Consider the following 57,671-nt stretch of genomic DNA (forward strand, 5'->3'; position numbering starts at 1 on the left):
ACGATGTGCTGGCTTTTCCTGAGGATACGGTCTTGCATGCGGTGCCTGTAGTCATGGGCAGACCCGGCTCTCTTCACTGGTGCAGAAAATATTTGCGAGCACAGGCTCAAGGCGCTCGCTAACGAAAATGTCCATCATCACCGATCGCTCCAAACTGGAAAAGCTCTGCCAGGAAATCGATACTAGCGGCAGATGTGCAATTGATCTGGAATTTATTCCGGAACGAACGTTCGAGCCTGTCCTCTGTCTTGTGCAGGTGGCGACCGATCAATCTGCCCATATCATCGACCCGCTCGCCCTGCCCGATTTGAGAATCCTCTGGGAACGTATCTGCGATCCGGCCATCCTCGTTATCCTTCATGCCGCAAACCAGGACCTGGATCTTGTTTATGGTCTATCGGGGCTGATTCCTCAAAATATTTTCGACACTCAAATTGGAGCTGGCTTTGGTGGTTTTGGTTATCCGATCGGTTATGGCAAATTACTCAATCAGCTTTTGGGTGTCACAATCGCCAAGACAGAGAGCTTCACTGATTGGCTGGGTCGCCCGCTTACCGAATCACAGATAGAGTATGCGCTTGAAGACGTCTGTCATCTCTTGCCTATGTACGACAAGCTGTGCGGTGTGCTTCGCGATCAGGGCAGACTTTCATGGGCTGAAGAAGAGTGCAAGCGATACGTCACAGCCGAAAAGTATCAACGAGATCGCGGTAACGATTATTTGCGCATTAAGGGGGCGAGCGGATTGAATCGCCGGGGGCTGGCGGTTTTACAGGCGCTTACCGACTGGCGAAACAAAGAAGCTGTGCGCACAAACAAACCGACAAAGTCGATCCTGGCTGACAACTCTCTTGTCGAAGTCAGTCGCAGACCACCACAAAGCATCGCTGACATTCAGAGAATTCGCGGAATCAGACCCGATCAGATTCGCATTTTTGGCCAGCCTATCTTGAAGGCCGTAGAAAAAGGCATGCAAGTGCCGGAGTCGGAACTGCCTTCCTGGCCGAGCTCTCGCATTCCCCCCAAAAGAGAAGTCCTACTTGCCGACTATTTGTTTGCCATCTTGAAAGTAATTGCCTACAACGCGGATATCGCCACTGAACTGGTTTGTACTCGTGATGACTTGCAAGCGCTTGTGCGTGCACACCGCGAGAAGGCGCTGAACAAATCACCTTTGCCCTTGCTTCAGGGTTGGAGGCGTGATATGGCTGGCGATAACTTGATCAAGCTGCTGGATGGTGAAGCCTTGACGGTAACCGTAGATAACAGCGCCGACCCGCCGATCCAGTTCAATCGTTAGTTCAATTGACAGCTGGGCAGGTACTTCAACCAGTCTCATTCGAGCAGTCTTATTCGAGCAGTCTTATTGGACCGGCGGTTCATTCAAGCACTGCTCAGCAAGATCAAGTAATCGAATTTACTTCTTTACTTTCGTATAGCACGTAAAGGCCAGTCCATAAAGGACCACCGCTAGCAGTACCAGATTATTGATTCCAATCATATTGGAAAAATACTCCAGCATCGCCCCGACCACTGAACCGAAAAGATTGAATGCCAGTGCTCGGGCAGATAGCTGAATTCCGGCAAAGGCTATCGCAAAGATTAGTCCAGCACCGAAAATTGGCAAAATCGTGACAAGAGTTACGGTGACTTGACCTAACCAGATCTGGTTGCCGAACATATGCAAAACAGTATCGATCGGCAATAAATAGCTAAGAAGAATCAGTGCGAAAAGCAAACCCCAAACCATCGACTCTTTTCGTTCGAGAAGAGATTTGTGCCGGGCCACGACAAAGTTGGCAAGCAAAATCATCAAAAGAACGCCATTGATCACAATCGACGTAGTGATCCACGTTGCACCCCAAACCAGAGCCAAACGAGAGATCGATTGCAATTCAAGGAGCATAAAGGCAGCGCCTTGAAAAAACAGTTGCCACGAACGAGGCTCGAATGGAGCGAAAAGAAGCTTGCGCCCGCAATAAAGGCTGAGCAGCAAAATCTCAGCGACGACCAATATATAGGGCACGTCGATGCCTTCCGGATTCAAATATAGATACGGCCAATCATCGGTAAGGATGCGTCCGCACTTCACATTCTGCATCGAATCGATATAGAGTGACGACGGTAACGTCGGCAATTTCAAGGTGCCGTCTTTTACCTCCTGACCGAAGATATAAGTAAAGCCATGGCGTCCCTGATAGTTGGATTCACGTCCGCGAATTACTATCGGCGCGTATCCAGCCGCTTCCTTAATAGTGCAGAAGAGCCGCTCGCCGAGGAAATCATAGGGCGCACCGAATGTCAGTACCACCAGACCGCCGGGTTTGAGTAAATTCAAAACTTTGGCGAAGCTCTGTTTGGTGTAGACGAAGTTGTCCACGCGAATGGACGAACCCATGCCTACTACAGTCTGAGAATCAAGCAGTCCGAAAACGATGAGGTCATACTTCTTGTTGCAAGTGTCGAAATAGTGCCTGGCGTCATCGCAAATCGGTCTGACGTTGGTAGACAGATATGGATGACCAGGATTCATCGTCTTTCCAATTGAAAGAATGATGGGATCGATGTCGACAGCGTCCACATGTTCGGCGCCAAAATTGAGAGCCTGACAAACATCAGTCCCGGAACCGGCTCCTACTATCAAAGTGTCTTTCGGTTTACGAACCAGGAATGGTACGGAATATCGATCGTTTGCTGCAGCGAACAGTTTTAACTGCGCATCATTCATACCAAGCTCTTTCAGCTTGCCAATATTCAGACCCAGCTGATATGAAAGCCAATTGGCTCGCACCTCCACTGCGTACAAAACCTGTTTAGTGACGCCATCTACATCAACATTCACTTTGCAAGGAACAACATCGATCTTTTGATAAGGAGACCAGAAGGTTGTTGCTTCGGCGTTCTGGGGATCTTTGGGAATCCAAAAAGCCGCTGCCACAGCTATTACCAATGTGGCTAACAAACCGGTTTTAGCTCGTCCCGATGCATCGGGCAGCCTGAGCAGATAGTAGGCGATTATTGCCGCAGGCAAAATCCACAAGGCGCCTGGTGTGAACGAAAGATAGGAGCAGATTCCAAATAGAGTGCCACCGACAAGCGCACCCGCTACATTTATAGAATAGGCGGTAAGGGGTTTCATCGACCCGAAAAGTTGACCGAGGCGGTTGCCCAGGCACAGGCATATCGAAAACGGTCCCGCCAGATACAACATTAAAACCAGCATGAATGTGCCGACGAACAGCCATGTTGTGGCGGTGTTGGCTTCGAAATCGGCCCATTGATAAGTGGTCAGGGAAGGAAAAATATAACGGGCCAGGATTGCACCCCGAAACATAACAATCTGACTGATCCTGATAGTCAGCACTGTTTGCAAGATTGCCGCAGGGGTGAAGCGAAACCACTTGTCTGTTGGAATCGCCATACCGACACCCAATCCGACGAAACAAGTGACCAGGGGAAAGGTTTTGAAGATTGTGAAAGCTCTGATGTCGGCGGAAATCCAGCGAATAATCAGCAATTCAACGAAGAGCGAGGTGAGGCTGAGCAAAAACAGTTCGGCATACGCAGGTTTGACCGGGCGTGCCTCCGGTACATCAGCTATGGTTGTCGTCATACGTCCCCAAGTTAATTTATGCTAGCAACCCGGCAATAGACTAGCGCATTTGGAGGCGATCTGTTAGCTGCCGGGTTACCGGCGAATCAGGCGCAATGTACTGACCCAATTGCTCAGCCAGAGGTAGCACCATAGGTGGTGTGGTGGCAGTGCACTGTATATGGTTCCACGTATCAACAGGGGCATATGGGGTGAATCGATCCATTCTTTCGCTCGCTGAATACCTGAAAACGTATCAGGATGGGCTATGATGAATTTAGTCGGCTTAAGGAAGGCAATCAAATGACAACGGATCCTAATAAAGACGTCAGTTTCGCCGAAACCGCACTACGGTTGGGCGGCAAGACCGAGGAAGAAGCGACAAAGACAGGCGCAATGGACCGCGCTGACGACCAGGTCGAGTCGATGTTCGCGGAGGAATACAAAACCGTCAATAGCCCTATCCACCGGGCAGTTTGGGACGATAATGTGCCGATAGACCTGTTCAGCACGCCGAAAGTGGAAGACGTCGATACTTCCATTCCGGCTATGCGCAAGTGCATTGAGGTGTTGCAGAAGCACCAGAAGAACAAAACTGTCTATGACGCAAACGGTAAGGTATCGGATCAGATTTTGCGAGACCTTGGTGAGGTCGGTTACTGGGGGATGCTTATCCCCAAGAAATATGGCGGACAGGGCGCGACGGTACGTCAATTTATGTCCTTCCTCTCCGAAGTTGCCACCATCGATCCGACCTGCGCGGGTCTGGCTTCGGTGCACGGATGTATCGGTGCAGTCGACCCGGTCAACTCATTCGGAACTGAAGAGCAGAAGAAGAGATTCCTGCCGCTTCTTGCCTCCGGCGAGACTCTGTCAGCTTTTGCGCTAACTGAGCCGTGGGCTGGGTCAGACTTGACGGCCCTTCGCACCACAGCCGTTCTCAAAGGTGACAATTATGTGGTCAATGGAGAGAAAGTCTTCATCACCAATGCCATACCAGGCAGAACCGTCGGAATCGTCTGCTTGATCGATGGTAAACCAGCGGCCTTGATTGCAGATCTACCCAAACAAGAAAACGAGCATTTCAAAATTCACCACTACGGACTGCACGCTCTAAAACATGCATTCAATAATGGTCTCATCTTCAAAGACTTTCTCGTGCCAAAAGAAAATCTCTTAGTGCCTCCTATCGGCGATGGTTTGACGGTTGCTTATCATGGTCTAAACCTCGGTCGCTTGGCATTATGTGCCAATGCTGCGGGTGTGATGAAAGTAATGCTTGCAAACATGTTACCTTGGGCACATTTTCGCGAGACTTATGGTAATGCGATTGAAACACGCGAGCTGATTAAGCGAAGAATCGCACGCTGTGCGGCTTTGATCTGTGGCGCGACGGCAATGTACCAGTGGGGATCATGGCTGCTCGATAAGGGCTATCGCGGCGAACTGGAATGCGTGATTGCAAAAATCTTCGGCAGTGAAGCAGAGAAGGAAGTCGCCATCGAGCTTTTCATGAAGACACACGGTGGCAGATCTTTCGTGCATGGTCATCTGTTCGGCGATAACGTGCACGACTTCCTGGCACCATGCATCTACGAAGGCGAAGGCGAAATTCTTGGCATGGCATTTTTCAAGTCTCTGGCCAAAAATCACGGACAGAAATATTTTGAGCCTGTAGGCAAAGCATTGCTGCGTGAAAAGATCAAGAGCTTCAATCCCATGAATCCTGCACATGCATGGGCTTTGCGCAATGAGATGATTCCGTATGCGACGTGGCGGATGGGCAAGATGTTCACCGGCGCCGATCAGCATCAGATACCAGGCATTAATCCGAAGCTGCAGACGCATGTCGACTTTGCAATGGAAATGTTGAATTCAAGCCCTATCGAATTGAGCGAAGCTATGGTAAAGCATCAGCTGAAACTGGCTGACCGTCAGTGTCGCATCGCCGAGATGTCGCAAAGAGTACAAGACACGATAATTATTTTGGTGACATCTTTGTGGGCGCATCAACAGGGTGATGAGACGATAATCGCCGCAGCAGACATCTTATGTCAGGATCTGACTCGCAAGCTCACCGGTGAGCGTCCGTCAGATCAATATTTCCGCGCTTGCGGAAAACTCGCGGATATGATTATCGCCGGCGGAATGCCTTCCTTGAATGGCATCCATCAAGACGAAATCATCTTCCCCTACACAAACAAAACAGAAACGAAAGAAAAGTCAAAGGTTGGTGCTTAGGAGCGCTCCACTAGACCAATTGGTCCAGACATAATAAGAGGGGCTCTGAGCCTCCTGAAAATTTTGCGACGGATGATATGACATTCGTCGCTTTTTTTTCGCCTTGTAGGTCAGATATCACTACGCTGCGTTATGCGGTCCTTAGGCTGATTATGCTCTCACCAGAGCATGACGCTGCGGAAATAACCAGGTTAATGATGTGTACTGAATCTAGGTAAGGCAAAAGCACATCTCATCGACTCTCCATTGACTAGTTAGATCACCAGTCGCGAATTCTTTGTACACGTTCATGATCGGATGATCAGAATCTGTGCCACTACGATTACGACCCCTCTACGTAGAACTAGCAGTAGTAGCCAATCTTGATAAAGCCGCCTGGAAGCGATGAATTTTCGCGCTATCTCATTCGCTGCTGGCGCCAGGGTGGGTCTCTACCGCCTGGCGCCACCAATTGTGGTATCAGCTGAATTCCGAAAGTGCTTGTCGTTATTCCCGTTTGGATAGATCGGCTTCTGGCGCCCCTGCTGGACAAAAGCGGCAAACCGTCGTCTGTTGGCAAAGATCGCCTTACGCTTATCGTTTGCAAAATCGAGCCACTATCAGCCTCAGACATTCTATTAATAGATGTCCTTGCAGAGAAGCTTCCCGCTTAGAAAGAGGGCTCCGCTTGCAGAAGCGGTGATCTGGCTGATCTACGATGACATCTGCTCGACAAGAATGGTGATAGTCGTCCTTACTTACAAGACAGGAAGGTATTTTATTCACTTCCGAGCCGGTCTCGCCTCCTCTTGCAAAGCCGCATCACTTCTCAGTTTCAAAGGAACTAGAAAAACGCGTTGCCAGTTATAGCCGACGTGACGAAAGAATCAGGGTTGCGAGCATTTTTCGAAAACTGCTACCACAACAAAGCAGAATTGCAAGTGACGATATATGTCCGAGAGTATCCAAATACATGTCTGAAACACGCATGATTCCAGTGGTTTTCACACAGATTCCTATCATTGTTGCGTTGTAGAGTTTGAGAAACTTCTTTTAAGTCGCTACAAGCTAAAATGAGCATTTATGCCTCTCTTGGACCTTTACGATATTCGTTCCAGTGTGTAAAGTGAATAGCATAAAGAAGGCGGTTGATTAATCGCGCTGCCGCCTCTGAAGTTACAAGTTCTTGTTAAGAACCGTAATTGTTGGATCTACTTAGAGTTGAACTAAGTGGCTCCCGATATCCCCTGCTGTTTTCGTGAGGAACTAAGCTTATGCCCAAGAAGGTACTGATCGCTCTGCCACCAGCCATGCTAGAACAAGTTGATTTCATCGCCCAATGCGAACACCGCACTCGCTCAGATTTGATAAGAGAAGCGCTTCGTCGTTATCTCGACAATTTCAGACGCACCCAGGGTGCCCACCTGGCAGTAAGTACGCTTGAATCAGCTGATACCTTCGCCAATACTCTTTCGTAGAAGTTTTACCGACTCCTCCAACTAGAGAATAAAAGCCGTTGTAAGCAAGCCTTACAGCGGCTTTTAGATTAGCACTACTTTTGCACAGGTTGCGCGAAGCGTTAAGAAGCACTGAGTATCAACATTTTGCTGCAAATTGATTACAAGCATTGTCAGTTCTTCGAGAATTTGATAGCAATGCGCCCCCTGTTAAACCATCGGTCTGCAAGCTCACCAGAGAGCCCTAGAATCGTTTTTAAGGCGTTTTGGAGACTACCCCTGTAGAAAACTCCATCTGCGAACATGAAGCCAAAGTGAAACCGGCACAGGCGCCGCTATGCAACTGATATGATGACGACTTCAAACGGCGGCAAGCACACATGCACGAATCTGAAAAATATTACAACGCACTCTCGGTCTGGATGCCGGAGTTGAATAATCTGGCCAGGTTGCAAATTGAAATCGGACTTGCGCTCAGTGGACTGAGTGAGAAACGAGTCACATTAGAGGAAAAAATGATTCGCATGCACCTGCATCAGCTCTCGGCTTTGCTTGCGCAGGTTACTCAGGAAGCGCACCAGATGCTGGCTTCACATTACGATGCAAATCCTTCGACTACTCTTGACGAATTGCGAGTTCTCACTGTCGAAGTACAAGATGTGGTGGCAGATTTGCTGAAAATCATTCGCTACAACCTGAACTTTTTAGAACAGTACTATGAATACGACTACTATAGCCGCCTTCAGAACGACCATAAATTTGTAGATCGCACTCAGAAGATTGTGCTTGATTTGAAAAACGCTGTTGCAAACGCCGGCAAATAGGCGGCAGTAAATAATAGTCGACGCGAAAACCCGCTGCTCACCTATTCTTTATATAGCGATTCTACTTCCATAAAGCGGCCAGTGACTCTGCAAGTGGTTATGCACTGTAGTACTTGTGCTACTCGTACTTCCAAGTGATAGTATGTGTGGTGCTCGTACTTGCAGGATAGTACTTATGATTATCGTACTTCCTGTTGATAGTACGCATGGTGCGGTCGGCAATCTAGCTGTCGTATGCGCCCATCTGACGCAATGCCTTCTGCACTTTCCAACGCACCGTTGAATCTTCGTCAGAACACGCATCACGCAACGATTTCAAAATCGTTTCATTTTTGCTTGATTTCTTTGAACAAATTTTTCCTAGAGCCTTAGCAGCAGTTTTCCTGACTTCGACATCCGGATCACGAAGCAGCTCAGCAATCTTCAGGGTCGCCTCTTCGGCAGGTGAAGAGATGCGTTCGATGGTTCGCACCGCTTCCATACGCACCCACTCGTCTGAATGATCGAGCAATCCAGCAATCGCCTTGACGTAAGACTTTGCAACGCCCGGCCGCTCTTGCAGCCAGCGAAGCGCGGCAAGCTTGACGAAGATGTTCTCATGACCGAGGGCCTGAACAAAAACTTTGGCGTGCATCTTCAGAGCTTCTTCCGGCAAGCCCAGTTTGAGGGCTCGCACTTCGAAGCCCGGATAATCGTGTTGCACGATCATGTTATCTACGATTTCTGCCAGATCTGCTAATTCCATGTTGAAGATTATATCCACTTGGCACTCAATAGATGCACTTTGCTAGTCTATCGATCCTCTGGATAGACGAATTTATCGATCGCACAGTATTCCTTGCTTTTACTGTCCGCCGAACAAATTTTTGAGCATTCCATCCAGTCCGCCCGTAGGCATGCTGGGCACTTGACCGCCGCCAGCCCCGCCGCCTCCGAAAAGTCCCTGCAAGCCACCCAGTCCACCGAGTCCGCCTGCGCCGCCTGGCATAGCCCCCTGCATTGCTTGCATGGGATCGGTATTCATGACGACGCCCTTGCCCACACTTCCGTACAGCACCAGTTTAGACAGGAAACGTTTGTTGGCGTCGTAACTAACCGTGGCGCATTGAACATAAAGTACTGTTGGACTCTGTTTCGTAAACCTGATTACGGATTCACCATAACCGGAATGAGGCACGTGGGTGCGTTTATCCCACTTCGTTTCTTCCGTGACTATCTGCTGTTCTAAAACGTTAGGCGCAAGCTGTCGCGTTTCGTTTTTAAGTACACGCTGGCGCAATTGGTTTCCGGACAGTCCTGTTTCGGCACCGCCTGTCTGCACGTCGCCAAACTCCAGAACGAGCGGCACATTCATGCCTGCCATCATCTGTTGCATCATGCCACCAAATGCGGCATTACCGCCACCACCGCCCATCATTCGACCGACCTGCTCTGCCTGATCCGTATCGCCGATTGGCACCATAAACAAGCACCGGGCTGGTTCAAGGCTGATGGCGCCGCGCGAACGATCGAACATAAAATTGACTTGACCGACATTACCTGGCTTCATCGCCTGAACGGTTCGTCTGGCTTCTTCAGGATCGATACGATAGTAATTCGGGTCTACTTGAACTTGTTGCAAAACCAGGCGACCACCCCAATTTCCTTCGTAATTAACCGGGAACGATTTGACTACGCCAGCTTGCAGAGGCGCAGTGGCAGTAGCTTTGCCCGCCAGCATCCCTCGTGGGTCCATCATCGGGGTTTGAGCTTTTAACGACGGAAAGGCTGCGCCAGCCGAGGCTGACAGCTGCTCGATGCGCCCATACAACATAGTTGGCTTACGCGAAGAAGCAGTCTCTGTCGGTCGGTCAGCCGGTCTCTCGGGCTGTTTTTCAGTTGTTCGTTCTGGAGCTGTACGTTCAGTGGACTTTTCAGGACGCGACTCACTCTGCTTGGGGCGTTCGGGCTCGAGGCGCGGAGAGACTTCGGCGTGCTCTAATTTCAATTTCTCTTCTCTGACCGGCGCTTCTGAACGCGCTGCGGGTACCTGAGGCACAGGAACAACGTTTTCTCGAACCGGCACAGGTGGCGACGAGTTGACTGGAGCCGGCGCTGCTACATCGCTTCTGGACCCTGACGGTTTTACCGAACCATCTTTGTTCATCCATGGGATGTTATCTGGATTGCCAGCCGATGGTGCTGCATCGCCGTTCATGATCTGTTTTTCCAGTGCCGACTCGGCGCTATCGGCAAAAGCATAAGTGCTGAATGAACCGGATAAAAGAAGTGAAACTGCCAGACCGATTGAAAGCTTTTTTTCCATGGAACTTCTTAGCGAGGGGTCTTTGTCTAGTTTATACCCTCATTCAGTAAAAAAGGACCTGAGGAACCCGCCTTTCAAGGCTGTAAACTATGACGGTTCGATCTGCGATTTCAAGAGTCGTTCCTGTTGCACCACATGCGGTGCTAAAATTTGAGATGATAAAAGTAATAATCGTCATGGGTGTAGCCGGTTCCGGCAAAACTACAATTGGGCAATCGCTCGCCCAGCGTTTGCAATGGAACTTTGCTGACGCTGACGATTATCATCCGCCCGCAAATGTCACCAAGATGAGCGCAGGGCAACCACTAACAGACGAAGACCGAAAACCGTGGTTGAGTGCTCTTTCTTCCATGATTCAAAACTGGATCGCTACTGGACAATCTACCGTGCTTGCCTGCTCCGCATTGAGGTCAAGCTATCGAAATATTCTTCAAACGGATAATAACTCGGTTGCGCTTATCTACCTGAAGGGCGATTTTGAATTGTTTAACAAACGATTATCAGGGCGATCCGGGCATTTTATGAAAGCGACGATGCTCACCAGTCAATTCCAAACCCTGGAAGAGCCAGAAGATGTCTGCACGGTGGATGCATCGAAAGATCCTGCCGAAATAGTCGATGAAATTTGCCGGCGCCTCGCTCTCAAATGATCAAGGGCGAGCAGTGACAGCCAGTGTCTCGTCGATCTGTTTAATCACGTCCTGCGACAATTCGATCGTCGCCGCATGAATATTATCTTCGATCTGCGAAGCCCTGGTGGCACCAATAATGACACTACTGACTTCAGGCAAACGCAGACACCAAGCCAGTGCCAGTTGGGCCATGGTGATCTTCAGTTCTGCAGCAATAGGCATGAGCTTCTGCACGAGTTCGAGTGTCTCTCGTGCCATCAGGCTCCTTCCCACCATGAACACGTTATTGCGATTGTCTGCGGCCCGACTGTCAGCAGGAAATGGCTGATCTGGTTTATATTTCCCTGTCAAAACACCCTGAGCCAGAGGAGAAAAAACAACCTGCCCCAGACCTAACTTCCTCGAAGTAGGAATCACTTCCTTTTCTATATCGCGAGCCAACATATTGTATTGCGGTTGATTCGAAACCGGCGGCATGGCATTTATTGAGAGCGCGGTTTGAACAGCCTCTTCAATTTGTTCTGCCCGCCACTCGCTTACTCCCCAGTACAATATTTTTCCCTGGCGAATCAGATCGTCCATGGCTCGAACGATCTCGTACATCGGCACATCTACATCGAAACGATGGCACTGGTAGAGGTCGACATAATCTTGCTGCAGACGTTTCAAACTTGCATGGCATTGCTCGAAAATGTGTTTGCGGGATAGTCCCTTATCGTTTGGTCCCTGTCCCATTGGAAAGTAGACCTTAGTGGCCAGCACAAGAGCATCCCGGTTGAGATTTTTGATTGCCTTGCCCACAGCAATCTCGCCAGCTCCATGCGCGTATACGTTAGCCGTGTCGAAGAAATTGATTCCTTTATCAAAGGCGAAGTGAATCTGCTTGGCCGCAGACTTCTCATCGACCGATCCCCCGTAGGTAAGCCAGCTACCTAAGCCAACCTCGCTTACCTTCACGCCCCACTTGCCTAACTTACGATATTCCATGCCGCGACCTCACCCTGCAAATTAAGACGGGTTCTCGACCCCTTTATTAAGAGGCAAAAAGAAGATCACGATGATACCAGGCAATGACGCAAAAAAACTGAAAAGGAAAAAGTCCCTGTAGCCCAGTATTGTTTGCAGATTTCCAGAAAAATAGCTGGGAATCAGTACACCCAGAGCCATCAACCCCGTCGCTGTAGCGTAGTGGGCTGCCTTGTACTCAGGCCGCACGGTTGAAAGGAGGAAAACTGTGTAAGCTGCAACTCCCAAACCATAGGAGAACTGTTCGTAAGCATTCAGAACTGCTACACCAATCAGTGGCGGTCTGTGAATGGCTAACTGCCAATACAGCAATATTGCTGAGTTTTGAATTATTGCTGTAGGAAACAGGCATCGTTTCAAACCGACTTTGGCTACAAGCCAACCACCAAAGATCCCACCGGCGAGCAGAGCGATGGTCCCGTAAGTGCCATAGATTGAGCCTACATCTGCAGTCGTCAGGCCAAGTCCACCCTTTTCAATCGGGTCAAGCAAGAATGGCGGGGCCATCTTGAGCATTAAGGCGTCACCCAGACGAAAAGTAAGGATATACAGGACTATAGGTACAATCCCCTTTTGCTCGAAAAACGTAACGAAGACCATCAGAAATTCAAGGAAATCGAGAGTCGGACGCTTTTGCTGCTCTGGTTTGGGCAGTCCTACCTTGTGAAAAAGCGCTAGCACCACAAGTAGTGCGCCACAAATGGCAAACGAGATACTCCAACCGGTAGCGACACCAAGTCCTTTCTGCGCCAACTCTCCAGCCAGCCATACAAGTCCGCCGGAACCAAGCAATATCGCCAATTTATAGAAGGTGTTTCTTACACCAACAAAATAGGACTGTTGATGACCATCCAGTACATCCATGTAAAAGCCGTCAATAGCGATGTCTTGAGTAGCGGAAGCAATAGCGATTAGAATCAGTACTCCCACCGATATTCGCAACGGATCAGGAATTTGAGCCACTCCCGCCAGCACAATAGCGAGCGCAGCCAGCACTGTTTGCGATACCAGAATCCATTGCCGTCGAGTGCTGTGCAAGTCTACGGTCGGCGCCCAGAAAGCTTTGACGACCCATGGTATCTGCAGCAGACTGGTAAAGTGGGCAATAAACTCATTGTCGGCATGCATATTCTTGAAGAATACGACCGACATCATATTGACGATTGTATAGGGCAGTCCTGATGCCAGATAAAGCGTAGGAATGAATATAGCCGGTTTCAAAAATATACTCGCAAAAGACAGCACAGAGCGGAATCGGCACAAAACCAGTAGTATAGTATGTGTTGCTTCTCTTACGGCAATTTATTTGTTGCTCGAATGGTGAGAAAAAAATATCTAGTTTCTGTGATCTTCGCTATGTCCTGCAGCGCGTTGCTAGCAGGTTTTGCCTCCGCGCAGGAACCGCACTCTAAAACGCCAATTTTAGACGCAGCGGCGAAATCGCAGGCGGTTGACACGGCACAGTCTTTCTATGATTTGCGCACAACTCCAGACTACTGCCAGAAGATATTGTCTAAAGTAGATCAGTTGATTTCGAAGAATCTGTACAGGTCCGAGCTGGCCAAAAAGGACTGGACCAGCGCCAGGACTGAGTGCAGCAAAAGCATTGCGACAGGCAAAACCATCATGGAACTGGACAAATCTTTGAATGAAGCGATCAAGAAGTTGCATTCCAGTCACTGTCAATTCGTGACGTCGAATGACGAAACTTTCTATTTCTTGAATGCGCTCTTCTCTCGTTTCGATCATAAGCTGAAACCGGTCAAAATGGATTTTACTGGTGTTATATATGGTGGCGGGGGACTACCATTCAACCAGGTCAGATACATTGTCGATGGCAGTCCGGGCGAGCAGTCAGGCTTCCTCGTGGGTGACAAAATAGTCACCGTATGTGGCGAACCGTTTGTCGGCCAGGCAAATTTTTTCAAAACGTCCGGAAAGAAACTCGCCGTCGTTGTCGAACGTGAGGGAAAAGGCGTCACCCTGAGCGTCACACCGCTGCTCAAAGATCCCTATTCCGCATATGTAGAGGGAATGGCTAAAAGTGTGCGCATCATTGAAACCCCTGTCGGCAAAGTCGGCTACGTCCATTTGTGGGCGGGCGGAGAGGAATCGCACGAAGCCTTTGAATCTTTGCTTTCGACCAAACTGTCTGAGACCGACGGCTTGCTGCTCGATTTGCGTGATGGCTATGGTGGCAATTCTTTAACCGATCTGGATTACTTTTATCGCGACCCAGCCGGATATCCCCTGTTTGTCTTGAAAGATAGAGCCGGGCACAAATCCGGAGTAAAAGAGTATTACAACAAACCAGTTGTAGCGCTGATCAACGGCGGCTCTCGAAGCGGCAAAGAATTGCTCGCCTACAGCCTTAAGGCAAGTGGACGAGCTCAGCTGGTTGGCGATCGCACGGCCGGCTATGTTCTCGCAGGTCGACTTTTCCCCATTGATGAACGCTGCGCACTTTATCTGGCCGTGGCGGATGGAGAACTTGATGGCAGAAGGTTGGAAGGCGTCGGCGTCAATCCCGACGTCTTAGTTGCCAACCCTGAATACAAAAGAGAGGTAGCTCAAGCGCAACTTGAGAAAGCAAAGGAGCTCCTTCTGCCGCTCTTAAAGAAACCGTTGCCGACTTCAGGTGGTTCCAAATAAGTGGCAATACCAAACTTCAAGACAGTGAATGAATGGTTGTATCGAGGCGGGCAGCCAGATAAAGATGGGTTCGCGCAGCTCAAAGACCTCGGTGTGAAAACAATCGTTTGTCTGCGCCGCAGCACAGAAATTAGATCGGTGCAGCGAAAAGAGGCTGAAGCAATGGGATTTGAGTACATCTCTATTCCATTGTCTTACTTCAACTTTCCCAGTGACGCAGAAGTTGAGAAGTTTTTCTCGATCGTGAATTCGCCAACGCGGCGTCCTGTTTTTGTTCATTGTAAGCACGGTTCAGACCGCACCGGAATGATGATCGCTTTCTATCGCATGACAAATGACGGCTGGTCAGTTGAAGAAGCATACGCAGAGATGGAGTCGTCAGGATTCCACAAGATGTTCGTCTATCACTATAAATTTGCTGTTTTCCGTTATGCCAGACGCCTTGCGCTAAAACAGAGTAATGGATCGTCTTGAAATCTTTTTGAAGAGAATTAAACGATTTCAGAAAACTTCTTTTTAAAAGGAGTAAAATTAGTAGTGTCGGTAAAGGCTCACTGGAGGCAGTTCTGCCTCTTGTTGACAGCCTGATCTTTGTGCGACCTGTTAAAAGAGGCTTACGATGACCCTTCTCGATGTTAATGATGTCAAAAAGCTGTATCAGTCATTTCCAGACAAGATAAAAGAGGCGCGACGTCGCTATAAGCGACCGTTGACGCTGACTGAAAAAATTCTGATTGCACACTTGGATCATTGGCCTGAAGGAACTGAAACACCAGTACGCGGCGACACCTACGCCTTTCTGCGACCAGACCGCGTCGCCATGCAAGACGCTACCGCGCAAATGGCTCTCCTGCAATTTATGCAAGCCAAACTGAAAAAAGTTGCGGTGCCATCGACTGTGCACTGCGATCACCTTATTCAAGCTCGAGTGGGCGCTGATAAAGACATGGCTCGCGCTCTTGACGATAACAAAGAAGTCTATGAATTCCTTCGCACAGCCAGCCAGAAACACGGTATCGGATTCTGGAAACCGGGTGCTGGAATTATTCACCAGGTGGTGCTTGAGAACTACGCTTGCCCCGGCACGATGATGGTGGGTACTGACTCACACACACCTAATGCCGGCGGACTGGGCATGCTCGCGATAGGCGTGGGCGGCGCCGATGCTGTCGACGTCATGGCAGGCGAGCCCTGGGGCGTTCGCTGGCCGAAGCTCATCGGCGTGCGTTTGACTGGCAAACTGAACGGTTGGACATCTCCCAAAGACGTAATTTTAAAGATTGCCGGCATCTTGACCGTCGCTGGCGGAACGGGCGCAATTGTCGAGTATTTCGGCTCAGGCACATCATCTATCAGTTGTACGGGTAAAGGCACCATAACCAACATGGGTGCAGAATTGGGAGCTACGACATCTGTATTCCCTTATGACGATCGCATGGCCAAGTACCTGAAAGCGACAGGACGCGAGGAGATAGCCAAACTCGCAGATCAATACAAAGAGTATCTGGTCGCTGACCCGGAAGTAGAGAAAGATCCAAAAGCTTTCTACGATCAAATTGTAGAGATCGATCTCGATACTCTTGAGCCATACGTAGTCGGACCTCACACACCAGATTTAGCGAGACCGGTTTCTGAACTTGCTAAAGAAGCGAAAGAGAAAGGCTACCCGGAAACGCTTACATACGCTTTGATCGGAAGCTGCACGAACTCCAGCTACGAAGACATGAGTCGTGCCGCACACATCGCCAAGCAAGCCGCCGATCACGGCGTCAAAGCCAACATCGGCTTCTTGATCTCACCTGGATCTGAGCAGATTCACCAGACGATCGGACGCGACGGCCAGTTAGAGAAGCTTGAAAACATCGGTGGCACCGTGCTTGCCAATGCTTGCGGACCTTGCATCGGACAGTGGAAACGTGATGACATCACCAATGGTGAAGCGAATTCCATCATCACTTCATTCAATCGTAACTTCCAGAAGCGAAATGACGGTAATCCACAGACTCTGGCTTTCATTGGCAGTCCGGAAATCGTGACAGCCTTTGCGCTGGCGGGATCACTTTCCTTCAACCCAATGAAAGACAAGCTGACGGCACCAGATGGCAGCCAATTCCAATTGGCACCACCCGAGGCACCAGAGCTGCCGGCGAAAGGTTTCATTTCGGCAGACTCCGGATATCTCGCACCAGCCGAAGATGGAGACAAGGTCGCTGTAGCAGTCTCACCTGATAGTGAACGTCTGCAGTTGCTCGAGCCATTCACCCCATGGGACGGCAAAGATTACATCGACTTGCCGGTTCTGCTCAAGGCTGACGGGAAGTGCACCACAGACCACATATCACCAGCTGGACCGTGGTTGCGTTATCGCGGTCACCTCGACAAGATCAGCGACAACATGTTTACGGGTGCCATTAACGCTTTCACCAAGCAACCAGGCACTGGTAAAGATCAGCTCGATGGTCAGACAAAGTCATATCCAGCAGTTGCCCGCGATTACAAAGCACACAACATGGGTTGGGTCGTCATTGGAGATCAAAACTACGGTGAAGGATCAAGCCGTGAGCACGCAGCTATGTCGCCCCGTTTCCTGGGCTGCAAGGCTGTTGTAGTTCGCAGCTTTGCCCGAATTCACGAAACCAATTTGAAAAAGCAAGGTATTTTGGCTTTCACGTTTATAAAGCCGGAAGACTACAACTTGATTCAGGAAGACGACAGAATTAGTTTCGTTGGTTTGAAGGATCTGAAACCTGAGCAACCAGTAGAAATGATCATCACCCACAACGACGGCACTAAGGTGACAACTCACGTGAAGCACACTCTGACACCTGAGCAGATTGAATGGTTCAAGTGCGGTTCCGCTCTGAATCTGATCAAGAAAAATCGAGAAGGCTAAACGCCAGATCAATACGTTCATTGAAGAAGGCGGTTTCAACCGCCTTCTTTGCGTTTCAAGCCGATTGTGTAGATTTCGATTTCACAACTGACTTTGATTTCAAAGCCGACTTATAAACTGGATTACAGTTTCCAAAAACAACGTTGGCGCTGTCGAGCAGATATCCGTATGTCCTGACTCGGGCAATGTCAACAGCTGTTTCGGTTCGGAAGCCTCTTTGTATAGCCGCTCCGCGTGCGAATACGGAACGACGCTGTCTTTCATACCGTGCACAATCAAAAGCGGTGGATGCTTCTTTTTCGCTAATGACAGAGTATCGAGCTGCTGCGAAGGAAATAAAAACGATGGAAACGCCCGCAGCCCAGGATAAGCTTCCTGGGCAATGGTCTTGAGCGAAGAAAACCCTGATTGCAAAATCACGCCGGCAACCGGCTTCACATCCGCCAGAAACATTGCAACACCCGTACCGAGCGACTCACCGTAGACGATCAGGTTCTCGGGCGCAATCCCCTCAATATTTACGAGAAAGTCATAGACAGCCAGACCGTTTTCGCAGATTCCATCGATGGTTGGTTTTCCTTCGCTCTTGCCAAAGCCCTCATAGTCGTAGATAAAAACCGATGCCCCTGTCCTGGCAAGAAGATTCAGAATTGAATTTCGAGAACTTAAGTTACCAGCGTTGCCGTGACTGAACATAATAGTCTTTGTCGCATTTGCCACCCGGAAGTACCAGCAATGAAGCTTTCTTCCCGATTTGAGATGCACATAGACCTCGTCCACTTCGGCGTTTTCTACCGACGGAGGCAGCTCAGTACCCGGCTCGAATGGATATGGATGAAATATCAACCAGCGATACAAGCGATAGTTGAAGCGAGGCGAGAGCACCGCATACAGTACCGCACTAGCAAGTAAATAAAGCAGAAGTGTGGCGTTCATGTCTCCAGCAGCTTTTGCAAAAGTGTGACATCAAGCCATCGATCAAACTTTCTGCCGACTTCACGCAAGACGCCTACGGTTTCAAAATCGAACTTCTTAAGCAAGGCTATGCTGGATTCATTTTCGCTGCAAACCAGCGAAACAACGCAGTGATAGCCATTTGAACGAGCCCGCCGAAGCAGATCTTCGGCAAGCAAGCTGCCGATACCACGTCCGACATATTGATGATGTATGTAAAAGGAAATCTCTACTGTCTGTCGATAAGCACAACGCTGATGGTAATAGGAAAAACTGGCCCAACCGACGACATGACCGTCATATTCGGCGACGACGATGGGCAGAGCGTTGTTCTGATGGCTGGCGAACCATTCTTTGCGTTCAGCTAACGATTCTTCGGCAGTGGCGAATGTAGCTGTTGAATTGCTGACGAAATAATTGTAGATGTCACGAATAACAGGAATGTCCTGCTCTAAGGCCGGTCGGATCACTGCGACGATGGAGTTTGCGTCCGGCTCGTTTTTGTTAGTCTGAATTGTCATCCTTATAGTTTAGCGCCCGATCCCTGCTTGAGACAGAAGTCAAAAGCTGGCATCGGACGCTGCACTAATGATCGATTTTGAAAGACTGTTCCAGAGCCAGGCAAAATCACATCAATAAATTAGAAGAGCTCAGTCTGAAATTTGCAAAGCGAATCAACCTTAGTCGAGTGACTATCAGGCAACCCGTTGCTGTTTCAATTTCAACTCTTTAGCGAGGTCTTCCTGACCAAGAATGTACCCGCGGCGAGCCTGGTCGTCGGCATATACGGCAATGGCATTGACGATTTCCATAACCAGGCTGTTAGGTGCGAATTCTGTCAATTGCATGAGCAGTTGTTCGGCACGATTCCATTCATCAGTCTGCAAAGGCAATGATTCATCAAGGCGCTGGATGACTGACAAGTCCATGCTTACCTTCGGTTTGGCTACCTTTGTCACTGTTTGGCGTTTCATTTCTAGATTGTCTCCGTCTATTTGTTGCGGTGTCGTCGAGACCAACACTGAGTTCTTCTACTGATTGGAGTTCGATCTTTAGGAGGAGGGTTTACAAGAAGTCGGCTTATTTTTTGAAACAAACCGCTTCAAATTCCTTCTGCATAAGTTGACGTCTGAGGTCTCGCCCTGTTCCTTGTCTTGACTACCGTTTTATCGATCACATTGTTGATTTCTAATCTGCCACCACGGGTGGTTTTTGAGCTACTTACAACCGGTTCGCCAAGGAAAATCTTTTTGCAACTATTTGCCGTATCGAAGTGATCTACAGCCTTAACGAACAAATCACCCTGGAGCAAAATGTGCAAAATTTGACGCCAGGTGCTTCGTTAAGCACCCGATAAGAAGCCGGAATTTGATTAAAAACCCCCGTCTGGAGTTGTTATAATTTGCACTGCCCGAAAGTGGAGTCCCTTGGTCACTTTCACAACACTGCAAGTCATCGATTGCTCGTTGCGACAAGATTTTTTGGGACACCACACAACTTTCACGGTTGTTGTCCTAATACCAAGGGTTCATAAGTAATGACAGAATCTACAAAGACCGAGTCTTCGAGCGCTGCAACAGGCAGCAAAACGAAGGCTCACACTGGCTTAACGACGCGAAAAGACAATTGGTGGGTCGAACCGGCGCTGGTCGCTCTCGGTTTCACCATATTTATCGTATATGCGACGTTTCGCGCTTTCGAAAACGCCCACTACGAAGTTGGCGCATATCTTTCGCCTTTCTACTCACCGAAACTTGCATTCGATTGGTGGAAATTCTCTCCGGCAATTCTAATCTTGTGGATTCCAGCCGGTTTCCGGGCGACTTGCTACTACTATCGTAAAGCCTACTACCGAGCTTATTTCTGGGATCCACCGGGTTGCTCGATCGGACACATGGGCGGACACAACTACACGGGCGAAACAAAGTTTCCTTTTGTCTTCCAAAATGCTCATAGATACTTCTTCTATCTGGCGACGATCGTTTTGATCTTCCTCTGGTACGACGTGTATCTCGCATTCTTCCAACCGACCGGCTTTGTCGTAAGCGGCATCAATCTTTTCATGCTACTCAACGTCACACTGCTGTCGGGCTATTCAGGCGGGTGCCACGCTTGCCGACATCTCGTAGGTGGTCGACTCGACTGCTTTTCGAAGTGTGAGTCAACCAAGCAACAATTCAAACTCTGGCACATCGTCACCAAGCTAAACGAGCACCACATGTTCTGGGCATGGATGAGCTTATTCTCGGTCGGTTTGACCGACTTGCTGATCCGCTCCTACTCACTGGGCATCGTTCAAGAAATGAGGTTGTTCTAGTATGGCTGATTACGAAATACACGAACATGACGTACTCGTCATCGGTGCAGGCGGAGCTGGTTTAAGAGCAGCAATCGAAGCATCTTCGATGGGCGTCTCAGTCGGTCTGGTCTGCAAATCGCTGCTTGGTAAGGCTCACACAGTTATGGCAGAGGGCGGCGTGGCAGCAGCACTGGCCAACGTCGACCCGAAAGATGGTTGGGAAACCCACTTCCAGGACACCATGAAGGGCGGCAAGATGCTCAACAACTGGCGCATGGCACAATTGCATGCACAGGAAGCACCTGAGCGTGTAAAAGAGCTGGAGCGTTGGGGCGCTGTCTTCGACAGAACCAAGAACGGCAAGATTCTGCAACGCGCTTTCGGTGGACACACCTATAAACGTCTCTGCCACGTAGGCGACAGAACCGGTCTTGAGATGATTCGCACTCTGCAAGATCGCGGCGTTCACCAGGGCATCAAAGTTTATATGGAATGCTGTGTCAGTCGTCTCCTCAAAGATGGCGACAAGATTGCAGGCGCTTTCGGCTACTACAGAGAAGACGGACGCTTCGTGCTTTTCAAAGCCAAAGCGATCGTTCTGGCAACAGGTGGTGTTGGAAAGTCATTCACAGTCACATCCAACTCCTGGGAATACACAGGCGATGGACACGCTCTGGCATATGACGCCGGCGCTGATCTCATCGACATGGAATTCGTTCAATTCCACCCCACAGGCATGGTCTGGCCACCTGGCGTGCGTGGCATCCTCGTAACTGAAGGGGTTCGCGGTGAAGGCGGCATTCTACGCAACAAAGACGGCGAGCGTTTCATGTACAAGTATCTGCCTGAATCGACAAAGAAAGATTTCGCAGAAACCGACGAAGAAGCAAAACGCTGGGTTGACGCAGCTCTCGCTGGTCAACAAACCGATGCTCGCAGACCTCCTGAGCTTTCTACGCGTGACAACGTGGCTCGCGCTATTTATCAAGAAGTGAAGGCAGGACGAGGCTCCCCTCACGGTGGTGTCTTCCTGGATATCAGCTATCAGGACCCGGAACGCGTCAAGAAAAAATTGCCGTCCATGTATCACCAGTTCAAAGACCTGGCAGATGTCGATATTACGGCGGGTCCGATGGAAGTTGGACCGACCATGCACTACATCATGGGCGGTGTCAGAGTCGACGCCGAAACAGCTCAAACTCGAGTTCCCGGTCTCTTTGCCGCTGGCGAATGCAGTGGTGGCATGCACGGTGCCAACCGCCTGGGCGGAAATTCACTCTCAGACTTGATCGTGTTCGGAAAGCGCGCCGGAGCCGGTGCCGCTGAATACGCTAAAAAGTTGGAAGGCAAACCGACCGTTTCAGACGACGCTGTCAAAGCAGCGCAAGAAGAGATGGAAGCGCCACTCAGTCGTCCGGACGGTAAAAATCCTTACGACATAGCCAAACAGCTAAATCAGATCATGAGCACTCACGTCGGTATTTACCGCGAAGAGAAAGAGCTCGAAGCCGGCATCGCCAAACTGGAAGAACTGAAAGAGCAAGTCAAACATGTAGGAGTGAAAGGCAATCGCGCCTACAATCCTGGTTGGCACCTCTGCCGCGATCTGAGGAACATGATTATCTGTTCCGAAGCAATCGCCCGCAGCGCTCTTTCCAGAAAGGAAAGTCGCGGTGCACACAGCCGCCTGGACTACGAAAACACTGATGACGAAGTCTGGGGTCATGTCAATTCAGCCATCTCCAGAGATGGCGACAAGATGAAGCTTGAACTAACTCCTAAACCGGAGATGCCAGCCGAGCTGAAAGCCTTGTTTCAGAAAAAGGAGCCTGTAAATGCGTGAAGCACTTTTGAAAGTATTTCGCGGTGAGAAAGACAACGGCGAATACGTGACGTACAAAGTGCCGATTGAAGAAGGCATGGTTGTGCTGGATGCGATTCACTACATTCAAGCGATGTACGATCCGAACCTGGCAGTGCGCTGGAACTGCAAAGCAGCCAAATGCGGTTCATGCAGCGCTGAGGTGAACGGTCGCCCGAGCTTAATGTGCAAATCCCGAATGGACAAATTTGTTGACGGCGAAGAAATTACCGTTCAACCAATCAAGTCTTTTCCTCATGTCAAAGATCTCGTTTCGGACGTTTCCTGGAATTACAGAGCAAACGAAAAGATTCCAGCCTTCACGCCTGCGCCTGACGCTGATTGGACTTTCTACCAGGAAGACATCGATCGCGTTCAGGAATTCCGCAAGTGCATCGAATGCTTCCTCTGTCAGGACGTCTGTCACGTAATTCGCGACCATGACCGCAAAGACTTTCTGGGACCTCGTTTCATGGTCAGAAGCGCAGGTCTGGATATGCACCCGCTGGATACTGTCGAGCGGGCTAAATTCCTCAAGGAAGAAGGTGGCATCGGACTTTGCAACATCACAAAATGCTGCACCGAAGTTTGCCCGGAATCGATTCACATCACCGACAACGCCATCATTCCTTTGAAGGAACGAGTTGTCGACGAGTTTTACGACCCGATCGCAAAATTCCTGAAGTCGGTTTTTGGCAATAAGAAATAAGGTCGCGTCCAATAGTTCTGCGCTGTCGCGCAAAAAGACAACGCTAAGAGGCGCATAAAGGAGATCGATAAGACACCATCGTCATTCAGAGAACTGACCAGTTTTCTTGACGATCAATAGAGGAGATTCCAATAGACAGTGAGTGATACGACCGCGCGTAATCCTCAGTCTATGTGGGCCCCTCTGACGGTGCCTGTTTTTCGTGCGCTCTGGCTCGCGTCGACCTTTTCCAACATCGGCACTTTTATGCAGGATGTTGGTGCTGCCTGGTTGATGACATCTTTGACGATATCACCGGTGATGGTATCGCTGATGCAGACAGCTACTTATCTGCCTTTTTTCATGCTCTCTTTGCCGGCTGGAGCCCTGGCTGATTTAGTAGACAGACGCAGACTCTTGATTGTTGGTCAGAGCTGGATGCTAGTAGCGGCATTCGGTCTTGCTTGCCTGACGTTTTTCCATATAGTCGGACCCTGGTGGCTTCTCACTTTCACTTTTATGCTTGGTATCGGCAATGCCATCAGCGCACCGGCATGGAATGCTTCGACACCAGAGCTGGTGCCACGCGATAAGTTGGAGCCCGCGATTGCACTGGGCGGGTTGAGCTATAACACCTCAAGAGGCGTCGGCTCAGCCCTTGGCGGATTGATTGTTGCCGCTGCCGGACCGGCGGCAGTCTTTTTTCTCAACGCCCTTTCATTTCTGGCCGTAATTTACGTTGTCGCTCAATGGCAGCACAAGCCAAACGAGCAGGGTGAAAGAATTTTTGGTGCGATGAGAGCGGGTGTGCGATATGTCAGACACTCACCGGCACTTGTTTCGGTCATGATCAGAAGCGGTGTATTCGCCGGCACCTCAGCTTCGATGTGGGCACTCCTGCCGCTTATTGGGCGTGAGCAGATCCGCTGTGACTCAATCACATATGGACTGCTTCTCAGCGTCTTCGGCGTTGGCTGTATCGTCGGAGCATTCTCTTTGCCGATTATGCGTCGACGCTTGTCGCTCGACCACCTGAATTTAGTGGGCAATCTGCTCTTTGCCATATCGCTCGTCATACTGGCCTTCTCCCATCATTTTCTCGTAGCTTGCTGCGCGATGTTAGACGCAGGCGCCGCCTGGATCATCGTCAACTCGAGCATGAATGCCGCCGCGCAAATGGCGACTCCATCATGGGTGCGTGCCCGCGCCATGTCTGTTTATATTCTTGTATTTCAAGGCAGCGTCGCTGTCGGCAGTCTGCTCTGGGGACAGATCGCATGCTTTGAAGGCGGCTTGCCGCTGGCCCTTGGTATTTCGGCGATCTGTATGTGTGTCAACTTCACGCTCGCCATGCGATTCAAATTGTCGATGGTAGAGGGAATGGACACATCAATGTCATCTCACTGGCGAGATCCAAACATTGTTCACGAACCTGATCCAGATAACGGACCTGTACTGGTGACAGTGGAATATGTCATCGACCCCGCCAGAGCCAAAGAGTTCACCGAAGCAGCAAACATTCTTGGTCGTGTTCGCAGACGAGATGGAGCCTATCAGTGGCATCTATTCTTCGATCTGGCACGACCCGAGCGTTGCTTTGAAACTTTTATGATCGAATCATGGGGCGAACACGTCAGACAACACGAACGTGTGATGATTTCAGACAAAGTCGTAGAAGATAAAGTCAACTCCTTTCACATCGGTGAGAGACCGCCGATCGTGCATCATTTGCTCTCCGCAAATTCAGCAGAACCAATCGCAATTCCTGCTCAAAATCCGCTCAGACACTGAGAATTGGTCTTCAAGAATAATCTATGTTTTGGTCCTTGATTTATAACTATCTCCGCAAGCACGGCTTTGCTGCGGAAAGCGAACTCGCCAGGTGTTCGGAACCAGAAAATCCGGATCAGAGCATTTTGTTTATCGGCAACAGTTTCACCTATTACGGTGCGATGCCCTGCACATTTTACAAGTTGGCTAAAGAAAGGCTTCCGGGTCGAGAACTGCGTGTGTTTTTTCAAGGCGGTGCGGGTTTGATGCTATGGCAGCACGGAGGCAGCAAGAATACCCAGACCACGCTATTGAATAGCGGTAAGTGGGATGTCGTTGTTTTGCAGGAACAGAGTGAAATGGCGCTCAGCCCAAGATCACTCAAGAGAATGCGGGAAGGGTGCCGCTGGTTCGCAAAAGCGATACGTCGACTGGGTGGCAAACCTGCGTTGCTTATGACGTGGTGTGATCTGGACAGACCAGAAGATCAAGTTGCAATCAGCAAAGCCTACCGTGCACTGGCGCAAGAGCTTGATGCCATCTTAATTCCAGCCGGTGAACTATTTCTCGAGGTGACAAAGAAGGATACTTCAGTTGTACTTTACGATGAGGACAAACATCACCCCAGCAGTCATGGTTCATATCTAGTGGCATGCCTGACCGAAGCAATCTTGCTTCTGTCGAAGGATGAATTGCGTGAACTAGTCAAACAATACAGAGAACCTTCAGTCACTATCCCTCAAGTCAAAAACTCTGCAAATCGCGATCAGGGCGACCAGTGCGCTAGTTTTGATCCTGTAGAAGAAAAATTGGCACAATATGCCGCCGAATTTGCTCTCCGGTTTAAATCAGAACAAGGCGACCATGGGAATTTCCCCACTGACAACCCTGGGGCGTAGCGCCTATACTCGGGGCCCCTCCAGCAAACGTCCACCGTTCCATGCCCCCTACCGACAAGCCAGACACTAAACCCAATGACCGGGGGCTCCTCGACGGCGCCACTGACTTTGCTCAGGCTGCCGCTCACACCTTCATTCAGACGCCAATCGATGGCATAACGCAGCTCTACAACAAAACAACCAACCACAACCTGAAGCCCGTCGAAATCATTTCAGCGCCGAAAGAAAACAACAACTGGACTCTGGCTGGCGATACGGTAGCTACTGTCGGACAATTCGTGCTTGCTTCGAAGGGGCTTCGCGCCGGTTGCAGCAACCTTGGTCTGGTCAATCCTAACGCCCCGACGAAGCTCTGGGAGACCGTGGCAAGTGGCACTGCGGTGGACTTTCTGCACCCGGTAGACCCGAACGAAAAAAACTTCGCCTGGTCGAAAACCCGCAGTGCTTTGATATCAGCCGGCACCTTTGCCGCAATGGGAAAGACGTCCGAGCTGTTTGCAGATGCCGATCTGGTCCGCAGAGCAGGTCGTCGCGGCATCGCTGAGAGTATTTCATTGCATGCTTTTTCCGGAGCAGTGGGTGGAGCTACGAACGCCGAGCTGGAAGCCCTTACTCACGGCAAAGCCGCTCCAGACCTGGACACATTCCTCAATCGCACCAAGCAATATGCAGCGTTCGGGGCGGTATTCGGAATAGCGGACGCAACTATTAATCGAGCCCACGTCAGGCTCGCAAAAGCGGATAACGAACTTGGCAGAACCAATGCTCAAACATCCGAGGATTTCATACGCAATCACGTCAACGAAAGCACACCAATGCGCTCTCCGATGCTCACCTGGTTGGCCGAGAACCGTCCCGAATTGCGTCCTCCCAATTACGAGGCGTATAAAGCCGATATAGTGACTAAAGCCACACTTGACCGACCTCACCTCGGCTTAATCGACTGGCCGGTAGAGCAACGCCCTCAGGTTCTGGCTGAAGTGCGCAAAATCGCTTCCAGAACGCAGCTCTCCAGCGACGCGAATATTGACGCATTCATAAGCCGCCTTGATGTACCGGAATTCAAAGACTATGCATCGGCCCCCAGAGTAGAAGCCCGCAGTCAAGCCTATTCTGCATGGTCGTCAGCGTCCGAACGGCTGCAGAAATTCATCGCTGCCGACCCTGCGCTCAATGAAATGTCTATAGCTAAAATCGTCACCTCTCCTGAAGTGCAGAAGGCCCATCCAAAGCTCGGTCCACTGATCGAAGAAGTAAGCACAGCCGAGAAAGCTTATGGAGATATGGTTCGCGACCATCTCGCTCAAACGAATATTGAAGCGGCGCTCGGAAAGACTGTAAATTCCATTGCAGACGATGCAGGACTGCCGCAAATCAACCGTGTCAGAGTGCTCAGAAACGACTCGGCAGACGGCACGTACAGCAGCGATGGGCGCATTCTTAGCGTGAACGACCGAATCCTGCGCACGGGGCTCTCTCCAGAGGCTGCAGAGACGACTGTTCACGAATTCGTTCATCACGACTACAGGCTTGGTTTCCTGCAGAAGCTGTTTGGACGCGCACCTGAGAAAAGCGGCAATCCAGTTGGAGCTCAAATTCGCATCGACGCAGAACTGCATAAGCTCAATGAACCTGGAGCGACGCTGGATCTGCTGCAACGATTGGGCGACGAGACTTCGATGACAAGTCGCATGCTCAGCCCGTTGCCAAAGAATATCGCCTATTATGCGGAAGAAGCCAGAGCCGGTCGCATCAATACAGCCACATGGCACGAAACTGAGATTAATACTGAATTGAGCGACCTGCTCGTTTCACGGCTGATCAATGCTCGTAAGGTGGCGTGGCGAACACACACGAGCTATGTAGGAACTCCTATTGAACTACCGGCCTGGTCTACGGGCTTCTTGACTAACATTCGCTCAAGAGCTTTAGGATTGCATCAAACCGAAATGGCACCGCATACAGTACCAATCTCGATTGCCGAACTCCTCAAGAACGCATCAAAATAGTAACCGGTTAACAAACGTGCATTGGTGGAACATTTATCACCGGCAACCGGGATTCAGGCAAGCTTAGTATCGAGACAGCAGCTAAACCAGGCCAGGGAAATGGACAAAGAAAAATTGGAGTCCGAATTACGGCAGAAGCTAGTCGTAGACGAACAGATAGGCTCCGACTCCGATGATATCACCGACGGCACAGTAGGCTCGGGGAAAGGGCCACTTGTCGAACCCCAGATAGATCGCAACACGATCCCAGAATCTCCACCCAGACAGACAGGGATATTCGGAAATAAGCGAGAACCGGCTCTCATCAAAGTAAAGAACCTGAAGAGCCGCAAACCAAATAAAGACGCTAATCTGACGCCTCAGGCAAGAATGACTCGCAAAGCCTATCGCTGGCTCGCATTGTTAACAGCGTGCATCGCAATCATTATTGTTCCTATCGCCTATGCCGCCTTTTCAGTGCTCTCGCAGCTGAATCCCAACTCGCTCGGCGTCCAATTTTTCAAAGAAGATTGGCCTACAGAGAAAACAAAAATGCGCCATGAAATAAGTGGCACCACAGACCTCAGTAGAAATCTGCCAACACTTCTCTCGAATTTCGGTGAAGCACTGATTCTGCACAAAGAGTATGAAGAAGCACTTGCAGTTTTCAAGCATTGCCAGAGAGTAACAGCGGGGAAATCAAATTGGTTCGTCTATACGCAACTCCAGATTGCCACCTGCGAACACTTTTTGCACCAGAAGGATTCATCCGTCAAGCTTGATTTCAACAAGACCATCGAAGCTATGAAGATGGGCAAAACAATGAAATCTGAGCAGTGGCGCACAGCAGCGCTGGCGGCAATTCTCGGAAACATGTATGCCGACATCAAAGACTACACCACAGCCGAGTCCTACTTTAATGAAGCAGATGACCTTTTCGGTCAGCAGAGCGCATTCTACTGGCAAAATGAGGTTCGACAGGACGCCTGGAAAACCTGGATGACCAATATGTCCACGCGTGTGTCCAGGATAAAAACGGTGCCAGGTTCGACTCTCACTATTTCAAAGGGCGAGACGAAGAATATCGGGCAACAAGCTACCGCACTTTTGAACGCACAGAAGTATCAGGAATTGGAAGATCTTATTGAAAAGTATTCCAAAACCAGAGTGCAAAAGCGTTCCGGTCACGAAGCCATCGACAGCATTTTTGAGGCTCTCTCAAATCCGAGTGACCAGCAGCAATTTAGTTGGAATGAGCGCCTCCGGCAACTGGAACTCTGGGTCACTCAGAAACCAAAATCTGCCACACCGCATGTGGTGCTAGCCAATTTTTACATCAAATATGCCTGGAACGCCAGGGGAACAGGTTGGGCAAACAGTGTTTCCGACAGCCAGTGGAATATGTACAGAGAACGTCTCTACAAATCCACCAGGCAATTGCAAATGGCTCTGGCGCTGGGTCCTCCCAGTCCATCATGGTTTAGCGTGGCGCAGGTAAACATTCTTGGTGCAGGCGACGATGAGGATAAGAAGCTATACGAGGCACTCAGCGGTTCCGGAAATAGGCTCTATCCAGATTATGTTCCGATCTACCTGAATGCAGTTCATTACTTGCAACCTCGCTGGCATGGAGAGGGGCAAGAGTGGGTCGATTATGCTAACAAAGCAGCAGATGCCGTGGGTGGCGATGAAGGCGATAAGCTATATGCACGTATGGTGGCAAATGTAGACAAGTTCTTTACAGACATCTACAAGGAAGCGCCCAAATTGTCCAGGAAACGCGTTGAGCGAGGCAAGAAACTTCTCGATCAGCAGTTTCGAACCGACCCATTAGGCGCCAAAAACTCTAGTTGATTCAGACGCGGTGACCAGAACCTAATTGAACGCAGTGCCACTATGATGCACTGAACCTGACTACTTGGACGCAGTGCCTACTCAGACGGAGCAGTTTGAGCCGATGTATCAGCTGGTCCGAGATTATATGTCCAGGTGGCGTGCGATTTCGAATCGTTCATGACCAGGGTCGTCACCTGGGCCTTTTCCATGTAAGGCTTGATTGGATCAATAATCGATTTGTGCTGCTTCGGATCTTTCAACTCAGTATCGACTGTCAGCTCCACAGGCTTTTGAACTTCCTTAGTGGCTGGTTCGCCACCAGCTTTGTATTCAAATTTGCCCTTAGCACCCACAGCCGTCAAACCTTGATTGAGACCGTTCTCAATGGCATTGCGCGCATCAAGATAAGTGAGCTTATCCATTGGGTCTTCTTGCACTGGACCACGATGAAAAACCTGTCCGATCCAACTGTTTTGAGCACAAACAAAGACAACGACGATCAGACCGACAAAGACGACAATAAACGGCAGCGGGTTTACACCCGGCGGCTTGGGCAGATTCGATCGACGAAACTCAGGCTTGACGTATTGTTTGGTGCCGCACGAGGGACAGACCTCTTCGTGGCCATGCAAAGGCACCTGACATGTCGGGCAATCGTGCATAACAGCTCACAACCTATTGTCGCGATGTATTTATATCAGTCATGATGCCCGATCTTCTAACTTGTTGAACAGACACGTCACGGGTCCTTAACATATCTGAACCATTCACTTGGCTTGCAGACCCGCGGTATCTCCTTCGAGCGCTGCTGTCGGGACAGCGTAAGCCGGTTTTGGAACTCGAACAATCAATCCATAAACCAGCCCGGCCACCATTCCACCCAGGTGCGCGAATATTGCGACCTGTGGAATTATTTGATCCGAAATTACACTAACTATGGCAAGAGCAGCTAGCCAATAAAGTTCTACTCGCCAGATTCTCTCAGGCAGATAATCTTTCATGCGAAAGATGCCCGCTGCGACAGCTCCGAACATGCCCATAACGGCGCCCGAGGCACCAACTTCGAGAGTGTTGGGATCGAAAAGCGTATGAGCAATGCCGCTCAACATACCGCTGATGAAGTAAATGGCCAGAAATCGCGGCGTGCCGAAAATATTTTGAGCAATTCGCCCGAACCAATAAAGACCAAGCAGATTTACGACACAGTGAGTGAGGTCTTTGTGCAAAAACAAACATGTCAGGAGTCGCCAGTACTGCCCTGACAAGACTAGCTTGGGGTCTAGCACTCCAAACTGAAAAAGTTCGAGACTCAATCTCTCACTTTCAGCACTGGGGAAATAAGTGTGCCAATCGGATATCAGATATGCAAAAGCAATGGTAATGCAAATACATGCCACCACATATGAGTGCTTATTCGGTGCGATGATGTCCTGAATAAATTCGATTTTTTGAAAGATGCGCCAGACCCGCTCATTCTGGAGTCTCCACCGCTGCGGCGTGGGCTCGGAGGAATCAATCAGCTTGAGTTGACTGTTGATCCGATTCTGCCAGGCGCTGAGGTTGGTTGCCTGGGATTTTGCACTTTCAAGTGCATTATCGAACACATCGCGTGCTTCATCCTTAGCACCGCTTGCCACCAGGCACCGTCCCATCCAGTACTGACGGGCATAGTCGGGCAAGGACTGATTTCCGTTGGCGATCAAACTCATGATTTCGTCGACGCGAGTTCGATCACCTGACAAACAGAAAAACGGCATCAACGAAAGAGCAACCCCGCGCACACTCGAACGTGACTCTTCCAGTTTCGAGTCTTCAAGGCACTTCGCCGACGATTCAATATCACCGAGCTCCCCATAGGCGCGACTGGCAGATATCTGCAAGCCGCTTGCTATCTTGGCTCCGGATTTACACTGTCGCTCGTATTGATCGACAATATACTGCCAGTTCCAGAGAATCACATTACCCGTCAGTCGATACTGCTCGATCTGCTCTCGCAGCTGATTGGGCGCGATTACTTTCCATTGATCGAGAATTTTATTGCCTGCGTTTTCATCGCCTTTGATGAAATAGCCGACCGCCTTGACCATATCGATCCAGAACTCAGCCGGTTGCCCCCAGTAAAACCACTTCAATTGCTTTGCTGCTTGCATTGCGGCATCAGCGTTGAGGACCGTAATCGATGAGTCGATGCGCGAGACGAGCACGCGAGGATATGCCCAGAAGAGAAATATTTCGCCCCACGCAAGCGCGGCGAAAAGCCAACCGGGTGCAATGAAAAAGCCCAGTAGAGAGGTGATGGCAATGACTATGCCCTGCACAAAAAAGCACCATGCCCAACTCATTTTCGAGTGGCCGTGCGACCACAACGAATAAATCGAGAGCAGCAGGGGAGGAAATAACCACAGCACGAAAGGATTATTCATCAATGGCTGTGGGCTTCCGCTTCAACTAACTGACTGTAGATTTCTTAGGACGACGGGCAGGTATCGATCGCACGAAGCGTTCGGTAATCAGCTGGGGACGAGTGATAGCCGATCCCACGACTACCGCATAAGCCCCTAGCTCGAATGCCTGTTTCACTTCTTCAGGGTACCAGACTCGCCCTTCCAGAATCACCGGCACTGATGAATGATTGACCAGCTCTTTGAGAAGATCGAATCCAGGTCCCTGCTCGCGCGGAATGGAAGTTTCTTCGGTATAACCAAACAAAGTAGTCGAAACAATGTCAGCGCCGGCTTCTAGTGCTGCGATACCTTCGGCGAAAGTGGCAACATCTGCCCAGACGGGCTTATCGAGTTCTTTGTGAATCTTTTCGATAGTTTCAGCGGCTGTCGAACCATCAGGTCGCAGCCGCGCCGTAGCGTCGAGCGCGATGATATCGGCTCCAGCATTGGCTATTGCCACTGCATCTTCGTAGCAGTTTGTGATGTAAGGCGTTTTCAGCCTGTCTTCACTGGCTACTTTGTTCGATTTGATCAGACCGCAGATTGGCACACCCAGTTGTAAGCGGGAAGAGCGCTTCACTGCTTGAATGTTCTCAATACCTTCCAATCGCAAACCTTTCGCGCCACCGTTGATGGCCGAAAGTGCAAGCGCAAGTATGTGACTGGGTGCTGCCAACGGCTCACCAGAGCTAGCTTGACATGAGACTATGAGACCTCCTTCCAGGTCTTTGATACTCGGCCAAACGGTATGCTTTCTGGTCATATTTCCTCATTTACAGCTTTGGAAGATTCAGACAAATGAACTTCGGCTGCGTCATTTCGTGCAAGGCGAAACGAACTCCCTCCAATCCTACACCTGATTCCTTGCGGCCACCATAAGGCATGTGATCAGCTCTGTAGGTCGGCGCATCATTGACAATCACGCCACCAACATCGATTGAGCGAGCCAGTTTGAATGCCACTTCAAGGTCTTTCGTGAAGACACCAGCTTGAATGCCGAAGCGCGAATCATTCATCTGTTCGATTGCGTCGTCGAGAGTTTCGTATTTCATCACAGAAACAATCGGTCCAAAAACTTCCTGGCAAACAACGAGCATGTCTGCTTTCGTTTCAGCCAGTACGATTGGATCAACCAGATTGTTGCTCTCGTTCTTTTTGCCGCCGGTGAGAACTTTCGCACCATTCTTTACGGCTGCATCCATCCATTCGAGAGTCTTCGAGCAAGACTCTTTATCAATCAAGGGACCCATGTCGGTCTTGTCATCAAGCGGGTTTCCGACCTTGAGTTCGTTGACCATATCAGTGAAGATTTTGACGAACTTGTCGTAGACCCTGGACTGTACATAGACGCGCTGCACCGAGATGCAGGTCTGCCCGGAATGAGCATAACCACCGCGGCAAGCCGCTCTGGCGGCAAGCTCCAGGTCAGCATCATCATGCACTACAAGCCCTGCGTTGCCTCCCAGTTCAAGGCAAATACGGGTGCCTGGGTGAATCTCTCTGCGCAAATTCCAACCAACTTCTGGGCTGCCTGTGAAGCTTACCAGCGCTATACGCGGATCCTTGATCAAAGTCATGCCCTTAGATCCACGGCAAGGCACGATATTAAGCGCGCCTTCCGGCAAACCCGCTTCCTTGAGCAACTCGGCCAGTCTGAAGCTGGCAACCGGAGTGGCTGATGATGGTTTCAAAACAACAGTATTTCCGGCTGCAAAAGCTGGTGCTAACTTGTGTGCCACCAGATTGAGAGGAAAGTTGAATGGTGTCACCGCTGCCACCACACCAATAGGCTCGCGGATAATCATGCCAACGCGTCCGTCGTTACCAGGAGTGAGATCCATAGGCAACTGTTCACCGTCCAGACGAACAGCTTCTTTGGCTGCTAGTCCAAAAGTATTGGCTGCCCTGGAAACTTCGATACGTGCATCTTTGATCGGCTTGCCACCTTCAAGAGCAATAATTTTTGCCAGCTCTTCCGCATTGGCCAAAATCAGGGCAGAAGTCTTTGCGAGAATTTCTGAACGCTGATAGGCCGGCATCTTCTGCATAACCTTCTTGAAGGTCTCTTGCGCAACTTCAATAGCAGTAAGAATTGTCTGTTCATCTGCCTGCCCGACAGCAGCAACAATCTGCCCATCGAACGGACTCTTCACCTCAACCATGGGAGTGCTTTTGACGCCCTTTATTGACAGCGGATACTGAACGATTTCTTTCAACATGCTCACTTCCTTGCACAAACTGCAAACTTAAAAACAATAAATATTCGTCCGGAGATACGTTCCAGAATTCTCGAAAAACCTTATGAACATGAATTATAACTTGGCTACACCAATACCGTTTTGCCTTCAACGGCGAAATCAGAGCATTAATAGTGAATTCTCTGCGACTGCCGCTTGGCAGCCCCTGATTTTCCACTCATGAGAAGGACTTAGTAATCTATATATTGCAGGGAGATTCTGTAATTGTTACTGATATGCAATGTAATCGTTGGTCTTAAGGCTTGTTCAGACAACCTTTACGCGCCTTCTGACAATGGTACACTCTGAACGGGTTTCCTTACTGACAAGCGTAATTTATCGGTCTATGCCGGAACGCAGAAAAAATTTCCCGACTTTTACTGGCTGGTTGTTGTTGCCGGCTCTGACAATTTCAAACTTGCTGGCACCGGTGGTGGCTGCAAATTCGAACACGACCATAATGATGGATAGCCCCGTAGTCAGCCGCGACTCACGAGCCAGACTTCTCCAGATCGAAAAACAACGTCAGGAGTTGCACAATCACGCAGCTTTATTACGCAAACAGGAGCAAATCGCTCTTGTTCAACTCAGTCATATTCAAACGAAACTGAATAAGACAAATACAGTTCTGCATGTACACGAACACAACATGCAGAAAACTGAATCGGTTATCAAACAAACGGAAATAAAGATCAATAAGACACAGTCAGCAGAAGAAATTCTGTCTGAGAGCGCCGCCAAGCGTCTTCGTGAGATATTCGAGGGCAATCGCGTTTCGCTTCTCGAACAGATGATGACTGTCGATTCGCTGCAATCACTGCTCGATCGTTTCTATTTCCAGGAAAGAATTGCAGAGATGGATCGCGATCTCTTGCAGGATTTGCGCGCCAAGACAGCTCAATTGGTCAATAAGAAAGGTCAGCTCGGCGAACAACGAGATAAGCTCGGCAATCTGGTATCAGAATTCGCCCAAAAAGCTATGGCGTTTGCCAAAGAGAAACTCGAGCAACAACAAGTCGCTGAGCGGCTTAAGACCCAACGCGCTTTCTATGAAAAGGCTGAACACCAGCTGGCGAGTGAATCGCATCGTCTGGAAACGGCGATCATGCAGATGGAGTCTTCGCACCGTAAGTCTAATAAAAACATGGCGACCGGCAGTGGTTCGCTGGCCATGCCGTTGAACGCGGCGGTGACATCACCGTTCGGATGGCGTCGTCACCCAATTTTCGGAGTGCGGAAATTCCACACCGGAGTTGACCTGGCAGGACCCAATCACTCGGCAATTCGTGCTGCAGATAACGGGAACGTGCTGTATACAGGATGGTATGGCGGTTACGGCAAGGTCGTAATCATCAGTCACGGCAAAGGAATGGCCACCCTTTACGCTCACATGTCGAAAGCCGACGTTTCAGTCGGGCAGAATGTCTCCAAGGGTGACGTCATCGGTCATGAAGGTACAACAGGTTTCTCCACCGGTCCACACTTGCACTTCGAAGTCAGAGTGGATGGCAAACCGAACAACCCGATGAATTATCTGCGTTAGAGTCGGTTTGTACTGACGCGAAATTCACGAATCAGGCAAGTCATTTTTAGCTTGTACATTCATTGGTTATTCCTTTTTCAAAGCAGGGTCATTGAAGTTGAAGCCTTTCAGGAGGTCTGCGTTGCGCGTGCGACTGACTGTGACCTTGGCTTCGTTCGATTCATCTACGTCTATTTGTTTTATCGGAATTTTTTTAAGCTCGCTCAATTCAGCTTCTGACCAACCTCTAGCGGTAATTCTCAAAAATTGTAGATGCATCCTTCTTAATGCGGGAAGTGATTTTGCGGTGATACTGCAATCTTTGATGATCAGGCCATGAAGATTTTTCATTGCAAGAAGCTCTGTCAGATAGTTATCTGTAAACTCCTTGCAATTGTGAAAACAAAGTGTCCTGATGTTAGGCATGGAGGCGATTTGCTTCACATCGTTTACACTCAGTTCCCGCCAAACTTTCGATTCGTTTTCAGTTTGCATTCCGCCCATGTACGAGAGAAAGGCAAGCGAGTCTCGTCCTAGCATTTTCAAGACTGAAGTGGGGTCGTCGACGGGGCCAAAGGAGAGCTCATTCAGTGATTGCAGATGCTTGTATTTTAAAATCTCGGCGGCAGGTAGCCGAGTTTCATCGATGTCCAGAGCTTCCAGCGGCAGGTTCACAATCGGCTCGAGAGTAGTTATGTCACTACCCGCAATATCAAGCTTTTTCACATGTTTTACATTGGACAACATCTTGAGGGTATCGTCCGAAACCCGATAGACTCCGGCATACACAAGCAATCCGAAATTAACATCGACAAGATTTTTCAATATGTTAGGGTCTGCCGAATCTTCCTCATCCAAATACAGATTTACAAGTTTGCCATCAGGATAGAAATCACCCAGTGCAATCTCAGGTTTTTGTGTTGTAGAACCGAGCGAAATGCGCCCGCATTTGCTCGGGAAGTGAAGCACCTCTCTTTTGTGTGCGCCATTACCAACGAACTCCCTGGTCGGGTAATGAAGCACCGCCTTATAGTCGACGAAAACTTTCTGAGCAGATTTTTTGTCAGCCAGCTCGGACTCCCTTTTGCGTTCATCTCTGAATGCCTGATCGGCGGAAAATTCAGCGGCGAAAATAACTTTACGGTCTATAAAGCTCATCGCCAGACAGCTCAAAACTGCTGTAATTACCACAATTGAAAGGTCCATCACTAATTCACGACGGTTCTTTCCTGGCTCTCGCGCGGGACTGCGAGCAACGGCTGTCTCATTTTTTACAGACAGGTTCTCTTTAATCTTCTTCAAATCAGTAATCAATCGATCGAGTCCCTGGTATCGATCCTGAACATTTACTTCCAGCATTTTGACAATTACCGCTTCCAGTGCTGATGGAAACTCACTGCCCAGTGACGCTTCCTTCAACGTCGGAGGCTTATCGGTAATGCGCATGAGCATTGTAGTCATGGCGTTCTCACCAATAAATGGCGGCGTGCCGGTCAGACACTCGAATAGTACACAGCCAAGGGAGTAAATATCCGTTCTCAGATCAACAGGCGTACCCTGACACTGCTCAGGGCTCATATAAATTGGGCTTCCGAAGATTTCACCAGTTTTGGTCAATTCCTGAATTTCGCCTTGATCAGACTGCGATAACTTTGCTATTCCAAAATCCAAAATCTTGACGGTTCCCTTCCCAGGCAACTGGTTCGGATTTAAAATCATGATGTTGCTGGGTTTGATATCGCGATGCACTACTCCCTGCAAATGCGCATAATGAAGCCCTTCACAAAGTTGAAGTGCCAGAGGGATTACATAGTTTAACGACAGGCTGCCGGATTTTTTTAGCAGCTGTGCTAACGTGTATCCTTCTACAAGATCCATTACTAAAAATGGCTGATCGTCTCCATGAATGCCGAAATCGTGCACCTCTATCAGGCTCGGGTGCTTCAGTTGGGCGGTTGTACGTGCCTCCTGCTGGAAGCGCCGCACCGCGGAATCTGTGTGATGTTGTTTGGCAAGAAGCTTTAATGCAAACTCTTTGCCCAGAAAAATTTGCTCTACCTGATAGACATCGCTCATGCCACCACTACCGATGCATGCGAGCACCTTGTAATTCGTGGCAATAATGGTGCCAGGCGACAACTTAATGTCGACGGTATTACCATCAGATTTTGGTGGCTGCTTGTTTCGATCATGATTCATTTAACTGACGGCTCTTCGTGATCGGATTTTCCTGACCGCTTGGATTGATCATGTGACAGCGACTCTGAGGAATCAAAAAATAAGGCTTGCGTGTCGGAGAACTTCTGACGCTGTTTTGCGTCTTGCTCCTGCAATCTCGGTTCTCTTATATCAACCGCAAAGGGTAATTGATGCAGTTTAGCAACATCGGTCTTCGACCATCCGACCGTGGTGAGCGTCAAGTTGACTAATTTTTGCCTTTTAAGAAGGGGTATCGAGCGGGGACTTATACTGCACTCCTTCAATTCAAGCGCATCCATCTTTTTCGAATTAAGGAGCTTCGCAAGACAATCGTCATTGAATTCAGGCGAGTGGAGCACAGCCAGACTGGATAAATGAGGAATTTTGATGAGCAATTCGACGTCACTGAGATTTAAACCTCTTGCGTTGGTCTTCTGCTCATTTATCTCTGGACCAGTATATTTCAAGAAATTGAGTCTGGAGTTTTCTGCCAATGCCGCAAGCGTTTTCTTGGGCTCTTTGACCGGACCAAAGTTGAACAGCAAAAGTTCTCGGAAACGTTTGACGCGTAATAACTCAGACAGCGGTACGTGTGTATCTGTGACATCGAGTCGACTTAGATAGGGTGCATCATAAATCGGTTCGAGGTTGCTAATCGGGGCACCGGCAATACAAAGATGTTCAATGTGCTTGATTGGTGTAAACATTTTCAGTGTCTGGTTGTCGATACCGACCTGTGCAGAACCAAAACCCAGCTGACCAAACTTAACTTCAGACAAATTCTCCAAAAAACTGGGGTCCGTCGCAGCTTCTTCGTTCAATTTAAACGAGACTAAAGTTCCTTGTGGAATACGAAAAACTCCTTTAGCAGGACGCTCGGCGGCACTACCGATACTAATCAATCCTGACGCGGCAGGAAAATGCAAGAACTCTTCCGCACCATGCTCAGTATCAACTACTTGCCGCCAGGGATGCTGCAGTCGGGTTTCAAAATGAGGCATTTCACCCGGCAACAGATTTGCATCACTTTTGATTGATAGTGGCTTTTCCACATCTGCTAACAATGCAGGTACAACGAACTGCTTGTCGAAAAAATATGTGCCCGTGCAACAAATGAAGGCCGTCACTAGCACAAGTAAAATCTGTTTTGTATAGGCGATTTTCGGTTTGCGTCCCTTTACTTGGCGCGGCAAAACGGCATCTGGGTCACCGATGCGCATGAGACTCTGAATCACCGAACCAAAGTCTCGAAATCGTTCATCTGGTTCAACGGAAAGCATCTTCTGGACAATGAGTTCAAGCGCCGGTGGAAAGTCCAACCCCAGCGAGCCATCTTTCAGTGAGGCTGCACGATCTGTAAGTCGCTTTACCATCGTCGACATGGCGGTGTCACCGACGAATGGCGGCAGCCCTGTAAGACACTCATAAACGACACAACCAAGAGAGTAAATGTCAGTTCGTTGGTCGACGACCGTACCGCGACACTGCTCCGGGCTCATGTAAAGCGGACTACCGAATATCTCCCCAGTCCTCGTCAGTGCTTGAATCTCGCCACCTTCGGACTGCATAAGTTTTGCGATGCCAAAATCGACGATCTTGACAGTACCTTCACCCGGTAACTTGTTAGGATTCAGTACAATTATGTTGCTGGGTTTGATATCGCGATGGACGATACCCTGTTCGTGCGCATACATAAGACCAAAGCCTACTTGTATTGCAAGCGCAACTACGTAGTCGACCGGCAAAACCCGCTTCTCTTTAATGATTTGATCGAGCGGCACACCGGTTACGTAGTCCATCACAAGAAAGGGCTGACCGTCGTCATTAATTCCGAAATCATGAACTTCAACGAGATTGGGATGTCGCAGTGTAGCAGCCATTTTCGCCTCTAGCTGAAATCGCCGAACTGCAACGTCGGTTTGTCTGCTAACGTCCAGCAGCTTCAAGGCAAACTTCTTCTTCAAGTCGATTTGTTCGACAAGATAAACAATGCCCATGCCACCACTGCCAAGAATCGAAAGTACTTTGTACTTTCTGGCGATCAAGGTGCCCGGCGACAGCTCTTTTACTTCGCCCTGGGTCAGCGTGCGTGTTGTGGGATCTTGTTCTGACATCTACTCGAACTGAGCTGTTGTCTGTACTTTATTCCACGCCAATGAGAAAAGGCGCCTGTCGGCGCCCATCTCTCAGACCTCTAGTCAAAAGTTTAAGAGCATTCGAATCCATATTTCAGGTTACATCTGGTTGAGAGATTAAATCGCTTATGCTCTTCGCAAAAGATGACGGGAGCTTAGAGCTTTTGGTTCCTAATTCTTTCGACCGACTCCGAGGCTTCGACTCGATTGGGTTTTGGAGGTATTGCTGGGCCAAATTCCTCCCAAATAGCGGCCGCCATCTCCGGATTCTTTTGTTTGCGCAGAAAAGCTGCATACGCCCGGGCTACTTGACGCTTGAAGCCCAGATCATGCAAATCAGGGTTGCTGGTAAATTGATAGATGGCAAACTGGTAACGCTCCGCCGCGCGGATGTTAAACCCTGTCGCTTCAGCCCGCTGAGCCTCAATAAACGCATCTAGAGCCTCACGATTTGATTGTTTCAGCTGACTATCCGATGGCTTATGAGTCTCCAGATTGTCGACAAAGGCTGTGGGTGTAATTGCATTGGCAAGATTGGATTTCGGGATTGGCTTGGACGCGGCTTTTCTTGCTGATGTGCTCTGGTCTGGAATGACTTGTTTTGGCCAGACGTTCGGTTTAAACCAAGCACCGCCAGCACTAGGTCGCCTTTCCTCCGATTCGGACGGAGCGCTCGATTCTGTTGACTCCTTATAAGATAAATCGCTAGCCTTCGCTGGAATAATGTGTAAGAAAGCCAACAAAGCCGCAGCTGTTGCTCGCATTTTGCGCTTGCAAGCATCGACAAGGCGCCTACCAACCGGGCAATCTCTGGTAATGATGGTTCCATCTTGCCTGCGATAAAGTCGAATGCACAGTTGCTCATCGCTGTTTTGAAAAAGCTCTTTTACTTCCTTTCTGGTCATGTCGGAAAGGTTGTAGACATTAAGCCTGCAAAGCGTGCAGTGCCTGATTCTTTCATCACCTTCGATGCTTTCCATGCCTTCCCAACTGATTGGACAAGGGGCTGCTACGGCAACATCATCTATGTTGAACTTTGGTCGACGAAACATGACCATGCCCTCGAAATAGCCTGTAAAGCCCATCATAGAGATGAAGTCAGTTCGTGGAAAGTTGTAAATCGGCTGATAATGGGGAGATCCCCTACTGACTTTCCCTGGGGCGCCGTCGAAGCCCAAATATTTAACACAGGAATGTCCTACAAATCCGACAAGCGTCTAGAATAGGTATGGGCGCTCGCTTACTTTCTAGCAGGCAGCGTGGAGGTATTCCCGGCGAAACGTGAGCAGGCTTGCGTTGCGGCAGGTTTACTTTTGAACCACTTACCAGAGATCACACGGAGCAGCAAAATTGACCTTCTCTGACAACAGAAAGGAATCACTGGGAGATCGGATGCGGCGCAGATCCTTTACAGCGCCTGGAATGCCACCGCCAGTCCAACCTGCTCCAACCGAAACCGCGCCCATGATTTCTGAAGCGATGATGGCGCTGTCAGGGGATCTAAGTGAAAAGCCTATTCAATGGCTTCTCATGGCTGCCCAGCATTATGAAGTAACCGGCAGGCTCCAACTTGGTCTTGCGGCCTGTCCGGTGAACATTCAGTTTGGCTTAGGACGACCACTGCACGCCCAGTCGCCTTTCTGCGTCGGTTCAGAGGCTATTCTCGACCTATTTATCTGGAAAGACGGCAGAATCCAATTCGAGACGGGCAAGCACCCTGAACACGTTTCAGTACATGAGTCGGTCGAGGAATTAATACAACGCGGTGAGGCTTACGCCGAAAGCCAGGTCTTCCTGGAGCAGCACGCAATCAACGAGCTTTCGTTTTTAATGCGACCGCCGACGCGAGTTAGCACCGAAGATATTGAGAAGCGCCTTAAGGATGGGCAGCCCATAGACACCAACATCCAGATGGAGTTTTATTCGAACATCTACGGCACGCGCAACATCAAAGACACAGCCGAAAAGCTCAGTTTGCAGCCGAGCCGCTGGACTTCGATAGCGGCGAACCTCTTGCAACTGGGAATCTTGTTTACACCAGACGGAAGAAGCATCGCGACGATTGCGGATAAGCGGGTGACTGAGCCTAAACCAACGGCCGAATTCGAAGCTCTAAAACTACCAACCGCCGATTCGCCGCCCCAACCGGTAGCACAAGCTGCTGCTGGAGGAGCATTGTCCAGTCTGTGGCAGACGAAGGCAACGGTGCATACCCCGCCAGTACAGGCACCACCGCTCGCTTCAGAAGTAACCATGACTCCAGCCACCATGGCACAGTCTGGAATCGCCAATCACATCGTCACCCTTGACCAGACAGACTATAACCGCGTTCTGGGCTTGCTCAGTTCGCCTGACGACGGCATCTATACATTCGAAGCCCTGCAATTTTTCCTGGCCAAAGAATTTGCCAGAGCTTGCCGCTTCAAGACTAGTTTGACTCTGGTTCTTTACACGATAACTTGCAGAGAACCAGCGGTACCACCGGCGATATCACAACTGGTCACTACGACTGTCAGTCGCATCAAACGAGATGTAGATGTGTTCGGACACTTCGGCACCCGAGCCTATGCTTTGCTGCTGCCTAATATCGAAAGCAATCAGGCTTGTTTACTGGTCGACCGAATCAGCAAAGACCTTTTGGAAGTCAATCCAACGCTAAAGGATAGCGGAGTCGCGCTCCATTTTGGACTCGCTTCAGTTCCAGGTGACACAAGTGAGATCAACGGGCTTGTGAAAGCTGCTCAGGTTTCCATGTTCCATGCTACGAGCAACAGACTTTTGCGAACACAGGCACAACAGCTTCGCCAATAAGCATCTCGAGATCTTAAAGCTTCGCCAGGAGACACATCTCTACCGCCTGATTCTGTTCAAATTGACCACAGTATCTGGCAGACTGTCTTCAAAAGCTTTTGCTTGCTCCGTGCTGATATTAGAGCAGTCGCGAAAGTCGACCAGGCGCAAATTCTTTAGCCCACGCAGAACCTCAAATGATTTCGGCGTCAGACCACAATCATTGAAGTTGATGAACACTAAATTCTTCAGACGCGACAGATGCTCTACGCCCTTATCGGAAATGTGACAGCTTGCTAAATCCAAACTCCGCAGTTTCGGATTTAGATAAGCGAGATCGTCATCGCGCAAACTTGATCCTGAAGCATCGAGAACGACTAGATGTGGCATTTCTTGCAGCTCTTTCAAAACGCCGATCGGTACACGACAGTTGTTGATGCCGACATATCGCAACTGCAATTTACCAAAGCCTCTAAACGTAGAATTGTTGGAAGAAGAACCTGAGAGATCAAGCTCACGCTCGTCCCTGGAATGATGAAACCGAACCACCGTGTTCGGCAAGGCGGTTGCTAGTTCATCAACATCTTTTTTCCGTATCCCGGCATTATTTTGAAGGTCCACATAATACAGATTCGGCAGCATTTTCAAATACTTCAGTGACGCTGCAGTAATCTGATTGTCCTGCAATTCGAGTCTGGCAAGACTTTTGACATTTGAAATCAGTTGAACGCAGCGATCATCAAGATGACAAGACTTCAGAGTCAAACCGACCAAATCATGATTCAGTTCTCTTAAATCGTCGGGTGAAAGTTCGAGTGATTCGGCATGCAGAAAACGCAAAGTCGGAATCTTTTGTAACGCCAGGAAAGCCTTACGGGTCAGTCTGGGACAGTTTCTTATATCAACTGACTTAAGCGGCAGATCCGATAAGGCGATTATGTCACTGTCAGTTATGTTGGTATTTGAAACCGACAGAAACTCTAATTTACTCAATGTAGAAATCTTGCGGAAGTTACCGATACACCCGTCCGCCCGCAAACCGTAACCCGTGCAGAACTTCATCACTGAGTCGAGTTTTGTACTTCCCGTCAGCTCGCCCTTACTTAAAACCGGAGGATTGATGGCAAAATTGTTAGCACCAGCTGCAGTGCCGGCGGAAGAAGGTTCAGCCAAGCTGGTTCGTATCGCCCCAACTTGTTGCTGCATGCTGGCTAAACAACCAAGTGTCATAGCATACAATGCAACTGCCGCAGCTGCACACAGAGCGAACGACGTAAGAACTATCTGATCGCGTTTCTTGTTGGTAAGAATTGTCCTCTCTAATGCGACCGTGTCAATCCGCTGCATCTCTGAAAGACTTGCTGCAGATTCATGCCGGAGAATCCTGTATCGATGGGGAATTTTACGAGATGGTATCTCTAGGGCTACAGGTCGGCGCCGCTGCACTGACAACAGTGCCTCATTCAATTCCTGTGCGTCAGGGTATCGTTCACTCCGCTTTTTGGACAGCGCCTTGCGAAAGAAGACTTCAATCTCGGAGGGTTGCCTGGTGTCAGTTGCAGCAGCAAGACTTGAGGGACTAGCATGCCTTTGCAGAGCCAATTCATTCACAGTAGCACTTGCCTGAGGAGGCAATCCGGTTATGCACTCATACAGAATGAGCGCCAGCGCATAAGTGTCGCTTTCTGCGCATGCAGCTTCGCCCCGCAACTGCTCCAGACTCATATAGAGTGGAACTCCGACTCCTCCTGCAGGGGGCTTATTCCCCAGGGAAGCAATGTAACCGATGCCCAGATCACTGAGAATAACTCGATCGTCGTCGATCCAGATGCATCGTGGAGTCAGACAGCCATGAAAGAGTCCTTTCTTGTGCATAGCATCCAGAGTTTGAGAGGCAGAAATTCCCAGACGCAGACACTCTTCGATGCTAACAATCTTGCGGTGTTGCAAAATGTGAGAGAGTTGATCTCCGGATGATCTAGCAAACACAAGATAAGGTTCGTCATAACTTGTAGAACCGTAGCTAATGACGGGCTGGGTGCTCTCTGGCGCTGTTTGTTGCAGACCTTCAATGTAGGCTGCGATTGATGAGTGGACTGATTCTGCCTGATAGAAGCTCTCCTCAAAAATGTGCACTTCGCAGAATTGCTGATCCGCATTCAGTCCCTGGTAAATCGAGCGAACGTTATCGTGGCGAAGAACCTTTTCAAGCCTTATATCCCCGCACTGCGTGCCCAATCTTTCGAGATAGCGAGTATCGTTATCCAGCATCGTCATCCATCTCTGAATCATCGCTCGACGCAGATGGTATTTCAAACCAGAAAATGCTGCCACTGCCTGCATTTGACTCGACACCAATAGCGCCACCATGGCGTTCTACGATTGCTTTGCATATCGACAAACCCAGTCCGGAGCCGCCTAACTTCGAGTCATCGCTGGCCTGCACTTGCTGAAATCTATCGAAGATTTTGGATTCCATTCCCTGGGGCACACCACGACCATGATCAGCAACTGCAAAGCGCACGGCCGTTTCGTTTTCCTTGACCGAGACGTCGATTCGCTCTTTCTCGGGTGAGAACTTAATGGCGTTGGAGATTAGATTGACCATAACCTGAATCAGTCTCTCCGAGTCGCCATAGAAGTAGGGATTAGAATGTTCTGCAATATGCAGTTCGATCTGCTTCTTTGACGCCAATCCCTGCATGAGATGAACGGCTGGATTGATTATGGCTTCGGCATTTATGCCAATTAAATCGAGGTCGATTTCTCCCGACTCAAGCTTTTCCATACTCAGCAAACCATTTACCAGCCCGATCAGACGATCGATGCTCTCTGTCGCCATGCCTATTCGCTCGCTTGCGGTATCTGGCAGCTGCCCGTATATACCCCGAACGGCATTTTGCATTATCAGTTGAATTGAGCTCAAAGGTGCACGCAGATCGTGGCTGACCATGGCTACAAAATCTCGTTTCAGACGCTCCACTTGCTTGCGTTGACTGATGTCGTGAATGACACAAAACAACGCTCTATCCTCAGCAGACCAGCGAGCCGACCAGGCGCATTCGATTAATGCGCCGTCCTTCTTACGCATAGTGTTTTCGATCTCAACCGGCTCATCTTGATCTGCTGCACGAACAAGCGCAGACAAGGTAGCTTCCTTCTCCTCATCCTTCATGATGTCGAGAAATCTTCTGCCGACGATCAGATCGGGGGTAAGTCCAAACACCGCTGTCACTGCTGGATTTATGTCGATACAGATGCCGGTCTTGTCTAAACTGAGAATTACATCGACAGCATTTGTTATCAACGCTTGCTCACGTCTTATTGTTTCAGACAAGATCTCTGCCATCTCATGAAAGGATCTGTCTAACTGACCCAGCTCATCGTGCGCATCTTCCAGCGGTGCTTGCAGTGGGACTCCGGCGCTCAGTCTGACTGAATTGGCGCGCACTCTGTCCACTTTCCGAGCGATTCCCCGAGTAAAGGCCAACATCAAAAGAATTGCAATTATAACGTTTGCGAAAACTCCTGCTCCGAGAAAGTAGAGAACGGTTTCATAAGATTGGCTCTCGGCCTTGACCTCAGACTGCTGCTCTCGCTCGAATGATTCAAGCAATCCATTCACCTGACGTGTTTTAGTGAGCAAAATATCCTTCAAGACCATTGCATAGTAGTCTCGCTGTGGCGTGTGCGATATGGCGGCTTTACGAAACCGCTCAATCACCTGCAGCCCTTCCACGAGAGTGTCGGAAAGCTCTTTCATCTCACGCTCGTGGGCACTGCCTCTGGTGAGTTCGACGAGAGATGCCATCTGTACAGGAATTTTTTCAAGATATTGCTTATACGAGCGCTGAAATTCGTCGGAGTCGGGCGCATCTGGTGACATCACTTGCTGAGTGAGACCGATCGATGCGTTGTCTACCGATCCGGAAAGCTTGTTCAACTGCGAAATTACTTCGCGAACCGTTCTCTCATGCTGTACTTGCTCGTGCGAATGGCGCAAAAGCATAGCAAGAGACAGAACAAACGCCAGCTGGAGGAGCAAAGTGATTGAGACAAACGCGATACCCTTTTCGAAGAGACTGAGCTTGATCAATAGTCATCCTCATGATTACTTGTCATGCGCAGCCACTGCTCCAAAGGATCCAGAATTCAAGATTTTGACAGGGCGGTAGCAGTCGCGCAATCACCTATTTATTTGCATCATCGACTACGTATCCGACTTTATGCACAGTCCGAAAAATTGACGGTTGCCCTTCTAGATCCAATTTCTTGCGCAAATTTTTGATGTGAGAGCGAATCATTTCTGCCGAAGTATCTTCGTCAGCCGGCCAGACACGCGCAATCAACGTAGTGGCGTTGAACACTCTGCCCTTGTTTCGCATCATAAATTCGAGCAACGAAAATTCTTTTGGAGTGAGATGAATTTCTTTGCCGTCTTGCATTACTTTCCTGGCTTCGAAATCCAAAACAATATTGCCTACCTGCACCTGACTGTTTGTGAAACCTTCAGCGTTTCGCCTCAAGAGGGCGCGAATGCGAGCAACCAATTCACGCCAATCGAAGGGCTTGGCAAGGTAGTCGTCGGCGCCGGCATCAAGCCCATCAATCTTCTGATTGACATCGCTCTGCCCTGTCAGCATTAAAATGGCACACTTCTTGCCTGCCCTGCGCGCCTGACGGCAGACATCTTTGCCATTCATTCCTGGCAACATCACATCCAGGACAAGCACGTCATAGTCGTAGGTTTCAATCAATTCCAGAGCTGATTCGCCGTCAAAGACGGCCTCGACAGTATGCCTTTCAGAACGCAGCACGTCGGCCACTGATGCATTCAGCGATATATCATCTTCGCAAATCAGTATCTTAGCCATGTCCGACTCACCAGGTTACACCAAATATGGTACCAAAAGAAAACGCCCGCGCATCGCGCTGGCGTAATCAAAACTGACAACTAGCTGGAGCGATTGAGATCAGGCGATTCGAGAAGCCTTTTTCTTCAACTCTTGAACGAGATCTTCCTGACCGAGAACATAGCCGCGGCGTGCCTGGTCATCGGCATAAGCAATAATCGCTTCAGTGACATTGTTGAGCATAGACATTGGAACGAATTCGCTAACTTGATTGAGCAGTCTTTCAACAGTCACCCACTCTTCCGTGTTCAACGGAATAGCATCATCAAGTCGGGCGATAATGGTGTAGTTGCGGAGCTTGTCAGTCTTAGTATTCATAATCTAGTCCTTCAATACAGTTGTTTGCTCACAGCTAGTGAACGGTCGGATAGGAAATTCAGCCCTTATCGGAACCGCTCCCTTGAAAACCAAACCAGTTGTCGTTTTTAATCGCCCTGGTGGAGTTCAAATCTCTCTGAGATATTTATGCCCGCTTCAAACACTTCTAACCGCAAACTTAGTTGCCAAGCGGCAATTTCGTTATTTGAAATACTTTTCTCGATAGAGATTTTTGACGAAAGCCTCAGCTTCTGACACATTGCGGACTTCCTTAAATTCCTGGGCTTCGTCGAGAGCGGAGAGAATTTCTCCAATTATTGGTCCTGCGGGGATTGACAAGAGTTTCATAAGTCGATTTCCGTCAATAAGTCTCGTACGTTGCCGGTCCTCATTTAGGTATACGGAATAATTCTCTAAAAGTTCAATCCAGTTTTTTTCCAGGGCGATCCGATTCTCTTCCAACAATCCCGGACCACATGTCGCACCAAAATCTGCGAAAGCGAGCAGCATCAATTCAGGCACATCTTCGCCGACAGAGCGATAAAAGCGCCGCACCGCTTTTTCAGTAGGCGGTCCTTGATGGAAAAGCGCACCAGGACGCAGATGCCATTTGACGAGCTTGGTGATAAACCTTTCCACCGGTCTTGACCATTTCATGCGATCGGCCACTACCTCGCACATCTCTGCACCAAGCGAATCATGCGCATAGAAGGTGTGACGCCCATCTTCGTTGATAGCCCACGTGGCCGGCTTGCCGATGTCATGAAGTATGCAAGCAACTTTGGTGGCAGAGAGCCTGCTCACACCATAAGACAACTCTTTGCTTGCGCCTGCCAGAACCCAGTCAGGAACAAGCTTTAATCGCTTCTCTAATTGCGGAATCGTTTCCAGCGAGTGCTCGAACAATCCCAGATGATGGAATGAATTAGTGGTGACTTTCCGAGTTTCGATCAACTCAGGAAAAATGATCTCGAGAATCCCGGCGGCTCCCATACTCATTACAATCTCTGATGCAGAGTGCGATAGCGCCGTGAACAATTCCAAATTTATGCGTTCTGCCGCAACTGATTTCAAACCATTGGCATGTTTATTCACCCAGGCAAAAGTCTCTGGTTCGATTTTTGCGCCGAGACTGGCGGCAAATCGATAGGCCCTCAAAACCCGCAGCGGGTCTTCGACAAACGTGTTTTCGGAAATGGCTCGAATCGTCAAACTCTTGAGATCTTCGATACCACCCACGAGGTCAGTCACTGTATTTGGTTCACGTGAATTCCAGACGAGGGCATTTATCGTGAAATCGCGGCGAAGCACATCAGTTTCGATCGAGCCGCCAACGCAACCAGCAAAATCCATTGACACAGCTTCATCGGTCAAGACTACGCGAGCAGTATCACTCGACTCGTCAAGCGGAACAAAATGCCCATGCAATTCATCAGCTACACGTTTGGCAAAATCAAAAGCCGATCCATCTGCCACCGCATAATCAATATCTTTCGGCTTCGAATGGGCATTGAACCTTCCTAAAAGGGCATCGCGAAGGTAGCCGCCAACTATATATAGGTTGACGCCACAAGTTTCACTCAACGCTAGTACACGCTGATTAACAGTGTGATCTAATGGATTCGTGCCTTTTGGGAGTACTGCCAGCATGCCGACTCACTTAGAAGTCAGAGCTTTCTCAGGCCGCTTGTGACTGCAGCTTCTCAGCCTCTTCCTTCGAAATTTGCAAATGACCAGCTACATAAACAATGCCACCAAAGAGGCTCGTTAACGTAGTCAGACCAAGCCACATGATCGCATATGTGAGTGCGTGTGAGTTGTCGATACCCACCATTGTGAGGAAATAGGTGTAAGCCCATTCTCTGATGCCAATTCCGTTAAAGCTCGGTGTGACAAAGCCCAGCACAGCCACAGACGGATAGAAGACGAAGTAGTACCAGAGAGGGATTGTCGTGAGTCCCAACGCATATCCCATCAATATGTGAACGGTTACGACTACAACCTGCATCAATACTGAAAGTGCGAGCGAAACTCCGATCAAATTCTTGTCTTGCCAATAGACTTTTGCGCTGGAGTCGTTGAACTTTTTGGTGATGAAATTCTGGGGTCCAAGAATTTTCTGCGTCAATTTCGGCATAAACGGCAAAACGCCGAAAATTCCAATCGTACCAAGGAAAATTGGTGCCTTTAGAGCCCAGGCCATCTGACTTCCACCAGGACCAAGGAGTATTCCGAGGCTGGCAAACAAGAAGAGTACTGCTATCCCGACAGCGCGGTCAGCCAGGACCGAGTAGGCGGCTCCGCCGTAACGCCCTGTGCCCTTGGACAGATAGTAACAGCGGCTGAAATCTCCGCCGACAGTGGACGGCAGAAACAAGTTGAAGAACAGCCCGACAAAGCAGAACTGCACCAGTTTGAAGAATGGCTTACGGAGACCGACCGCATTAGCCAGCAATTGCCAGCGATATGCGTTGAGCAGGGTGCTCGAAAAATACATGATTACGGCGCCGCCAAGAAACCATAGATTGGCATGCATGGCGATTTCGAAACTTTTTGACAGGTCGATTTTGCCGAACAGAAAGAGGCTTGCGATCATGACGACACTAACGCCAATCTTCAACCGCATTTTCGTCCGGCTGGAAATATGAGGAATGTTAAAACGACGCGGCGCAGGAGACGCCTGGTACTGCTGTTCAAGCCGCTCCGCCAAATCCGGCTCAATGTCCAGAACTGGAGCCGAACTTGTTCGATTGGATACCATCGACAGTGAAGACCTCAGTGACAATCAGTAGTCATGTTATTGGACCGAGCGCCTCATTAAAACCCCAAATAATTAACTTCGGGGTCCAGACCCTTTCGGCCGCCTATTTCTCGACGCCGGCTCGAAAAAAACGGTAGAATTAAATATTCTGAAGTTATTAAGGGTCAGAATGACGTCGATCACCGGGGATATTTGGCGAGCTCTCGACGTCTTCATGTAACAGGTTAGAGCTGCCAGTGCGCATACTCGGCGCAATGATCTAAGATTTGAATAGAAGACAAGAAAGAGGTAGGCATTTTGTTGGAACGCAAAAGAGTAGCGAGAATCGGTATTCCGCTCCTGTCCTGCATGCTGTTTTTTGGGCTGCAGAGCTTGATGGTCAAAGGGGAGAAGAGCCCAAATCAGCCGCAGGTGATGAACCTGGATGGCGTTGTGCTAGCTCAGTCGACCCGTTCTACGGTCGTGCCTCAAGTGCTTTACCAGAAAGCCTGGAAACTCATTAAAGACTCCTATTACGACCAGAAATTCGGCGAAAAGAACAACAAAGACGGCGCTCAGGACTGGAACCGCTGGGAGCACCACTATGACGGCAAGCTGAAAACGTCAGACGATGCGCACAAGGCCATCGAAACAATGCTCGCCAGCCTTGGGGACCCATACACCCGGTTTCTCGACCGCGACGCCTTCGACGACGAGAAGTCGCAAATCGACGCCCACCTCTTCGGTGTCGGTATGCAGCTGGGCATGAACAAAGAGCACAAGGTTGTAGTAATCGCGCCTATCGAGGACACACCTGCCTTCAGAGCCGGGGTGCAACCGGGTGACGAAATTACCGAAGTCGACAAAAAGCCTGTTAAAGGTCAATCGCTCGACACCGTCGTTAAGCAGATACGTGGACCGATCAAGACAAAGGTCAACATTACGTTGATGCGCAAGGCTGAGAAGAAGTCTGTAATTCTCGAACGAGCAGAAATTCCAATTCGTGCTGTCGCAACCAGTGAGTTGCTGCCTGGAAACATCGGCTATATCAGATTGGACAGCTTCATATCATCCAAGGCAAACGCCGAGATGAAGTCCGCATTGAAGAAACTGTCGGGAGCAGACGGCATTATTCTCGACCTGAGAAACAATCCGGGCGGACTTCTCGCCAACGCCATCGAAATTGCCAACATGTTCCTCGACAAGGGCATCATCGTTAGCACTATCGATGCTGATGGCTACAAGACTTCGCAGATGTCTTCCAGCAGCCCGATTACGCACCAGCCAATGATCGTCTTGATCAATGGTGGCAGCGCCAGTGCCAGTGAAATTCTCAGTGGTGCATTGCGCGACAACGGACGAGCCAAGCTCGTTGGTCAAAAATCATTCGGAAAGGGTCTGGTTCAAGCGATCAACAAACTCGAAGATGGCTCAGGCATCAACGTGACGATTGCTCGATACCTGACTCCAAACGACACTGATATCCACAAGCAAGGTATCACTCCGGACTATCTGGTAAAACTTGAAGACAAGGACTACACCACAGGTAGAGGTCCATGGTGGATCGACTTGAGTTACTCCAACTTCAAGAAAGCACCTACTGATAATAAGGACATTCAGTTGAACAAGGCAGTCGAAGTAATAAAAGACACGATTGCTAAAACTTCAGGGAAACAGACAGCCCAGGCTGGCGAAACCGCGAAGAACTGAAGACCGCACAAGCAAACAGGAAGCGATGAGGGGTGGCGAAAGCCACCCTTCGTTTATTGCATTGTCAGAACGATCGACTTCAGCCTTGCGATGTCAGAACGGCTGTCTGTTCCAATCAAATGAAGCAAGTGATAGTGAATATTCGGCAGGGAAGGAATTGGTCGTGTCACCAGTGTTCGTGGAATAGTGCATGACGAATGAACCACAGCCAGCCCAAGTTTCAATTGCACAAATCGAAGCATGAGCTCCCAGCCCTGTGCTTCAACAGCCACTTCCCATTCCACTCCAGCCGATTGCAGCGCCATCGAAAGCATCTGGCGATGAGGACGATTTGATGGCGGCACAATAAGCTTTTCGCCAGACAGATCAGCGAGTTTAATCGATTTTTTCTTAGCCAGGTAATGATCGCGAGGCATCACCAGAACCTGAGTAACCTTCTTGAGAGGCACAGCAGTGAAGCCATGCGGTGTGGTTTCTAACGGTGCAACGCCCAGATCTGCTCGACCTGAGCCGATCGCTTCGATTATTCCCTCCCGGTCTGCCGTCAACAGTTTGAGCCGGTCCCGTCCTCTACGCGTGAATTCTTGAATCGCATCAGCTAGCAAGTATTGATAGGTCCCCTCCCCGGCAGCAAGAACAATAGGTCGCATCACTTTCTCGCCGCTCAATTCCTGCATGAAGACATCCAGGCGGTCCTCGATTTCTCGACCGAAGCGGGCCACCTTTTTGCCATGCTCGGTCAGTTCGAGACCTCGACCGGAACGAATGTAGAGAGGTACACCCAATGTTTCACCCAGCTCACTTATTTTGACGTGCAGGGCCGGCTGTGAGATGTGCAGCGCTTCCGCAGCATGCGTGAAATTCAATTTGTCGGCGAAGACGGCAAACGAACGCAAGGAGTCCAGAGTTGGTGTTTTAGTCATAACCTGAAAATATAGCTTATCTAAATCAAATAGTTCCGTCTTATAGCTTTGTGCCCTATTGTGAGATCAACAAATCAATTTAAAACACAGTCAGGAAGCTGGCTAAGGAGGAACTATGGTTAACCGCAAATTCGGAGTGGATATAGGAGGTGTCCTGATTGGTCGAGAAAACGATGGAACTGATACATCGTTTTTCGGGCCGAACTATTTGCTCACAACTCAAGTGCCGCAAGCTTTCGAATCGATCAAGAAACTGAGAGAGGCTGACTTTGATGTCTATCTGGTGTCAAAATGTGGTGCCTCGACGGAGAAGAAAACTCTGGATTGGCTCGAACATCACAATTTCTACGACCTGACTAATGTCGATAGAAATCGCGTTCGGTTTTGCCGTCAGAGAGCAGAAAAAGCTGGTATATGCGATGAGATAGGGGTGACCCACTTCATCGACGACCGATTGGAAGTGCTTTCATACCTGGTTAATGTTGAGCATCTTTTCCTGATCAATGCTGATGCGAAAGAGGTGCGCCGGTATCAACATTTCCTGCCTAAAGTGAATATGGTAAGAACATGGCCGGAGGTCCTAGATCTCGCGCTTGCCGCTCTCGTAAGTTGATCGGTGCAAGAAATCAGAGCGGCAAATGAACCATCAGCTCTCTGGAAATTCTATGTACTGAACCGGTACATGGTCTGTGAGCCAGACACTGTTGTCGCTCAGGAAAAACTGATAGCCGTCAGCAGCCATCTGACGGCTATTCACATTGAGAACTAACGGTTTTCCATAGCGCTTCCCTACTTCGATAGCCGTCTCTATTCGAGCGGACAGATGCACGTGGTGTCTCTTCTGCTTTTGCAATCCGAGTTGCTTGATGGAATCCACAAAACGGGTGGCTGTGCCGTGGTAGAGAAGATCAGGGGGCTGCGCTGGTTTAAGATTTAGATCGATATCAGTAGAGTGCCCCTGGGCTGCACGAATCTTTGAGCGATCGTCGTTGAACTGAAATCTCTTTTTGTCATTGTTCTTGACGATTGAGTTGAGCCGGCTGAAGTCGAGGGGACAACCTTTTCGCGAAACGGCTTGAAGCAGCTCGTCTACCTGAGCCCAGCCATGTGCGTCCAGGTGAAGTCCGATTTCTTCTGGTTTGTGGCGCAGAACGAGCGCAAGAAACTTACTGACTCGAATGTCATCCCAGGTCATGATGGTGCTTCACAATCAACTGCCTGAAATCCACTCGTGAAGAGACTAGAGAAGTTTACCCACCGGATAAAGACCGAGCAGTCTCACATCATACTGAAACTCTTTTCGGTAGGCATAAATAAGCTTATGCTGCTCCTCATTGGCGACTTCGATATCTACGAAAAATCGATAATGCCACGGCAGTTCTGGAATCGGCCGAGACTTGCAGGTCGTCAAATTAACACCGCAACGGGCGAAATTTGTCAGCACTGCCGCGAGCGAACCCGGTTCGTTCGGCAAGGCCAGGGCTACTGAAACTTTGTAAGGCGTCGGCACATGTTTGGCGGCGTATTCAGCTTGTGTGATCAAGCCAAAACGCGTGGCATTATGGGCATAGTCTTCAATATTTGGAAGCACGACAGCCAGTCCATTAGCTTCACACGCCTTGCCGCTGGCAATAGCCGCGATCTTAGGATCTTGACGCTCTTTCACAAGTTTCGCAGATGCGCTTGTATCCCAGTGGGGAACAGGGCGCATGTTTGGATAACGTTGAAAAAGCTTACGGCATTGATCGAGCGCTGCCGGATGCGAATATACTTCTCGTATATCTTCTAATACCGCATTTGGTATTGAAATCAAATTGTGTTGAACAGGCACAAAAACTTCGGCTGTAATCACTGCTGAACGAGACCAGAGCAAATCATAGTTGGCATCAATTGAGCCCATGGAAGTGTTTTCCAGGGGAATTGCTCCATAGAAATCTTTGCTTGTATGAATTGTTTCGAAAACTTCGTCGAAGCTTCTGCATGCGACAAGAGTAGTTTCACTTTCGCCAAACAACTCCTGAGCAAAATGTTGAGCGGCGCGATGACTGAACGATCCTACGTTTCCCTGAAACGCTACACCGCGCTTAGCTTTTGCCAGAGTCGATTTGTAGTCCGACGGTTGTGCGACAGTGCCATATTGGGCGGTGCCGTACTGAACTGCGGGAGCCGGAAGTGGTTGTTGAGTCATTGTTCTTTTACTAAAGTGTAGCCGTGGTGAATATATAGATATCTCTACTTCAAGAGAATTATACGTTGACTACTACACGATCCGGTTGCCAAGAATCACATCACTTGGCTAGAGTAATTTCACTTTTCCGTAATGATTGACCAAATGGCGCTTCAGACGGAAAAAAAGTAAGTTGACAGTAGACTATTGGGTGTTTTTAAACAAAGGTACAAGTCATTTTGTTGGAATCGCTGATTGTCGAAGTGTTTCAACGACAGCTCAGCTTCTCTCGGTAGTTGGAATCCTTTGTCATATCTCCACATCAGCGGCAATGCCGTCCCAGTCAATCTCTTGCAGTTTCTTCAAAACAGTCTCGTCGATCGGGAAACAGTATTCTCCTTGAAACCAGACCACAGTTGCGTACGACAGGTCCTTTGTTTTACTCCTGGCCGGGAAGACGGATTTGAAACTGGCGATGCAGGAGACCAGAGGCAACCATTCTGCAGGCCGGGATGGACATGAGTCATTCATGTCGCCAGGCCGGCGAAGAAAGTCTCGCCTTTCGGGGGCTATCAAATAGGGGCTGCCACCATGAAAACAGTGCTGTCGAGCAGCTCTGGCAAGTGTCTCCTCGATGATTTGATCGTTCCATTCTGTGGATGGCACGCCTTCCAGCCAGCCCGAGTAAGTCATGGACTGATGAATACTGGTTAAGGTGATCGCCATGCCCGACGCTATCTGCAGCCGACAGTGCAGATGATAAGAAGCATCGTAGTTGAGATTAGTGGCTTTCTCATTTTGAGGCTGTGGATTGTCGGACACTGGAGTCGGTCTCATGCTCTGATCCCCAGTATAGAGGTGTTTTTAAACAAAGGTACAAAAGCTCTCATAAGATTTCGAGGCGGCTGTGAGGTAACCACGAACTGCGCCACGGCTCGATAGCAACATGGCGGCATTTCAACGTGCACGGAGAATTTGATTTCTCGGGCGAGCGAATGGTCGATTCGATTGGATTGGCGACTCCTTGCACCACTTGGCAAGCCGATTAGCAATCCATGCCCTGGATAGCGCGGCCATGATGCTTAAGTTGAGTGGTACTGGATATGGTGGTAGCCTGCTCCATTAACCAATCGGGTGCTCTTCTGCCCGTCAGTAACAGAACAGTGGGGTCGGTTCGATATTCAATCGCCGCTTTGAAATCATCCCAACTTACGAGACCTACCCGCGCTACGTCTAAGACTTCGTCACCGATAACGATGTCGTCCTTTCGCTTCAGGGCCTCACTGATGTAATTGAGCCCCTCCAACGCCGCTTCCCTGTCCTCTGGAAGAATGCCGTTTGGTGAGCTATACAGCCTGAAACTACCCTTAGGGCCGGTTCCGATGCGATTCACACCGGTGTAGTGAACCGTCAGCTTGCCGAAGCCATCCTCTTTCACGTTGGAAAGGATCTTTAGAGCCTTACCTTCGCTCGAATTGCCTTCCAGTTTGTCAAAGAAGACAAGTGAGACGTTTTTGCCGGTACTCAGAGCCCTCAACAACACTCCGAAGGTCGCAGTAGACTTGCCATTACCCGTTCCCAGGTACAAACGAATGCGCTCTTGCACCGGTTTATTTTCCTCGGTGCCAGCCGCAGCCGACTGTTCTTGCGTTGTCATATCGAGTCCGCCATGAGGGA

General features: G+C 49.5%; 46 protein-coding genes (1 of these 46 only partly in view). 20 read left to right on the plus strand and 26 right to left on the minus strand.

Translation table 11 applies throughout. The features are described from left to right. Positions 1 to 122 carry the 3' end of a hypothetical protein gene (locus EKK48_21125; protein ID RTL38414.1) on the plus strand. Its footprint begins 712 nt before the window's first position, so 122 of the gene's 834 nt are visible here — the last part of the coding sequence; its start codon lies off the left edge, out of view; it ends in the stop codon at positions 120 to 122. 5 nt (positions 123 to 127) lie between these two features. Then, positions 128 to 1,300, plus strand: a complete 1,173-nt coding sequence (gene rnd, locus EKK48_21130) for a ribonuclease D (GenBank protein ID RTL38415.1) — start codon at positions 128 to 130, stop codon at positions 1,298 to 1,300. A 117-nt stretch (positions 1,301 to 1,417) separates the two neighbouring features. Here the strand turns inward: rnd and EKK48_21135 are convergent, their stop codons facing one another. Next, on the minus strand, positions 1,418 to 3,613 hold the full coding sequence (locus EKK48_21135; GenBank protein RTL38416.1) for a hypothetical protein: 2,196 nt from the start codon (positions 3,611 to 3,613) through the stop codon (positions 1,418 to 1,420). A 282-nt stretch (positions 3,614 to 3,895) separates the two neighbouring features. On the opposite strand from EKK48_21135, the gene EKK48_21140 reads away from it, so the two are divergent. The 3 genes from EKK48_21140 (at position 3,896) to EKK48_21150 (ending at position 8,093) form a co-directional block, all read left to right on the plus strand. After that, positions 3,896 to 5,833, plus strand: coding sequence for an acyl-CoA dehydrogenase (locus EKK48_21140; GenBank protein RTL38417.1), 1,938 nt, complete (start codon positions 3,896 to 3,898; stop codon positions 5,831 to 5,833). A gap of 1,253 nt (positions 5,834 to 7,086) precedes the next feature. Further along, a complete protein-coding gene (locus tag EKK48_21145) occupies positions 7,087 to 7,290 on the plus strand; it encodes a ribbon-helix-helix protein, CopG family (GenBank protein ID RTL38418.1) in 204 nt (67 codons plus the stop codon). A 359-nt stretch (positions 7,291 to 7,649) separates the two neighbouring features. Beyond that, positions 7,650 to 8,093: a hypothetical protein gene (locus EKK48_21150; GenBank protein ID RTL38419.1), complete on the plus strand. Its 444-nt coding sequence runs from the start codon at positions 7,650 to 7,652 to the stop codon at positions 8,091 to 8,093. A 223-nt stretch (positions 8,094 to 8,316) separates the two neighbouring features. Here the strand turns inward: EKK48_21150 and EKK48_21155 are convergent, their stop codons facing one another. Further along, positions 8,317 to 8,838: a HEAT repeat domain-containing protein gene (locus tag EKK48_21155; protein ID RTL38420.1), complete on the minus strand. Its 522-nt coding sequence runs from the start codon at positions 8,836 to 8,838 to the stop codon at positions 8,317 to 8,319. 99 nt (positions 8,839 to 8,937) lie between these two features. Continuing rightward, the gene (locus tag EKK48_21160) at positions 8,938 to 10,398 is read right to left on the minus strand and encodes a hypothetical protein (GenBank protein RTL38421.1); all 1,461 of its coding nucleotides are present in this window, start codon (positions 10,396 to 10,398) and stop codon (positions 8,938 to 8,940) included. A gap of 176 nt (positions 10,399 to 10,574) precedes the next feature. Here EKK48_21160 and EKK48_21165 point away from each other — a divergent pair, with 176 nt between their 5' ends. Next, positions 10,575 to 11,048 (plus strand): gluconokinase, encoded by a 474-nt coding sequence (locus tag EKK48_21165; protein RTL38557.1) that lies wholly within the window; start codon positions 10,575 to 10,577, stop codon positions 11,046 to 11,048. Here the strand turns inward: EKK48_21165 and EKK48_21170 are convergent, their stop codons facing one another. Together EKK48_21170 and EKK48_21175 are read right to left on the minus strand one after the other, a co-directional pair. After that, positions 11,049 to 12,017 (minus strand): aldo/keto reductase, encoded by a 969-nt coding sequence (locus EKK48_21170; GenBank protein ID RTL38422.1) that lies wholly within the window; start codon positions 12,015 to 12,017, stop codon positions 11,049 to 11,051. A gap of 21 nt (positions 12,018 to 12,038) precedes the next feature. Next, entirely contained in the window at positions 12,039 to 13,211 is a 1,173-nt protein-coding gene (locus EKK48_21175) for an MFS transporter (GenBank protein RTL38558.1), read from the minus strand. A 123-nt stretch (positions 13,212 to 13,334) separates the two neighbouring features. On the opposite strand from EKK48_21175, the gene EKK48_21180 reads away from it, so the two are divergent. From EKK48_21180 to EKK48_21190, 3 genes are all read left to right on the plus strand, one after another. Continuing rightward, positions 13,335 to 14,708 carry a hypothetical protein gene (locus EKK48_21180; GenBank protein ID RTL38423.1) on the plus strand — a complete coding sequence of 458 codons (1,374 nt, stop codon included), beginning with the start codon at positions 13,335 to 13,337 and terminating at the stop codon, positions 14,706 to 14,708. Beyond that, on the plus strand, positions 14,709 to 15,182 hold the full coding sequence (locus EKK48_21185; protein RTL38424.1) for a hypothetical protein: 474 nt from the start codon (positions 14,709 to 14,711) through the stop codon (positions 15,180 to 15,182). A 145-nt stretch (positions 15,183 to 15,327) separates the two neighbouring features. Then, on the plus strand, positions 15,328 to 17,601 hold the full coding sequence (locus EKK48_21190; GenBank protein RTL38425.1) for an aconitate hydratase: 2,274 nt from the start codon (positions 15,328 to 15,330) through the stop codon (positions 17,599 to 17,601). 99 nt (positions 17,602 to 17,700) lie between these two features. On the opposite strand, the gene EKK48_21195 is transcribed toward EKK48_21190, so the two are convergent. From EKK48_21195 to EKK48_21205, 3 genes are all read right to left on the minus strand, one after another. Beyond that, positions 17,701 to 18,537 carry an alpha/beta hydrolase gene (locus EKK48_21195; GenBank protein RTL38426.1) on the minus strand — a complete coding sequence of 279 codons (837 nt, stop codon included), beginning with the start codon at positions 18,535 to 18,537 and terminating at the stop codon, positions 17,701 to 17,703. Next, entirely contained in the window at positions 18,534 to 19,076 is a 543-nt protein-coding gene (locus tag EKK48_21200; GenBank protein RTL38427.1) for an N-acetyltransferase family protein, read from the minus strand. The genes EKK48_21195 and EKK48_21200 overlap by 4 nt, the downstream gene beginning before the upstream one ends. Before the next feature lie 174 nt (positions 19,077 to 19,250). Next, a complete protein-coding gene (locus tag EKK48_21205; GenBank protein RTL38428.1) occupies positions 19,251 to 19,529 on the minus strand; it encodes a hypothetical protein in 279 nt (92 codons plus the stop codon). Between the two features lie 671 nt (positions 19,530 to 20,200). On the opposite strand from EKK48_21205, the gene EKK48_21210 reads away from it, so the two are divergent. The 7 genes from EKK48_21210 (at position 20,201) to EKK48_21240 (ending at position 29,914) form a co-directional block, all read left to right on the plus strand. Then, complete coding sequence (locus EKK48_21210) at positions 20,201 to 20,872, plus strand: succinate dehydrogenase (protein RTL38559.1); 672 nt, start codon at positions 20,201 to 20,203, stop codon at positions 20,870 to 20,872. A gap of 1 nt (position 20,873) precedes the next feature. Beyond that, complete coding sequence (locus EKK48_21215; GenBank protein ID RTL38429.1) at positions 20,874 to 22,697, plus strand: fumarate reductase/succinate dehydrogenase flavoprotein subunit; 1,824 nt, start codon at positions 20,874 to 20,876, stop codon at positions 22,695 to 22,697. Then, positions 22,690 to 23,424 carry a succinate dehydrogenase/fumarate reductase iron-sulfur subunit gene (locus EKK48_21220; GenBank protein RTL38430.1) on the plus strand — a complete coding sequence of 245 codons (735 nt, stop codon included), beginning with the start codon at positions 22,690 to 22,692 and terminating at the stop codon, positions 23,422 to 23,424. The genes EKK48_21215 and EKK48_21220 overlap by 8 nt, the downstream gene beginning before the upstream one ends. Before the next feature lie 171 nt (positions 23,425 to 23,595). Further along, complete coding sequence (locus tag EKK48_21225; GenBank protein RTL38560.1) at positions 23,596 to 25,194, plus strand: MFS transporter; 1,599 nt, start codon at positions 23,596 to 23,598, stop codon at positions 25,192 to 25,194. Positions 25,195 to 25,217: 23 nt separating this feature from the next. Continuing rightward, entirely contained in the window at positions 25,218 to 26,072 is an 855-nt protein-coding gene (locus EKK48_21230; GenBank protein ID RTL38431.1) for a hypothetical protein, read from the plus strand. Positions 26,073 to 26,113: 41 nt separating this feature from the next. After that, entirely contained in the window at positions 26,114 to 28,081 is a 1,968-nt protein-coding gene (locus EKK48_21235) for a hypothetical protein (protein ID RTL38432.1), read from the plus strand. Positions 28,082 to 28,180: 99 nt separating this feature from the next. Next, a complete protein-coding gene (locus EKK48_21240) occupies positions 28,181 to 29,914 on the plus strand; it encodes a DUF4034 domain-containing protein (protein ID RTL38433.1) in 1,734 nt (577 codons plus the stop codon). Positions 29,915 to 29,991: 77 nt separating this feature from the next. On the opposite strand, the gene EKK48_21245 is transcribed toward EKK48_21240, so the two are convergent. The 4 genes from EKK48_21245 to EKK48_21260 all read right to left on the minus strand — a co-directional run bounded on the left by EKK48_21245 (position 29,992) and on the right by EKK48_21260 (position 34,559). Continuing rightward, positions 29,992 to 30,558, minus strand: coding sequence for a hypothetical protein (locus EKK48_21245; GenBank protein RTL38434.1), 567 nt, complete (start codon positions 30,556 to 30,558; stop codon positions 29,992 to 29,994). 105 nt (positions 30,559 to 30,663) lie between these two features. Beyond that, entirely contained in the window at positions 30,664 to 32,319 is a 1,656-nt protein-coding gene (locus EKK48_21250; protein RTL38435.1) for a rhomboid family intramembrane serine protease, read from the minus strand. A gap of 25 nt (positions 32,320 to 32,344) precedes the next feature. Continuing rightward, positions 32,345 to 33,103 carry an N-acetylmannosamine-6-phosphate 2-epimerase gene (locus EKK48_21255; GenBank protein RTL38436.1) on the minus strand — a complete coding sequence of 253 codons (759 nt, stop codon included), beginning with the start codon at positions 33,101 to 33,103 and terminating at the stop codon, positions 32,345 to 32,347. A gap of 10 nt (positions 33,104 to 33,113) precedes the next feature. Continuing rightward, positions 33,114 to 34,559, minus strand: a complete 1,446-nt coding sequence (locus EKK48_21260; GenBank protein RTL38437.1) for an aldehyde dehydrogenase family protein — start codon at positions 34,557 to 34,559, stop codon at positions 33,114 to 33,116. A gap of 313 nt (positions 34,560 to 34,872) precedes the next feature. On the opposite strand from EKK48_21260, the gene EKK48_21265 reads away from it, so the two are divergent. Beyond that, positions 34,873 to 36,120: a hypothetical protein gene (locus EKK48_21265; GenBank protein RTL38438.1), complete on the plus strand. Its 1,248-nt coding sequence runs from the start codon at positions 34,873 to 34,875 to the stop codon at positions 36,118 to 36,120. A gap of 66 nt (positions 36,121 to 36,186) precedes the next feature. On the opposite strand, the gene EKK48_21270 is transcribed toward EKK48_21265, so the two are convergent. From EKK48_21270 to EKK48_21280, 3 genes are all read right to left on the minus strand, one after another. Next, entirely contained in the window at positions 36,187 to 38,298 is a 2,112-nt protein-coding gene (locus EKK48_21270) for a serine/threonine protein kinase (protein RTL38439.1), read from the minus strand. Continuing rightward, positions 38,295 to 40,412, minus strand: a complete 2,118-nt coding sequence (locus EKK48_21275) for a serine/threonine protein kinase (protein RTL38440.1) — start codon at positions 40,410 to 40,412, stop codon at positions 38,295 to 38,297. Before EKK48_21275 ends, EKK48_21270 begins: the two co-directional genes overlap by 4 nt. Positions 40,413 to 40,588: 176 nt before the next feature. After that, positions 40,589 to 41,521, minus strand: a complete 933-nt coding sequence (locus tag EKK48_21280; protein ID RTL38441.1) for a hypothetical protein — start codon at positions 41,519 to 41,521, stop codon at positions 40,589 to 40,591. A 304-nt stretch (positions 41,522 to 41,825) separates the two neighbouring features. Here EKK48_21280 and EKK48_21285 point away from each other — a divergent pair, with 304 nt between their 5' ends. Further along, a complete protein-coding gene (locus EKK48_21285; protein RTL38442.1) occupies positions 41,826 to 43,244 on the plus strand; it encodes a DUF4388 domain-containing protein in 1,419 nt (472 codons plus the stop codon). Between the two features lie 39 nt (positions 43,245 to 43,283). On the opposite strand, the gene EKK48_21290 is transcribed toward EKK48_21285, so the two are convergent. The 6 genes from EKK48_21290 to EKK48_21315 all read right to left on the minus strand — a co-directional run bounded on the left by EKK48_21290 (position 43,284) and on the right by EKK48_21315 (position 51,215). Next, positions 43,284 to 45,593, minus strand: coding sequence for a hypothetical protein (locus EKK48_21290; protein RTL38443.1), 2,310 nt, complete (start codon positions 45,591 to 45,593; stop codon positions 43,284 to 43,286). After that, on the minus strand, positions 45,484 to 47,319 hold the full coding sequence (locus tag EKK48_21295; GenBank protein ID RTL38444.1) for a PAS domain S-box protein: 1,836 nt from the start codon (positions 47,317 to 47,319) through the stop codon (positions 45,484 to 45,486). The genes EKK48_21290 and EKK48_21295 overlap by 110 nt, the downstream gene beginning before the upstream one ends. A 94-nt stretch (positions 47,320 to 47,413) precedes the next feature. Further along, the gene (locus tag EKK48_21300) at positions 47,414 to 48,097 is read right to left on the minus strand and encodes a response regulator transcription factor (GenBank protein ID RTL38445.1); all 684 of its coding nucleotides are present in this window, start codon (positions 48,095 to 48,097) and stop codon (positions 47,414 to 47,416) included. Positions 48,098 to 48,196: 99 nt separating this feature from the next. Continuing rightward, complete coding sequence (locus tag EKK48_21305; GenBank protein ID RTL38446.1) at positions 48,197 to 48,454, minus strand: hypothetical protein; 258 nt, start codon at positions 48,452 to 48,454, stop codon at positions 48,197 to 48,199. A 201-nt stretch (positions 48,455 to 48,655) separates the two neighbouring features. After that, positions 48,656 to 50,104: an HDIG domain-containing protein gene (locus EKK48_21310; GenBank protein RTL38447.1), complete on the minus strand. Its 1,449-nt coding sequence runs from the start codon at positions 50,102 to 50,104 to the stop codon at positions 48,656 to 48,658. 28 nt (positions 50,105 to 50,132) lie between these two features. Continuing rightward, positions 50,133 to 51,215, minus strand: a complete 1,083-nt coding sequence (locus EKK48_21315; GenBank protein RTL38448.1) for a flippase-like domain-containing protein — start codon at positions 51,213 to 51,215, stop codon at positions 50,133 to 50,135. A 297-nt stretch (positions 51,216 to 51,512) separates the two neighbouring features. Here EKK48_21315 and EKK48_21320 point away from each other — a divergent pair, with 297 nt between their 5' ends. After that, positions 51,513 to 52,904: a S41 family peptidase gene (locus EKK48_21320; protein ID RTL38449.1), complete on the plus strand. Its 1,392-nt coding sequence runs from the start codon at positions 51,513 to 51,515 to the stop codon at positions 52,902 to 52,904. Between the two features lie 53 nt (positions 52,905 to 52,957). Here EKK48_21320 and EKK48_21325 read toward each other — a convergent pair whose 3' ends face one another. Continuing rightward, entirely contained in the window at positions 52,958 to 53,827 is an 870-nt protein-coding gene (locus tag EKK48_21325; GenBank protein RTL38450.1) for a LysR family transcriptional regulator, read from the minus strand. Between the two features lie 115 nt (positions 53,828 to 53,942). Here EKK48_21325 and EKK48_21330 point away from each other — a divergent pair, with 115 nt between their 5' ends. Continuing rightward, positions 53,943 to 54,440, plus strand: a complete 498-nt coding sequence (locus EKK48_21330; protein RTL38451.1) for a hypothetical protein — start codon at positions 53,943 to 53,945, stop codon at positions 54,438 to 54,440. A gap of 33 nt (positions 54,441 to 54,473) precedes the next feature. Here the strand turns inward: EKK48_21330 and EKK48_21335 are convergent, their stop codons facing one another. From EKK48_21335 to EKK48_21350, 4 genes are all read right to left on the minus strand, one after another. Further along, the gene (locus tag EKK48_21335) at positions 54,474 to 55,022 is read right to left on the minus strand and encodes an RNA 2'-phosphotransferase (protein RTL38452.1); all 549 of its coding nucleotides are present in this window, start codon (positions 55,020 to 55,022) and stop codon (positions 54,474 to 54,476) included. Positions 55,023 to 55,067: 45 nt separating this feature from the next. Then, positions 55,068 to 56,015, minus strand: coding sequence for a hypothetical protein (locus EKK48_21340; protein ID RTL38453.1), 948 nt, complete (start codon positions 56,013 to 56,015; stop codon positions 55,068 to 55,070). A gap of 288 nt (positions 56,016 to 56,303) precedes the next feature. Beyond that, positions 56,304 to 56,831, minus strand: a complete 528-nt coding sequence (locus EKK48_21345) for a hypothetical protein (GenBank protein ID RTL38454.1) — start codon at positions 56,829 to 56,831, stop codon at positions 56,304 to 56,306. A gap of 208 nt (positions 56,832 to 57,039) precedes the next feature. Next, positions 57,040 to 57,651, minus strand: coding sequence for a hypothetical protein (locus tag EKK48_21350; protein RTL38455.1), 612 nt, complete (start codon positions 57,649 to 57,651; stop codon positions 57,040 to 57,042). Positions 57,652 to 57,671 lie beyond the last annotated feature (20 nt).

Source organism: Candidatus Melainabacteria bacterium (genome assembly GCA_003963305.1).
Taxonomy (GTDB): Bacteria; Cyanobacteriota; Vampirovibrionia; order Obscuribacterales; family Obscuribacteraceae; genus PALSA-1081.

Coding starts and splice junctions, on each gene's coding strand:
- rnd (RTL38415.1), top strand. CDS start 128: ATGTCCATCATCACCGATCGCTCCAAACTGGAAAAGCTCTGCCAGGAA.
- EKK48_21135 (RTL38416.1), bottom strand. CDS start 3,613: ATGACGACAACCATAGCTGATGTACCGGAGGCACGCCCGGTCAAACCT.
- EKK48_21140 (RTL38417.1), top strand. CDS start 3,896: ATGACAACGGATCCTAATAAAGACGTCAGTTTCGCCGAAACCGCACTA.
- EKK48_21145 (RTL38418.1), top strand. CDS start 7,087: ATGCCCAAGAAGGTACTGATCGCTCTGCCACCAGCCATGCTAGAACAA.
- EKK48_21150 (RTL38419.1), top strand. CDS start 7,650: ATGCACGAATCTGAAAAATATTACAACGCACTCTCGGTCTGGATGCCG.
- EKK48_21155 (RTL38420.1), bottom strand. CDS start 8,838: ATGGAATTAGCAGATCTGGCAGAAATCGTAGATAACATGATCGTGCAA.
- EKK48_21160 (RTL38421.1), bottom strand. CDS start 10,398: ATGGAAAAAAAGCTTTCAATCGGTCTGGCAGTTTCACTTCTTTTATCC.
- EKK48_21165 (RTL38557.1), top strand. CDS start 10,575: ATGGGTGTAGCCGGTTCCGGCAAAACTACAATTGGGCAATCGCTCGCC.
- EKK48_21170 (RTL38422.1), bottom strand. CDS start 12,017: ATGGAATATCGTAAGTTAGGCAAGTGGGGCGTGAAGGTAAGCGAGGTT.
- EKK48_21175 (RTL38558.1), bottom strand. CDS start 13,211: ATGATGTCGGTCGTATTCTTCAAGAATATGCATGCCGACAATGAGTTT.
- EKK48_21180 (RTL38423.1), top strand. CDS start 13,335: ATGTGTTGCTTCTCTTACGGCAATTTATTTGTTGCTCGAATGGTGAGA.
- EKK48_21190 (RTL38425.1), top strand. CDS start 15,328: ATGACCCTTCTCGATGTTAATGATGTCAAAAAGCTGTATCAGTCATTT.
- EKK48_21195 (RTL38426.1), bottom strand. CDS start 18,537: ATGAACGCCACACTTCTGCTTTATTTACTTGCTAGTGCGGTACTGTAT.
- EKK48_21200 (RTL38427.1), bottom strand. CDS start 19,076: ATGACAATTCAGACTAACAAAAACGAGCCGGACGCAAACTCCATCGTC.
- EKK48_21205 (RTL38428.1), bottom strand. CDS start 19,529: ATGAAACGCCAAACAGTGACAAAGGTAGCCAAACCGAAGGTAAGCATG.
- EKK48_21215 (RTL38429.1), top strand. CDS start 20,874: ATGGCTGATTACGAAATACACGAACATGACGTACTCGTCATCGGTGCA.
- EKK48_21220 (RTL38430.1), top strand. CDS start 22,690: ATGCGTGAAGCACTTTTGAAAGTATTTCGCGGTGAGAAAGACAACGGC.
- EKK48_21225 (RTL38560.1), top strand. CDS start 23,596: ATGTGGGCCCCTCTGACGGTGCCTGTTTTTCGTGCGCTCTGGCTCGCG.
- EKK48_21230 (RTL38431.1), top strand. CDS start 25,218: ATGTTTTGGTCCTTGATTTATAACTATCTCCGCAAGCACGGCTTTGCT.
- EKK48_21235 (RTL38432.1), top strand. CDS start 26,114: ATGCCCCCTACCGACAAGCCAGACACTAAACCCAATGACCGGGGGCTC.
- EKK48_21240 (RTL38433.1), top strand. CDS start 28,181: ATGGACAAAGAAAAATTGGAGTCCGAATTACGGCAGAAGCTAGTCGTA.
- EKK48_21245 (RTL38434.1), bottom strand. CDS start 30,558: ATGCACGATTGCCCGACATGTCAGGTGCCTTTGCATGGCCACGAAGAG.
- EKK48_21250 (RTL38435.1), bottom strand. CDS start 32,319: ATGAATAATCCTTTCGTGCTGTGGTTATTTCCTCCCCTGCTGCTCTCG.
- EKK48_21255 (RTL38436.1), bottom strand. CDS start 33,103: ATGACCAGAAAGCATACCGTTTGGCCGAGTATCAAAGACCTGGAAGGA.
- EKK48_21260 (RTL38437.1), bottom strand. CDS start 34,559: ATGTTGAAAGAAATCGTTCAGTATCCGCTGTCAATAAAGGGCGTCAAA.
- EKK48_21265 (RTL38438.1), top strand. CDS start 34,873: ATGGTACACTCTGAACGGGTTTCCTTACTGACAAGCGTAATTTATCGG.
- EKK48_21270 (RTL38439.1), bottom strand. CDS start 38,298: ATGAATCATGATCGAAACAAGCAGCCACCAAAATCTGATGGTAATACC.
- EKK48_21275 (RTL38440.1), bottom strand. CDS start 40,412: ATGTCAGAACAAGATCCCACAACACGCACGCTGACCCAGGGCGAAGTA.
- EKK48_21280 (RTL38441.1), bottom strand. CDS start 41,521: ATGATGGGCTTTACAGGCTATTTCGAGGGCATGGTCATGTTTCGTCGA.
- EKK48_21285 (RTL38442.1), top strand. CDS start 41,826: ATGCGGCGCAGATCCTTTACAGCGCCTGGAATGCCACCGCCAGTCCAA.
- EKK48_21290 (RTL38443.1), bottom strand. CDS start 45,593: ATGGTGGCGCTATTGGTGTCGAGTCAAATGCAGGCAGTGGCAGCATTT.
- EKK48_21300 (RTL38445.1), bottom strand. CDS start 48,097: ATGGCTAAGATACTGATTTGCGAAGATGATATATCGCTGAATGCATCA.
- EKK48_21305 (RTL38446.1), bottom strand. CDS start 48,454: ATGAATACTAAGACTGACAAGCTCCGCAACTACACCATTATCGCCCGA.
- EKK48_21310 (RTL38447.1), bottom strand. CDS start 50,104: ATGCTGGCAGTACTCCCAAAAGGCACGAATCCATTAGATCACACTGTT.
- EKK48_21315 (RTL38448.1), bottom strand. CDS start 51,215: ATGGTATCCAATCGAACAAGTTCGGCTCCAGTTCTGGACATTGAGCCG.
- EKK48_21325 (RTL38450.1), bottom strand. CDS start 53,827: ATGACTAAAACACCAACTCTGGACTCCTTGCGTTCGTTTGCCGTCTTC.
- EKK48_21330 (RTL38451.1), top strand. CDS start 53,943: ATGGTTAACCGCAAATTCGGAGTGGATATAGGAGGTGTCCTGATTGGT.
- EKK48_21335 (RTL38452.1), bottom strand. CDS start 55,022: ATGACCTGGGATGACATTCGAGTCAGTAAGTTTCTTGCGCTCGTTCTG.
- EKK48_21340 (RTL38453.1), bottom strand. CDS start 56,015: ATGACTCAACAACCACTTCCGGCTCCCGCAGTTCAGTACGGCACCGCC.
- EKK48_21345 (RTL38454.1), bottom strand. CDS start 56,831: ATGAGACCGACTCCAGTGTCCGACAATCCACAGCCTCAAAATGAGAAA.
- EKK48_21350 (RTL38455.1), bottom strand. CDS start 57,651: ATGACAACGCAAGAACAGTCGGCTGCGGCTGGCACCGAGGAAAATAAA.